The organism is Aeromonas sp. 25-AL00135 (genome assembly GCF_054052385.1).
On sequence record NZ_JBSTYQ010000009.1, the window covers coordinates 1 to 56,745 of the forward strand.

Genomic DNA, 56,745 nt, shown 5'->3' on the forward strand with positions numbered 1-56,745 from the left:
TGTCACGCCGGGGGTCGCGGGTTCGAGTCCCGTCCGCTCCGCCACTAATTTGAAGGCCTTCCCGATTGGGAAGGCCTTTTTGCTATGGGCGGTTTTGTCCATAAGAACCACAGATTTGCACAGCAGAGCCCAGTCGTGAGACTGGACTCTGCTGTTTTTAGCGTGTTAAACAGCCAGTGTTAGCATTTATCTGCAGGAAGAGAACTAAAACCCTGTTATCTCCTCCATTTTCTATCTATATCAAGCCCTTACCTGATGGATTACTGGCCATTTTAACTGGTTTACTTTTGGCCAAACTCTGTTCATGGCGCGCGATTAGGGTTGTATCTCGCTTATAACCCGGTAGAGTAAGGGCATCTTGAGTTTGCCTGTCCCGTGCCGAGTTTGCCGGGTTCCAGGTGTAACTTGGCCAGTTTTTATCAACCTTAAGTCAGTGGTATCGATATGGAACAAGTAAACAAGTCCACCTTCAGCGATGTACTGGAATATGTGCGTATGTCCCGTCGCCAGAACAAACTCAAGCGTGAAATTGCGGATAACGAGAAGAAGATCCGTGACAACCAGAAGCGCGTGCTGCTGCTCGACAACCTGAGCGACTACATCAAGCCGGGCATGAGCATTGATGATGTACAGGCGATCATCGCCAACATGCGCGCGGACTATGAAGAGCGCGTGGATGACCACATCATCAAGAACGCCGAGCTTTCCAAAGAGCGTAAAGAGCTGAGCACCAAATTGAAGGGCATGAGCTCTCACAAATAAGCATTCAGCTTTCGCTTAAGAGACACCGGCCACTGGCCGGTGTTTTGTTATCAGCTCGGATCTCTGCCACTCCTGCAACAATCGGCTCCCCTTTTTAGAATTGCCCTGTTACCATCACCACAAAGCGGTCAATAGTTTCAAGCCATTGACTTGAAAAGACTAAGCTTGAGTGAAACACAATAAATTGCGCAACCATGGTGGGGCTGATATGGGCGCATCAGAACAGACGGATTTGACACAAGTGGCATCTCAAGATTCATCTGTCCAGACCTCGGACGGGAACCCAAAGCGTAAGCGCCGTCCCTGGTGGCGTTGGCTGTTCTGTTTTCTCTTTTTATTGTGCCTGGGGGCGGTGATCGCTCTGGTTGGCTATGAGATGAAAACCTCGAAGCTGCAATCTCAGGAGATCTCCCGCTATGCCGCCAAGCTCACCTATCAGGTCGAGCCTGGCCAGAGCAAGCAGATCGCTTTCCCTGAGGATGGCCCGTTCGACAAGCGGCTCGGCTATGTGCAACTGCCGATGATGCAGGAGCGTTTGCTTCAGCGGGGCTATGAAGTCAGCAAGCAGGTGCATTTCTCCGACGCGCTCTATGACTACGCCAGTCGTGGCTTCTTCGTACCCTATACCGAGAAGGTGCAGGCTGGCCTGACGCTGCACGATTGCCGCGCTGAGCCCTTCTATCAATTCAAGTATCCGACCCATCACTATCCGGATTTTGACTCCATTCCACCGCTCGTCATCCAGTCGCTGCTGTTTATCGAGAACCGCGATCTGCTGAGCAACGAAGAGCCGTTGGCCAACCCGGCGGTCGACTGGCCCCGTTTTGCCAAGGCCGCGCTCTCTCAAGTGGGCAAGGCGCTCGATATGCAAGATCAATCTGCCGGTGGCAGTACCCTGGCGACCCAGGTGGAGAAGTATCGCCACTCGCCGGATGGCCTGACCCTGTCGCCGACCGAGAAGATCCGTCAGATGGCCTCTGCCAGCGTGCGGGCCTATCGTCTCGGGCCGGAAACCCTCGAAGCGCGCAAACTGGTCGCCTGGGCCTACCTCAACTCGGTACCGCTCTCGGCTGCGCCGGGATATGGTGAGGTGCATGGTTTGGGGGATGGTCTCTGGGTCTGGTTTGGTGCCAATGTCGATGACGTGAACCGTCTGCTGGACCCCGCCCGCAACCAGAACGCACCGCTGGCCGAGCAGGGGCTTGCCCTGCGTCAGGTTGTCTCTTTGATGATTGCGCACCGCCGTCCCTCTTACTATCTGGCTCAGGGGCGAGAGGCATTAGCTACCCTGACCGACAGCTATCTGCGCCTGTTTGTGCAGGAGGGGATGATCACGCCACCTCTGATGGAGGCGGCGCTCAAGGCCAAGATTACGTTCCGGGACTTCCTGCAGTCCCCGGCGATCACCCGGGTGAACAATAACAAGGGGTTGCAGGTTGCCCGTACTCGCCTTAGCCGTCAGCTCGGGGTGCAGCTCTATGACCTCGACCGGATGGATCTGACCGCCGATACCAGCCTCAACATGCCGCTGCAGAACGAAATCTCCCGTTATCTGCAACAGCTGGCCGATCCGACGTTTGCCGCCCAGGTAGGGCTGTTTGGTGAGCGCCTCCTCTCGCCGGAGAAGACCGGCGATGTGCGCTACAGCTTCACCCTGTTCGAGAAATCGCCGGAAGGGTTCAAGGTGCGGGTACAGACCGACAACACCGATCAGCCGTTCGATATCAACGAAGGCTCCAAGCTGGAGTTGGGCTCAACCGCCAAGTTGCGGGTGCTGACTACCTATCTGGAGATCGTGGCCGAGCTGCACGACAACTATGCCGGGATGCCGGTCGAGAATCTGCGTAAATTGGCGGCAGTCTCTCAGGACAACCTCAGCCGCTGGGCCATCACCTATCTGATGACGGCTCAGGACAAGAGCCTGCCTGTAATGCTGGAAGCGGCGCTGGATCGCAAATACTCCGCCAGCCCCAACGAAGGGTTCTTTACCGGTGGCGGCATGCACACCTTCAACAACTTCCGCCGCGAGGATAACAATCGCATTCCGACGTTGCGTGACTCTCTGCGTGAGTCGATTAACTTGCCCTTTGTGCGGCTGATGCGCGATATCGTGCGCTACAGCCTCTACAAGGAGGGCAACCGTGCCCAGTTGCTGAAGGATGACAAGGATCCCCGTCGTCAGGAGTATCTGGCCAAATTTGCTGACAAAGAGGGCCAGACCTATCTGCTGCGCTTCTGGCGCAAATATCGCGGCAAGACTCCCGAGGAGCAGCTCGATACCTTCCTTGACGGTCTCAAGCCGAGTGCGGTACGTCTGGCGGCGGTTCACCGCTACCTGATGCCGGAAGCCAGCGAAGCCGCATTTGCTGCCTTCCTGGCGGAGCGGTTGCCGCGGGAGAAGTTGAGCGCCAAGCGGGTCAATCAGCTCTATGTGAGCTATGGCCCGGGCAAGTATTCACTGCCGGATCAGGGCTACATCGCCCGGGTTCACCCGCTGGAGCTGTGGTTGCTGGCCTATCTCAAGGAGTTCGACAAGGCGACCTTTGCCGACGCGGTGGCGGCCAGTCGTGACGAGCGACAAGAGGTCTACAGCTGGCTGTTCAAGACCCGTCATCGCAGTGCCCGTGACAGCCGGATCCGCACCATGCTGGAGGTTGAAGCCTTCCTCGATATCCATCAGCGCTGGGCCAAGCTCGGTTACCCGTTCGACCATCTGGTGCCTTCGCTGGCGACCGCCTTGGGTAGCTCCGGCGATCGCCCGGCTGCACTGGCCGAGCTGATGGGGATTATCCAGAATGGCGGTGTCCGCTCGCCAACCCTGCGTATCGAGCACCTCTCGTTCGCCAAGGGGACGCCCTTCGAGACCGAGTTTGAGCCGCAGCACACCGAGGGTACCCGGGTGATGCCGGCAGAGGTGGCGGCCGCCCTGCGCAGTGCGCTTTCCAAGGTGGTTGAAGGGGGCACGGCAAGACGTATCGCCGGTGCCTTTACCCTGCCGGATGGCACTGTGCTGCAGATGGGGGGCAAGACCGGGACCGGGGATAACCGGATTGAAACCGTGGGTCGTTATGGCAACGTGACCAGCTCGCTGGCGCGCAACCGCACCGCGACCTTCGTTTTCTATCTGGGTGAGGATCACTTCGGTACTCTGACCGCCTATGTACCGGGTAGCCAGTCTGACAAGTTCCGCTTCACCTCGGCGCTGCCGGTGCAGGTGCTCAAGGGGATGGCTCCCCTGCTGACGCCTTACCTGCAACCGGGCTCCCATACCCAGTGTCTGGCGAACCAGTGATGTGAGCGAATTACCGCTCATCACGCAGATAACTGACCAGAAAAAACGGGGAGGCTGACAGCCTCCCCGTTTTTATTTCCTTATCGAACGCAGCGGCGCTCGATTGCGGTCAGGCGTTCAGTACGAACTGTTCGATCACCTGAGCTACGCCATCTTCATCGTTGCGGGCAGTGGTGTGCTGGGCGAGAGCCTTGATCTCGTCGGTGGCATTGCCCATCGCAACCCCGAGGCCTGCGTATTCGATCATGTGGCGATCGTTGCCCGCATCCCCGACGCAGATCACCTGATCGGCGGTCAGGCCAAGGTGCTCGGCCAGTGCGGCCACGCCGGTTCCCTTGTTGCTCTGCTTGTTCATGAACTCGAGGAAGAAGGGGGCGCTCTGTACCACGGTATAGCGCTCATAGAGCTCTGCAGGCAGTCGCTCGATGGCGCGGGAGAGCTGGGGCGGCTCGTCGATCATCATCACCTTCATGATCTGCTCGTCGGCAGGCAGGGTGGCGAAGTCGATCAGATTGATCGGCATGCCTATCAGGCGAGATTCGTGCTCGGTGTAGGTGCTGACACGGGGACTGATCAGGCCACGGGTCACCGAGAAACCGTGGACGTTCACCTCCAGCTCGTCAGCCAGTTTGGCGACGGCGCTGGCGTCACTGCCAGTCAGCAGCTGGCTGCGGATGATGCGCTGATCGGCCACCTGTTGCACCAGAGCACCGTTGTAGCAGATGACGTAGTCATGCTCTGTGGTGAGGCCGAGCTCTTCCAGATAGCGGCTCATCCCTTCCAGGGGGCGGCCGGAGGCCAGCACAACGGTTACCCCTTTGGCGCGCGCGGCGCTGATGGCGGCGTGGGTGCGGGGAGTAATCTGGCCCTGCGGGTTGAGCAGGGTGCCATCCATATCCAATGCGATCAGCTTGTACATCTCTCACTACCTGAGTCTGGGTGGCCCGCCCGGTGGGGCCAAGGAAGTGGCGAGTGTAGCGAAAATCGGCGGCGGGATCACGGTCGGCACAGAGAGCGGTCCGTTTGGGTTGAGCTATTTGTGCCCCTCGTAAGGGGTCATCTCCAGGGTTTCATCATGGATAGTCAGGCGGGTAGGGCCTCGGGTGATGGTAACCTTGCGCTTGAAGCTGGCCATCTCGACCTCGATGCCGGAGTAGAGGTGTTGGGTGGCAATGACCTCCATCTGAGCCATCAAGTTTCGCAGCTCCTCCTGGTTGGCGGTGAGCTGCTCATCGAGCTGGGCCAGTTCGGCCAGCTGATGGTCCCGGATCGGTTTGAGTTTGCGCAGGGTATCCGGATTGCGCTTGTCGCCGGGCAGTTGCAGCAACTTCATGACCAGCTCCTTGATTTTCTCCAGCTGGGCCTGACACGCCTGCTGGCGCAGCTTGATCTGGTGTTCTTGCTCCTTGTGGGTGAAGTAGCCGCCGAGGATCTGCAGCCGGGTATGGTTGGCGGCCTCTGCCCCCAGGCTGGGAGCCATGATCAGGCGATTGGCAATGCTGGTGCCCCCCAGCAGAGTGCCTTTGCGCATGTTGCTATCGCCCACCTTGATGTCTTGTCCGCTGCGGGAGTAGCAGTGGCTGAGCTGGCTCTGGATCTGGATATCCCCCCCCGCTTCCAGCTGGGCATACTGGGCGTAGCTGGCGTGGATCTCCCCCTGCGCATTGAGTTGGCAAAGGTACTCCCCCTGCTCGTTGCGGCGGCCAATGATGCCGTGGCGTACCGTGATGCTGCCCCCAGCTTCGATCCAGCCTCCTTCGATAAAGCCGCCGATGACGATATCACCACTGACCCTGATCTTCATGCCCGGGTTGACGTCGCCGCTGACGATTAAGCCCCCTTCAAAATCAATGTGGCCGTGGCGGGCATCCACCTGTTTGACGCTGAGCACCTCGTCCACCTTCATGCCTGCTTTCTCCTGACAGGGCAGGCCAGCCCGACCGGCAATCAGCAGGTCGGGATCGTCGGGGGAGATAAAGGTGCCCTCGCCAGCACTCATCGGGCTGTCTTTGCCATCCTTGGCGGGCAGGTCCTGACCGGTCACGGTAAAACCGGGCACCCCGACGGTGGCCGGATGACGGCGCATCAGCGGAGCACCGGCCTTGACGGTGACGATGGAGCCGAGATCCCGCAGATCGACCTTGCCATGACCCAGCTCCTGCGGTTTGAGGATCCGTTCGGCCGGGGTCTCCACCAGCCGCTCATAGCGAGTGTCCTGACCATTGACGGCAGGCTGGCCGTTGGCAATCACCAGCTTGAGCTGACTGCCGGGGGCGGCTTCCTTGGCTGACTGGATGGCAGCGGTGAGCAGTTGCTCACTCACCCCCTGTTTGATTTCGCTGATGGCGATCGCCTCTTTCAGCTGTTCCAGCGTCACATACTTGCCCCCCCAGTCGGCAGTGATCTGGGCGATGGCGCTCATGCGATCCTTCTCCACTATTACGGCGAGTCGGGCATCCTGACGCTTGCCGATGGGGATGGGGTTGGCAGGGACGGGGGCGGCAGGGTTGGTGAGCAGGGTATTGAGCAGACTGATGGCCTGTTTGATCCCCTCGGGCAGCGGCTGATAGCGGCGACAGTTGGAAGCGAGCAGCAGAGCCTGCACATCCTGTTCCGTGACAGGTTTGGTGAGACCGGCGGCAATCCGCAGGCAGACCAGTTCCATATCGCTTGATAGCAGCAACCACTCTTTGCTTAACACCGCATCTCCTTGCAGGATGAAAACGGAGCGATCGGCTCGCTCCTCTACTGTCATTTAATCTCTCAATGATTAATAAAGCGAGTCACCAACCCTGAGAGTGGGCAGTATTCAGATATTTCCTCTGAATGGTCAATGAATTGAAGTCAAATCGGTGATGGCGGCCGGATAAATATGGGTGCTGTTTGGCAATGGCGTGAAAAGGCGGATCGCAGCGCCAGCAACATAGGGTCGCTGGCAGGGGCGGTAGTTATCAGCTGCGCTGGGCTGTTCTGGCCAGGGTGAGGTAATCGCCGAGTACCGGCTCACCCAGCATATGGCGGCGCAGCATGTCGAGGGCGGCAAAGGCGAGGATCTTGCGGCGGCTCTCCGGGTCGGGGTGGCTGACCTTGACCGTCTGACCGATGTGCATGCCATCGGCGCTGAGCAGCAGTGGCACCCCCTCTGCGCCCTCTCGCCCTATGGTCAGTTGCAGGCCCGCATCGGTCGTCGGCAGTTGTGCCAGCTCATCGGCCAGTTGCGTGCTGAAGTTGGCCTCCAGCCGGGGATGGCCGTGACAAAGCGCCAGCAGCGCGCCGCCACTCTCCCCCTCCAGCAGAGCCAGCGGTTTGCCTTGCAGTAGCGCCAGGGTCTGCTGCGCCGGTTCCGTATCTCCGCTGCCAACCAGCCAGGGGCGGATCGTATCCAGCAGTCGGCGCTCGGCACTCTCCATGTCAGCGGTACTGGCGCCGTGGCCGATTAGCTTCAGCTCGATAAGGGGCATGGAGGAGCGGTAACCCAGCTCGATACCCATGGGCCAGGGGGCGGCATCCAGCATATCGCTGAGGGCTGATTCCGAGATGCCGAAGGTGTAAAAGCGACGCAGCTCGGTATCGATCTGTGCACCGGCCAGCTGTTTGAGGCGCGGCAGAATTTGCTCGCGTACCATCTGCTTGAATTCGAACGGCACGCCCGGGGTGAAGAAGAGCTGGCTCTGGCCACTTCGCACCACAAAGCCGCAGGCGGTGCCAACCGGGTTGTCGAGGATTTCGCACCCCTGTGGCAGCCATGCCTGTTTGGCATTGCTTTGTGCCATGGGGCGGCCACGGCTGGCGTAGCGCGCTTCGATGGTAGCGAGCCAGTCGGGGAAGAGGGTGAGCGGTTGGTCAAAGGCCTCGGCTGCCGCCTGAGCAGTGAGGTCGTCGGCAGTGGGCCCGAGCCCGCCACACACCAGCACCACCTCGGCGCGGCTGGCACTCTCTTGCAGCACCGTTTTCAGGTCAGCGAGGTTGTCACCCACCGTCAGGCGACGGCGCACCTGCCAGCCCTGTTCCAGCAGCAGAGCGCTGAGCCAGGCCGCGTTGGTATCCACCACCAGACCCGTCACTATCTCGTCTCCGGTACTGATGATCTCGATACGCATGGCAGGCTCCTTGGGTTAAACGGGTGGCAATGGTTGGCCTCGGGCCAACACAATCAGGCTTTGTTGTGCTCGAAGTAGTAGCTGATCCGGGTACGCGGATTGAGGTACTCGAACACTGCGGGCGGCAGTCGTTTGGGGTGGATCACCTTGGCGATCGACAGTTCGGCTTGCTGCAGGTCGATGATGGCCGCTTCCTGACGGGGAATGCGCGGATCGTAGACCAGTACCGAGGGGTAGAGCAGGCGGGAAGCATTGACCGACATTACCAGCCCCACCTGACCGTTGGAGAGTTGCACCACGCTGCCGGGGGGATAGATCCCCATCAACCGGATCAGCATGCTGAGGTACTCCGGATTGAACTGCGCCTTGCGCTGCTTGTAGAGGCCGCTCAGAGCCGAGTAGGGCACCTTGGCCTGCATGTGGCAGAGGTTATCGTACTCGTTGATCAACGACACCATCTGGGTCAGCGGATCGAGCTGGCCGCCCTTGAGCCCTTCCGGCCCGCTGCCATCGAGATATTCGTGGTGATGCAGCACGATCCCCTTCGCCTCGGCTGGGAAATCCTTGGCCAGATTGAGCAGATCCAGCCCGTAGCGCGGGTGCTGGGCCATCAGGTTCTGCTCCGGCTTGGTCAGTGGCTCGGTCTTGCGCAGGATCTGGCTCGGGATCTTCAGTTTGCCGATGTCGTGGAACAGCGCCCCCATGCCGACCTGACGGATCTCGTCGGCCGACATGTTGCACTCCTTGGCCAGCAGCATGCTGAGCACACTGACGTTGAGAGAGTGGAAGTAGAGGTTGTTGCCATCCTCGCTGTCGGAGACCAGATGGAGCACCATCTCGTCCACCGACAGCAGTTGCTCGGTCATGGCGTTGACCAGCTCCTGCGCCTCGCCGATAGCATTGAGGGGGCGGGACTGGATCTTGCTCATCACGCTGCGCACCTGCGCCAGCGACTGCTGGAACTGTTTCTCGCACTGCTGCAGATTGCGGCGATAGAGTTGCAACTGCTCGATGCGGCGCTCCTTCTCCTGCTGCATCTGGGCCTGGCGCTGGGCGGCGTCTGCGCTCTCTTGTTGCTGAGGCTGTACCTGATTGAGGGGCTTGGGCGGAACGTCGCTCTTGTCGGGAATGATGGTGACCAGTTTCAGGCCGAGACGGCGGATCAGCTCGATCTCTTCTTCACTTTTGATCTTGAAGCTGGAAAACAGGAACGGGTGTTCGCGCCACCCCAGTGGCAGGGAGACATAGTTGCCGACTTGCAGTCGATCTACGGAAATCTTGATACCGGTCATTATCTTGGAAGCAGGAGACACACTGAGCCGTATGCTAGTCAAAGGCGGGGGTGAATACAAAAGGTATCTGATGACAGGGCAGGAGCTTTATTATAGGCTTCTGGATGTCCAGACATATTTACTGATGCAGTACAGGGAGTAAGCATGCCGATCAAGATCCCGGATCAGTTACCTGCCGCCGAAGTGCTGGGGCAGGAGAACATCTTCGTGATGACGGAATCCCGGGCCGTCACCCAGAACATCCGTCCGCTGCGGGTGCTCATCCTCAACCTGATGCCAAAGAAGATTGAGACCGAGATCCAGCTGATGCGGATGCTCTCCAACTCGCCGCTACAGGTGGATGTGGATCTGCTGCGCATCGATGACAGGGAGTCAAAGAACACGCCGCAGGCCCATCTGGAGAACTTCTATCACGACTTCGAGCAGGTGCGTGGCAACAACTACGACGGCATGATCATCACAGGGGCGCCGCTCGGGCTGGTGGAGTTCGAAGAGGTGGTCTACTGGCCGCGCATCGTCGAGATCATCGAGTGGTCCCATCAGCATGTCACTTCCACCCTGTTCCTCTGCTGGGCGGTGCAGGCGGCGCTCAAGGCGCTCTATGGTATGGAGAAACAGACCCACGGCGAGAAGCTCTCCGGGGTTTACCGCCACCATCGCCTCGATGAGCATGAGCCGCTGCTGCGCGGTTTCGATGACGAGTTCGTCGCCCCGCACTCCCGTTATGCGGCGTTTGATGGCGATCTGATCCGTGCCCAGACAGACTTGCAGATTTTTGCCGAGTCAGAAGAGGCGGGAGTCTATCTGGCGGCGACCAAGGATTGTCGTCAGGTGTTTGTCACCGGGCACCCGGAGTACGATGCCCTGACGCTGGACGGGGAGTATCAGCGGGATCTGGCGGCGGGGCTCGACCCGGCCATTCCGGTCAACTACTACCCGAATAACGATCCGAGCCGGACCCCGCGCGCCAGCTGGCGCAGCCATGGTCATCTGCTGTTTGCCAACTGGCTCAACTACTACGTTTATCAGCTCACCAGCTATCGGGTGGAAGATATCGGCAAGGTCTTTACCTACGACCAGGGAGGCAAGTAGTCAGTCGCCCTGCGCCAGCCGCTCGGCCAGCTGGTCGAGCCACTGGCGGTGGCAGGCCAGGGTAAACGCCTTGGATCTGTGGGCCTTGATGGCGGCCATCGCCTCTTGCTGTGGCTGGCCGAAGGTCATCAGCAGTGCGGCGGCGACCAGACCGGTACGACCGCTGCCCCCTTTGCAGTGGATGACCAGATGTTTGCCATCGCCCAGCAGCTCGCGCAACTGCGGCAGCGCCTGTTGCCAGGCAGCCTCGAAGTCGGTGTCGGGGGCCAGATCATCCTCGATGGGTAGATGGAACCAGCGCATCCCTTCGTGTTCGACCTGCTGGCCGAGCTGCGCCAGTTCGAGTCGGATCAACTCGGCGCTTGTCATCAGGGTCACCACCCCGTGGGCACCGGCCAACCGCAGTTGATCGAGCGCCAGGGTCAGCGGCACCTGCTGGGTGCCGGGGCAGGGGGTCAGCAGCAGCTGACCGTCGACACGGGGAACCTCAAGGCTCCAGAAGGGGTGATACGGGTGCATGGCGGATCCTCGCGTGGTGGCCGCAGGGCTGCGACCGGTGAATGGCGCCAAGGATAGGCGGGGCAGGGGGGATGTCAATGGCCGTTGTGTTTGCCCCGGTTTACGGGCAGAGTCTAAAAAATTGAGCGGTTCAAGGAGTTAAGATGAGAAACCTGGATCAACTGGATTTGGATATCCTGGCCCATCTGTTTCGGGATGCGGGCATGACCAACAAGGATCTGGCCGCGCTGGTGGGCGTTGCCCCCTCCACCTGTCTGGAGCGGGTGCGCAAGCTGCAGCAGGATGGCGTGCTCAAGGGGGCGCACTGCGAAGTGGATTATCAGGCCCTCGGTGGTCACATTCAGGCCATGGTCTCCCTGCAGCTGGCCCGTCACAGCCGTCAGATCATCGATGCTTTCCGCGATGCCATTCTGGCGCTGCCCGAAGTGATCAGTCTGTTCCACATGGGGGGCAAGGATGATTTTCTGGTGCACCTCTGTGTCTCCGATACCGAGCACCTGCGCAACTTCGTCTTTGATCACTTCACCTCCCGCGAAGAGGTGGTGCACCTCGAAACCTCGCTGGTATTCGAGCACAAGTTCAGCCGCTCCCTGCCCTGCTTTCCCCAGCCATAACGGCCAGTGGGCCGACAGTATGAATAGATAGAAAAAACCGCCAGCTGGCGGTTTTTTCTATTCTGCTATGGGTTGAAGCAGCACGAGCAGCTCAATTGGCTGCGGTGCGTTCATCCTTGGCCGTCTGATAGAGGCTCTTCTGATAGGCCATGCGGCCCCACAGGGCAAGACCGAGGGCATCCTCCTTCAAGGCGTCCGGCTGCGCCGCCAGAGTCAGCTTCTCGCTGGCATTGTCGTAGACATAGCCCTCTGCCGCCCGTTCCGGTTGCAGGATCACCACATCCTTGCCGCGCATCAGGGCGAAGTTCTTGTCGTACTGCATGATGGCGCGCCCCGGCCAGTCGGCGGGCATGCGGGTCAGATCCTTGCCGAGCATGGGGTAGTCGGCACTGATCCCCATCAGGGAGAGCAGGGTCGGCGCCATGTCGATCTGGCTGACGATGCGCGGATCCTTTCTCGGCGCAATACCGTCGCCCATGATAACCCCCGGAATATGAAAGCGGGGAATGGGCACCAGACTGGCGCCACCGACCCGGCTATCGTGGTCGGCGATGACCAGAAACAGGGTGTCTTTCCAGTATTCGGACTGTTTAGCCTTCTTGAAGAACTCGCCGATGGCGTAATCCGCATACTTGGCCGCGTTGTTGCGGGTCTGTTTGGGTTGCTCGAAGAGTTCGATGCGGTTGTCCGGGAATTCGAACGGATCGTGGTTGCTGGAGCTAAACACCAGACTGAAGAAGGGTTTGCCCTCTTTGTGCAGCGCCTTGAAGGTCTCGTCGGCCTTGGCCATCAGATCCTCATCGGAGGCGCCCCAGGAGCCCTTGAACACCGGATTGTCGAAATCCTTCTGTTCGACGATGGTGGTGAAGCCGTTGCCGAGGAAGAAACTGCGCATGTTGTCGAAGTGGCTCTCGCCGCCGTAAATAAAGCTGGTGTCATAACCCCGCTGCTTAAGCAGATCCGCGATGGTGAAGAAGTTGGTCTGGCTCTTGCCGAGTTTGACCACCGCCTGTGCCGGGGTCGGCGTGAAGCCAGTCAGTACCGCCTCGATACCGCGCACCGAGCGGGTGCCGGTGGCGTAGAGCTGCTCGAAGGCCCAACCCTGCTGCGACAGGGCATCGATGTTGGGGGTGAGCGGCAGGCCGCCGAGGGAGCCGACAAACTGGGCGCCCAGGCTCTCCTGCAGCAGGATCACCAGATTCTTCGGTTTACCCTGGAAGCTCGCCTCGTTGAAGGTCTGGCTGGGCAGCAGATCGGAGTTGAAATCACTGGCCGGACGGCCACTCTCCTTGCGCATGACCTCGAGCACCTTCTGAGGGGTCATCTCGCCGTAAAACTGGCCGGCATCCTCCTCGGCGCCCATCTGCTTCATGGCAAAGAAGAGGGAGTAGGCGGAGTTGACGGTGAGCGAGTTGACCAGCGGATCCTCGGCAAAGGCGACCATGGCCGGGTTCAGGGCGCGGTGGCCGAGACTGGAGCGGGCACCGAGAAAACCTATGGCCAGAATGAGCAGGGCGAAGGCCGGACGCAGATACCAGCGGGGGAAGCTGAGGCCACGTACCAGACGGCCGCTCAGCCACCAACCGCCGGTCAGCATGGCGCCACTGAAGAGTACCGCCAGCAGCAGCTCGGCTTTGCGCCCCGCCCACAGCATGGCGAACACCTCTTTCGGATAGATGAGGTACTCCACATAGAGACGGTTGGGACGCACGCCATACTCGGTGACAAACGAGGGGGTGGAGATCTCGAGGAACAGCATCAGCCAGAGTCCGACGGTCAGCCAGACGCGCATCAGTTGCAGCCAGCCTCGGCCGATGGCATGGGGGCCTGCCAGCAGCAGAGTGAGCATGGCGGGGACACCCCAGACCCAGCAGAGGGTCGCAAAGTCTACCCGGATCCCTTGCAGCAGCATCTCCTGCCAACCGGCCACGGCATCCACCCGTTCCAGTTGCCATATACCGAGGGCGATTCGGCTGAAAGAGAGAGAGAAAAGCGCGAGCGCGCAGAAGACGGCGAAGGGCCAAAACGGGCCGAGTCGCTGTTTTAGATCTGTCATGTTTGTTCCTGAATGAGACTCTAAACGTCTGTCCACAGACGTTTTTTTAGTTGTTGTGAGGTTATGACAGATCGAATTGGTTAAGGTTGCATTCAAGTTTGTTAAAAGTCGGCATTAACACATTTATCATCTAAAAATGTGATGCCACGCCACTAATGAGCACAGAATAATCTGCTGGATAAAATGTGAGCCACAGCGTGTATGGATGGGGAGTTGGTGTTTATAATTGCCGCGAATTATCTCAATCGGAGCCGAAGGGATGCCGGTCTTTATCGATGTCGAGTATGTGCGGGGATGGCGCCTGTTTTTGGTGTTATCGGATGGCACCACGGGGGTGCTGGATCTGACCCCCTGGCGAACCCAGCCGCTATTTGCAAAGCTGGAGAGCGAGCGTCACTGCGCCCGGGTCTTCATCAACCGTCACCACCAGCTGGAGTGGCCTGTTGGCTGCACGCTATCCGCCCATGAGGTCTATCACCTCATCTCTCCCATTGATGAGCGGGAAGCCTTCAGCTAATCCCCATTTTTTGTGAGCCAACGCCAGATTCCTGTTGCTGGAATGTTTGCCCGTTTGCCTTTCTGAGCCAACTTGGGTAAAACCTGCGCAACATTTTGCCAACTTGCCTTCGCTTCACCTGACAGAGGCTTGCCGCTTTCGCGCCGCAGGCCTTTTTTGCGGCCTGACGGCAAACCTTTCCCTTGCTGAAAGGTTTGATTGGTTGAATGAAAATAACAAAACAAACAAATACATAAGGAAAATGTATGGCTTGTCATATGCGCACTCCTCTTGCCCTGCTGGTGGGCGGGCTCGCCTGTCACGGCGCCGCCGGTCAGGAGTCGGTGCAACAGCTGGATCCCATGGTGGTGGTGGCAACCCGCCCCGCCAGCACACTTGAAGTGACACTGGATCCCAAGAAGCCCGGTTCCCCCATGCCCGCTGCCGACGGCGCCGGTTATCTGAAGAATGTCACCGGCATGAGCATGGTGCGCAAAGGGGGGCTCGGTGGCGACCCTGTGCTGCGGGGGATGGGGATGTCCCGCCTCAACGTGCAGATGGATGGCGGCATGCTGGCCGGTGGCTGTGGCGGCCGGATGGACCCGCCCACGGCCTATGTGTTCCCCCAATCCTTTGACCGGATCCGGGTGCTGAAGGGGCCGCAATCCCTCGAGCAGGGTGCCACCCTGGCGGGAACCGTGCTGTTCGAACGGGACAGACCCGAGTTCACCGCACCGGGCCTCAAGGCCGATGCCTCGGCCCTCTATGGCAGTTTTGGCCGCGATGACCAGATGGTGGATATGACGGCGGGTTCGACCGATGGCTATCTGCGCGGTCAGTTCACCCACTCCGACAGCGACGATTACCGCGATGGTCACGGTAACAAGGTGCGCTCTTTCTATCGCCGCGAGAACGGCACCGCCCAGCTGGGCTGGACGCCGGGGGAGCACACCTGGCTGGAGCTCACCGCCGAGCGCAGCAATGCCCGTGCCGCCTATGCGGATCGCACCATGGATGGCCCCATGTTTGATCGCGAATCCTTCGGGCTGAAGCTCAAGCAGGAGCAGATCACCACTCACTGGCAGCGCAGCGAGCTGACCCTGTGGGACAACTACATCGACCACATCATGGACAACTTCAGCCTGCGGCAAAACAGCGGCATGAAGATGCTCTCCAACCCGGATCGTCGCAACACCGGCGGTCGCTGGGCCAACGATATCGCCCTGCCAGCAGACTGGTTGCTGACCGCCGGGCTCGACAGCAACCGGGATCAGCACCGCAGTCGGAGTGGGGTCGACTATGCCACCAAGGATCGCCCGCGCACCCTGCGTTTCGAGCAGCAGGGCGGCTTCGCCGAACTGGGTCGTCAGCAGGGGGCTCACAGCTACAAGGGTGGTTACCGTCAGGATAGGGTAGAGACCACCCGCTATGGCGCCGGTGAACAGACCCTCTACAGCGATACCCTGAGTCTTAACAGCGGGTTTGGCCGCTACGAATATCAGTGGTCGCCACGCTGGTCCAGCTATCTGGCCTGGGGGCAGGCAGAGCGTGCGCCGGACTACTGGGAGCGCAGCAAGGACAGCACCCCGTTCACCCTCAACCCGGAGCGCAGTCGCCAGTGGGATGCTGGGTTGGCCCTGCGCAGTCGCGAGCTGGACCTGACCCTCTCCCTCTTTAGCGCCGATATCAAGGACTACCTGCTCTACAACAGCAAGTCGAACAAGGTGCGCAATATCGATGCCCAGACCCGGGGTGGCGAGTTGGAGGGGCGCTGGCAGTTTGCCGAGCAGTGGCGTCTCGATGGTGGTCTGGCGGTGGTCTATGGCGAAAATCAGAGCGACAACAAACCGCTGGCCCAGATGCCACCGCTCGATGGCAAGCTGGCGTTGGGCTGGCAGCCAAATGAGGCGCTGAACTTCACCCTGCTGGGGCGCGCGGTGGCGGCGCAGGATCGGGTAGATCTCTGGTCCGGTACCGTTGCGGGTCAGGATCAGGGGGAGACCCCAGGCTTCTTCACCATGAACCTGAGCGGCGCCTGGCAGTTTGCCAAGGGGTGGCAACTCTCGGCCGGGGTAGACAACCTGTTCGACACCTTCTACTACGAGCACCTCTCCAAGTCGGTGCACGCCAGTCAGGCGGGGTTGGGCTATGAGCAGAGCGGCCGCATCCCCGAGCCGGGGCGTGCCTACTGGCTCTCGCTCAACTACCGTTTTGCCTCGGCAGGGGTGCTCTAACCAGTTGAGTCAGATAACGTTTTCAGTCACAGACACCGCTGTGTGAGCATCGCTATCATGGTGAAAAACAGGCGTATCAGACGCCTGCTCTCACAGCGGGAACATAACAATGAAACAGGGAACGTTACGCTATGGCGGCCTGCTCGGGGCCGCCCTGTTACTTGTGGCTTGCGGCGGCAGCGGTAGTTCAGGCGGGGAGGGCGCTCCCCCCGTCGTCAATCCGCCGGTCACCCACCCTCCGGTCGCCACGGCCAGTCGTGCCTGCTATGGCGATGAGCAACCCGCCTGCAATCTGCGCATCTATCAGGTGATGGTGGAGTCGTTTGCCGATGGTGACGGCAGTGCCAACTACGGCGTTGGCTATGGCCCCTCCCAGCACAACGGCGATCTGCAGGGGATCATCGACAGTCTCGACCACATCAAGAGTCTCAACGTCAACGCCATCTGGCTCACCCCGGTGTTCGACTCCTGCGCGGGGCAAGGCGGCGATAACAAGCTCGATGCCACCGGCTACTTCGCCTGCGACTTTTTTACCGTTGATCCCAACTTTGGCAGCAATGCCAAGCTCAAACAGCTGGTGGACGGGGCGCACCAGCGCGGCCTCTACGTCTTCCTCGACGGGGTGTTTGGCCACGTCAACAAGGTGGGGGTGAGCAAGCCCTCGCCAGAGGGGCGTCAGCCAGCCTTCACCAGCGGCGGTGCGGGTTATCCTGGCCAGCTGGTGGATTACAGCAAGCCGGAGAGCCTCGCCTACTTCAAGGAGGTAGCCCGCTACTGGGTCGAGCAGTACGGCATCGACGGCTGGCGCCTCGATCAAGCCTATCAGCTTGGGCTGGATGATTGGCGCGCCATTCGCAGCGAGGTGGAGCAGGCCAGCGCAGCGCGCAAGGCCGCCGGTCAGCAGTGGGGCACCCTTGGCTACATGGTGGGCGAGGTGTGGAAGGGGGCTGACGACATTCGCGCCCAGGCTTATGGCAGCAGCGACAATCCGGCGCTCTCCTCAGCCTTTGACTTCCCGTTGCGCTACGGCATTGTGCAGGCGCTGGCGGTGGAGGAGTCCGGCAAGGGCGGGCAGGGGGCCAGCGTGCTCGATGCCAGCTGGAACAAGGTGGAGAACTACCCGAATCACGCCATGCCGAATCTGATGCTGGGCAACCATGATCTGGTGCGTTTTGGTGATCTGCTGGAGCGTGGCAACTTCAAGCCGACCGAGTACTGGCAGCGCCACAAGGCGGCCTTCAGCTTTATGGCGGCCCGCTCCGGCCCCATCACCTTCTACTATGGCGAGGAGTTTGGCGACGAGGTGCCGGGCTTTGCCGCCAAGGTTGGTGGTGACTGCGCAGCGCAGGGCTTGTGCGACGATCATGTGGCCCGCAGTGATGGCAAGGTGCCCGCTGTCACCGGTTTTGTGCCGGGTAGCGAACAGGCTGAGCTGAAAGAGTGGCTCGCCCAGCTGCTGGCGATGCGTGCCGCCCACCCCGCTCTCTATCAGGGAGAGCGAGTCAAGCTGGTGGCCGATGGCAGCCTCTATGGTGACATCAAGCAGACGGCGGGAGAGCAGATAGTCTACCTGCTCAACCTCTCCACCACGGCGCTCAGCTACAACCTGCCGACGGGCAAACTGCGCAGTGGCAGCGCGCTGGTGGATCTGCAAAGCGGCGAGAGTCTGGCCATCGGCGGCAGCAGCGTGACGGTGGAGATACTGCCCTTGAGCGGGCGTTTCCTCCGCCTGCAATAAGTCAGCCACAGCACGCTTTGATATGAGAGAGGGCCCCATCGCGGGGCCCTCTCTGTCATTGTGGGCGACACAGTTATGGCGGGTTATGCGGTGGTCTGGCCCCGGTTTTCCAGCCGCTGGCGGAAGGCGCGGGCCAGTCGCTCGTAGAGATCCTGCGCCTCCTTGTCTTCGATATCGCCGCGGATCCAGGGGTTGTCGACGATCTCCAGCAGCACGCAGTCACGCCCTTGCTGGCGCAAGTCGAGCCCGTAGAGGCCATTGCCGAGCTGATGCACTGCGCGGCGAGCGGTCTGCAGTACCCGCTCCGGCACCTCGTTAAGCGGCAGCGCCTCGATGCGGCTCATGTCGAGGGGGTGCTTGCGGCGGCGAATGCGGTTGCCGGGTTCGGGCCGGTAGCGGCGGCAGGCGAACAGCGGCGAGCCATCGAGAAAGCCGATGCGCCAGTCAAACTCGGCGGGGATCCGGCTCTGCACCAGCAGCAGGGCGGAGCGGCCCAGCCCCTCGTCCAGCAGCCGGGCTAGCTGCTGCTCGTCGCTGGCCATGGCGAGATCGCGCCCTTGCGCCCCGTCGGGCACCTTCACCATCAACGGCAGGCCGAGCCGCTGCACCAGCTCGTCCACATGGTGGCGGCCGCGGCGGGTGACCACCATGGTGGGCGGCATGGGCACGCCGCTGCGCACCATCAGCTCGTAGAGGTAGAGCTTGTTGCTGCAGGCGAGGATGGCGCGGGAGCTGTCGATCACCGGCATCTTGAGCTGTTCGGCGCGATGGGCAAATTCGAAGGTGTAGTGGCCGACCGCGGTTTCGGCCCGTAGCCAGAGGGTGTCGAACTCCGGCAGCCGCTCGATGGCCGACGGTGGCAGGATCTCGGCCCGGATGCCTTGAGCGGCAGCAGCACGGATAAAGCGCTCCAGCGCCAGCCCGTCACTGCTGGCGCGGCCGTCATCGGGATCCACCAGAATGGCGAGCTGGTAGAGCGGCGCTGCCTGCTCCTCATCACCGGTCCCCACCAGCGCCTGAGCGTGGTGCAGCATTAACTCTTTCTCGCTTGGGCTCAGCTCCAGCGGTGACAGGCTCTGCTGCTGGCGCACCGACCAGCCGTGGCGGCCGCGCTTGAGGGTCAGCTCCTGCAGCGGCAACTGGCTCAGGCCATAGTAGTAGCGGGCTAGCCCTGCCAGCTCGCTCTGTTCACACTGGCCGAAGATGGCACGTACCCGGATCCGATCCTCGCTCTGCTGGGCCAGCCACCCCTGTGCCTTGCGCCACAGCTTGGCCGGTGGCTGCTGGGGTTGCAGTCGGCTGATGGCTTGCAGACCCGGCAGGCAGTGGTGGCCGCGGGCCTGGGCCAGCAGCGAGCAGTAGTAGCCTGCGCTCAGGTGCTCCAGATTGCGGCAGAGGTTGATGATGCGGGGTCGGCCGCCGGTAGTCGGCACGCCATGTTGCAGATAGGTGCGGGCGGTCAGCAGATAATCGGCATGGCAAGGCCAGTCGCCCAGCTCTTCGACGATGACATAGGTACTCATATTTTCGGCTCCACAGATCAGACTGCCTGAACAGGCAGGATCCCCAGTGGGCTTCGATGCACCGACAAGCACGACAATGGCGCGAGGGGAAACAAGAGGTTACAGTGCCTAATATGACGCCTTGGTAACTTGTGATACAAGTCGCATTTTTGGTGCTGAGGATAAATAACCGAACAAGGACTCCCCGTGTTGACCGTACGTGCGGCCCGAACTGATGATCTGGGCGCCATCGTTAATCTGGAACGCTACTGTTTTCCTCCCGAAGTCGCCTTTGGCCGCAGCCGCTGGCACTATCTGCTGGCCCACGCCAAGGGGCGCACCCTGTTGCTGCTGGATGAGAAGCATCAGCTGATGGGCTATCTCTGCCTGCTGGAGCACAGAGGCTGGGATCGGCTGGTCATTCAGGCGCTGGCCATCCGCTGGACGGTGCGCCGTCTGGGCTGGGCCCGCCGCCTGCTGGAGCAGGTGATCCACGAGGGCAAGGCCGCTGGCTGGGGGGCGATCCGGCTGGAGGTGGCGGATGCCAACGAAGAGGCGCTGGCGCTCTATCAGGGATTGGGATTTCGTCCCCAGCAGCGGCTGGCGGACTACTATGGCCGCGACCAGCACGCCCACCGACTGGTGCTGCCGCTGGTGAGCGACGAGGAGCGTGAGCGGCGCAGAGTGGCTCGCACTCAGGCGTGCAAGCCCTCTTCACGGGCTAACTGATCATGTTGAACGAGCAGAATCGAGGAGCAGGATGAGCTGCGACAACTGCCTTGCCACCGCCATCAGGGCCAAGCTGGGGCGCTGCCCGGTCTGTGCCATCCAGACCTTCATCATTGGTCTGAGTGGTTGGCTGGTCTGGTGGTGGTGCGGCGCCGATACCTCGGTCAACGCCCTCACCGGCCTGCTGTTTGCGCTGGGTGGCTCGGGCCTGTTGCTGCTCCATCTGGTGGTATTTGTCTGGCGCAAGGCGACCGGACGTGAATTGAGCGATGAATGAATCTTAATAGATTCAAACAGATAAATAACAATATCGGTGTAGATATGGAGGTTCAGATGATTGCAATGGTAACGGGCGCCTCGTCCGGTTTTGGTGAAGCTATCAGCCGCCAGCTGGTGCAGGCGGGGTACAAGGTGATCGGTACCGGTCGCCGTGCCGAGCGGCTGGCTGCGCTGGCTGACGAGCTGGGCGAGCAGTTCCTGCCGCTGGCATTCGACGTGCAGGACAAGGCGGCCACCCGCGCCGCCATCGCCGGCCTGCCAGCCGCCTGGAACGAGGTGGATCTGCTGGTCAACAACGCCGGTCTGGCGCTGGGGCTGGAGCCGGCCCACAAGGCGGATCTGGAAGATTGGGAGCAGATGATCGCCACCAACATCAGCGGTCTGACCCTGCTCACCCGATTGCTGCTGCCGAGCATGGTGGCGCGCAATCGCGGTCACGTCATCAACATCGGCTCCATCGCCGGCACCTACCCCTATCCGGGCGGCAACGTCTACGGCGCCACCAAGGCGTTCGTGAAGCAGTTCAGCCTCAACCTGCGCGCCGATCTGGCGGGCACCGCCATCCGCGTCACCAACGTGGAGCCGGGCTTGTGCGGCGGCACCGAGTTCTCCAACGTGCGCTTCCACGGTGACGACGCCAAGGCGGCCTCCGTCTATCAGGGGGTGGAGGCGATCCAGCCGGACGATATCGCCAATACCGTGCTCTGGGTGAGCCAGCAACCGGCCCACGTCAACATCAACAGCATCGAGATCATGCCGGTGGCCCAGACCTTCGGCCCGCTCAATATCAGCCGTCGCTGATCGCTGCATTGGCTGAAACGAAAGAGGCTCCCTTGGGAGCCTCTTTGCGTTGGCGAGCCGGTCACAGGCTCATGATCTTCTTGAACTCCTCCGGCGAATACTTCTTCTCGCTGCGCTTGGTGAGATCCGTCATCAGCTTGTAGCGCAGCGTTTTGGCCATCTGATAGGTCTGCTCCAACTGGCCATAGGAGTAGTCGGCGGCCAGCCCGATGGCGGTAGCCTTGTCGCTGGCGTAGGCCTGTTTCAGGCTCTTGTCGAGCAGCGCTACCTCCTTGTAGAGCTTGCGGCTCTCCTTGCTCCAGACGCTGCGCAGTAGCGGCAGGTACTTGTCCGGATCGGCGCTGGCCAGCGCGGTCAGGCTGCGGAACTGCCAGTAGGCGGAATCATCGGAGTAGCTGTCGCTGCCGGTGCGATAGGGCAGGGGGTAGGATTCCAGGGTGTTGTAGAGCGGCACCATCACAGATTCGGCCAGCACGCCGTAGCTCTGCCAGATCAATCCCTGCAGCTCTTTGGGCATCTCCTTGCGCAGCTGGATGACGTGGGATTCCAGCTGGCGATCGACCCGGATCGGCCGCTCCGCCTTGCCCGCGAGCGGCGTGCCCTCATAGGTGGCGCTCAGCAGCCAGGCCACGTCCGGCACGGCGATGGGGGCATCCGGCTTCATAAACAGCGGATATTGCGCCTGCCGGGTCGCTTGTTTGTGGGAGGCCGTCAGCATGTTCTGGCCGAGCCACTCCCGATCCACGTTGTAGGGATCGGCAATCACCCCGAACGCCTTGGCGAAGTTGAAATCTTTCGGGTCGGCGTTATCCAGCAGTTTGTGCTCGCGCACGAACTCCAGCAGCTTGGGCGAGTGCAGCACATCGGCGCTGTCGAGATTGACGCCGTGGATTCGCAGGCCGTTGGCCACCATGGCGTAGCTGTCGTCCGGCACCCGCACTGCGATCCAGTGGTGGCCGGAGCCGATCTCCATCAGCCAGGCCTCGTTCACATCCGCCAGATAGAGGCTGTTGCCCTCACCGGCGCCATATTGCTCCACATAGTGGCCAAGCAGCTCGACCCCCTCTTTGGCCGTCTTGGCCTGCGGCAGGATCAGGGTCGGGATGATAGCTTCAATCACTCCCTTCTCGATCAGCGGATCGGCTTTCTGGGCCTTGTCGTTGACCTCGGCACTGGTGGTGGCCGAAATGGCGACGTTGAACTCGTTGATGCCGCGCTCCTCGTAATACTTGCCGTCCGGGTCGCTGGACGTCGCATCCCAGTCACGAATGGCTGAGTAGGCGAAAAACGCCTTTGGCATCGGCACTTCCAGCCCGTTGCCCAGTTTCCAGACTTTGCCCTCGTTCTGCTGCGCGGGCCGGAAGGCGAGGTACTTGTTCCAGTTGTTGACGCCAAAATCCTCGTTTCTGGCGATCATCACGCTGCCATCGGCACTGGCGCCCTTGCCGACGATAAGGCCGGTACAGGCGTCGGCACTGGTGCCAAGCAGGGTGAGCAGGGTGGCAGAGAGAAGACTCAAGGTGTGTTTTTTCATAGGTGTACCCGAAGGGTTGCGGTGAGTGAGAGTCAGACGAGGGGATGAGGTGTGGGGAGGCTGCAACTCCGAACTGGCAGCGGAGTGAGCACGGCAGATTGGTCTGCCTGTTATTGGTTTTTCGAACAGATCATCCATGACACGGCTGGCTGGTTGCGATGTGCGCCAAAATTGTATTCCCGAGTGGTTGTTTATTTTGTGATCAAGCTGCGGTTCCTGACTTTTCTCTGGCATCGTGGCACGTGGACGGCGAAATGTGCCAAAACAGCGTGGGCAGGCAGCAGATGAGTCATGATTCTGACACCTGCTTGCGAGGGATGCGTGGTGAGATCCGCCATATCTCTGGAACTCGCACTATCTGACAAGTTGGCCTGTAACTTGCTGGTTTAATTGATAATGGTGGGGCCTGACGCCCCATGTGACCGGATCAGCCTGTGCCCATTGCCGCAGATGCGCACCGAATTGGAGCCCCCATGGATATCAAACCCTACAGCCAGCAGCTTGCCCAGAGCGCATCCAACAACCGTGCCCTCGCTACCCTCAACAGTGCCAGTAGCGGCGGTCAGGGCGGTGGCTGGGAGGAGATGGTCAGCCTCTCCACCCAGCGCATGACCGGTCAGGCCCAGCAGGTGCTGACCTACGAACATCTGGCCAAGAACAACAAGTTGCCACCGGCGCTGGATATGAGCTCCGACAAGGGGAGCGTGGTGCAGCAGCTGGTGGACAAGGCGCTTGGTTTCGATCGCAAGAAGTTCAACGAGATCGAAGAGAAGCTCAAGACCATCGCCGATAACAAGAAGCTGACGCCGGAAGAGCGGGTGGAGCAGAGCAAGCCGCTCAACGAACAGCGAGAGGCGATGCTCAAGGAGGCGATGGATCGCCTGACCGGCAAGAAGAGCTCATCCACAGATGAGGCCAAAACTGCCTGATCCTGCCGCGGTTCTGAGATCTACCCGGTCGGCACCGATGGGCCAGTGTCGACCGCCGATGGGCAAGCTTCTGCCACCTCTTTTGACCTCACCTCCCCACAGGCGCACAATGTCCGCGCATTGAGCCAGTCGAGGAGTCCGCCGTGTACAACTTCCAATATGCCAATCCGACCCGTATCTGTTTCGGCGAGGGGCAGATCGCCAGCCTGCCCGAACTGATCCCGCCCGGCAGCCGGCTGCTGGTGCTCTACGGCGGTGGCAGCATCAAGCAAAACGGCGTCTATGAGCAACTGACCCGGGCGCTGGAGGGGGTGACGTGGCAGGAGTTCTCCGGCATCGGCGCCAACCCCAGATTCGAGCTGTTGATGGAGGCGGTGGCGCAGGTGAAACGCGAGCGCATCGACTTCCTGCTGGCGGTCGGCGGCGGATCGGTAGTGGATGGCACCAAGTTTGTTGCGGCGGCCGCCTGCTACGAGGGGGATGATCCCTGGGATATCTGCGGCAAGCAGGCGAGCGTGCACAAGGCACTGCCGATGGGCTCTGTGCTGACCCTGCCAGCCACCGGCTCCGAGAGCAATCCCACCTCGGTTGTGAGCCGGGGGGATGTGAAGGTCTCCTTCAGAAGCCCGCTGGTGCAGCCGCAGTTTGCGGTGCTCGACCCGACCACTACCTACAGCCTGCCGCCGCGCCAGACCGGTAACGGAGTGGTGGATGCCTTCGTCCATATTGCCGAGCAGTACCTCACCTTTCCGGTGGGAGGCGAGGTACAGGATCGGCTGTCGGAAGGTTTGCTGCAGGTGCTGGTGGAGAACGGCCCCAAGGCGCTGGCGGAGCCGACCAACTATCAGGTGCGGGCCAATCTGATGTGGGCCGCCAGTCTGGCGCTTAACGGCCTTATCGGTTGCGGGGTGCCGCAGGATTGGGCCTCTCACGCTATTGGCCATCAGTTGACGGCGCTCTATGGGCTGGATCACGGCCAGAGCTTGGCGGTGGTGCTCCCCTCACTGCTGCGTGAGCGGGCGAGCCAGAAGCAGGACAAGCTGGCCCAGTTTGCCGAGCGGGTGTGGCATTCGACCCGCGAGGACAAGGCCCTGCGCATCGAGGAGGCGATCATCCGCACCGAGCAGTTCTTCCAGAAGATGGGACTGGGTACCCGGCTGGCTGACTATGGCCTCAGCGAAAGCTGCATTCCGGCGGTCTGCTCCAACCTCAAGCGGGTGGGGCGCACCGCGCTCGGTGAGCAGCAGGATATCGACCCGGATCGGGTGGCACGCATTCTCGCCCGCGCGCTATAAGCCGGCGCCGGTTTGTGTCCCTGGCTGATGCATTTTCCCAATTAAAGAGGGCCGCTTGTTGCGGCCCTCTTGCATGACGGGTTAGCCGATCACTCGGTGCGCGCCTTCAGATAACCGGCGTAATCCGGGATCTGTACGCTGAACGCTTGCCGCATATGGGGGCTGTCCATGATGAAGTCGGCGGTCGCTTCGTTGGTGGCGACCGGGATGTTCCAGACTGCCGCGAGGCGCAGCAGCGCCTTCACGTCCGGATCGTGGGGCACCGCATTGAGGGGATCCCAGAAGAAGATCAGCACATCGATCTTCCCTTCGGCGATCAGGGCGCCGAGCTGCTGGTCGCCCCCCATGGGGCCGGAGAAGAGGCAGGTTATGGGCAGTTGCGCCTGCTTGCCGAGCATGGTGCCGGTGGTGCCGGTCGCATAGAGGTGGTGGAGCTTGAGCTCCTCCTTGCGGCGCATCACCCAGTTCAGCAGAGGGGTCTTCATGTTGTCGTGAGCCACCAGTGCCACCCGTTTGTGGGGCGCCATCTCGCGTGCAATCTGTTCCATGGAAATCGTCCGTAGCATTGTTATTGGAAGAGAGCCGTATCCTAATCGAAAGCGGCGCCCGTTACCTTGCCGGGCGCCGTAACTGTGATCACTTCGACTGTTCAATCCACTGCTTGTTCTTCTGCTCCAGCACCGAGATGGGCAGCATGCCGTATTCCAGCACATGGTGGTGGAATGCCTTGAGGTCAAAGCCTCCGCCCAGTGCCTGCTCGGCCGACTCCCGCATCCGGATCAGCGCCAGCTGGCCCGCCTTGTAGGAGGTTGCCTGACCGGTGTAGGCCATGTAGCGCGGCACCTCGGAGCTGATGTCCCCCGCCCCCAGCGCCGAGTTCTCCTTCATGTAGTTGACAGCCTGATCGTGGCTCCAGCCATACCAGTGGATACCGGTATCCACTACCAGCCGCATCGCCCTGAGCATCTCCTCGTTGAGGCGGCCAAAGTATTGCAACTGGTTGTTGAAGGCGGATGAGCCCTCGACCTTCACGTCTCCCACCGCCGGATCATAGAGTCCCCGTCCCTGATATAGCCCCATGTCGTGATCCGCCAGGTATTCGGTGTAGAGCGCCCAGCCCTCCGCATAGGCGGTGTAGGAGGCGTTAGCCACGTACTGCGGGAAGTCGGGGTCCTTGGCGGCCAGCTCCTGGGCGATGGTGATCTGGAAGTGGTGACCCGGCGCCGCCTCGTGGGCCAGCAGGGTGCTGATGTTCCAGCTCTGCAGACCATAGGGGTAGTATGTGTTGAGGAAGAACTGCCCCTTGCGGCCGGTCTGCGGGTTGCCGTCCTGATACCAGGCCACCCCGCCGTATGGCGCATCTTCATAGGAGACGGGCACCACCTCGTAATCCAGTTTGGGAATGGTACGTTCGGCATCGAAGAAGTCCGGCAGTACCAGTGCAGCCTTGCTCTTGAAGATGTTGTACTCCTGCAGTGCCCGCTCGTGTTCGGCCAGCGCCTGCTGCTGTGGCCCGCTCAGCATCGCCCCGGCTGCATTGTCCGGGTTGAGGCCGGCGGACCAGACCTCTAGCGGGTTCTGATAGAAGAAGGCCGGCTCGTTCAGATAGCGGAAGAAGGCGTAGATTTGGCCGCTCTGCTTGCTCTGGCTCACGTCGTCGCTGTCACACTTGCCGACGGTATGGCATACCTTGACCATGGCAGCGAAAATCCGCTCTACCTCGCTCAATCCCAGCTCATGTATCTGCTCGGGTGTCATATTGGTGGTGGTGTGCTTCTTCAGCAGCCAGCTATACCAGTCTCGCCCGTTGGTCATGCCACAGAAACCGTCGTCACACTCGCCACTACCCAAGCGCACTGCATAGGCGCCGCCATGCTGGTAATCCAGATAGTTTCGCAGCGCCAGATAACGGCTGTTGATGCTGTCCAACACGGCTTTGTAGTCTGCTCGCAGTGTGGCATCGGCATCCCCCGGCAACTGCTGCCAGCCGAGGTAGGAGCCGGCGATCGCCTCCCCATCCAGCTTGCTGTTGAGCTGGGCCAGCAGCCGGTCTACCAGCTCATCAGGCAAGGTGTTGCCCTGAATACTGGCCAGCTCGAACTGGTGTTTCACCTCGGCAAGATAGACATCATAGGCCTTGAGCCAGTTGAGGTGTTCCTGATACCAGGCCAGCGGGGTCATTGTTGTCTTTGCTCGGGCTGCCATTGCAAGTACCGGCGCTGTGTCTGTGCGGTCGAGATCCCGTCGCCATGCGCCATCACCCGGCGTGACCCTGTCGGCCGAGCTGTGCTCGAAATAGTCGAAGCCACTGCTGGCGGTGCGAGCCGCTTTGCCGCTGGCAGGGGCTGCTCCGACGTCATCTGCCAGATCCACCACGCGGTTGCGGAAGTGATGGATCGGGATCTGGGATTGGGGTAAATCGTATCCTTCAAGATTGATCTGCAAGTCCCAGCGGATCATGTCGTAGAACAGCCGATCCCGCTCACTTAGCACCGTGGGATCCAGAGCATTCAGTCGTTGGAGCAGTGAACTGTCGAGTGCTTTGCGCTTGGCGATGCTGGTGGCATCGATGGCAAAACCGTAGGGGTCGAGCGATTGGCTCTCGCGCAGGGACTCATCCATGGTTTGCATCAGGGATGCTTTGGTGGCTGCGGGATCTGCAGGTGCGTTCGAGCTATTGTCATTGCAGGCGGCAAGAGACAGGGCAATGGCGCAGGCTAGCGCGAGCTTGTTGGGTAGGAAGTGCATGATGTAGTCCTTTCACATGTTGTTATTGTATGTCCCTGTGAGGGGCCCCAATAGTGCAACTCCCAAGCGTCTGTTTTTGCGATCTGAATAGCAAAAATACGCTTATTTTTCATGCTGATAAGTGGTGTGAAAAGCTATGCAGCCAGACATTAAAAAACCCGCCTGAGCGGGTTTTTTAACCGTTTTTTCATGCCATAACTATTCAGGATGAACTGTGGTGCAGTTGCGACTGCTGGTAGTTCTCCAGCCCGATGCGATCGATAAGATCGAGCTGGGTCTCCAGCCAGTCCACATGCTCCTCTTCATCCTCCAGGATCTCCTGGAACAGGTCGCGGCTGATGTAGTCCTGCACCGACTCGGCGTAGGCGATGGCCACCTTGAGGTCGGGGATGGCATCCATCTCCAGCGAAAGGTCGCAGCGCAGCATCTCTTCGACGGTCTCGCCGATACGCAGCTTGCCCAGATCCTGCAAATTGGGCAGCCCTTCGAGAAACAGCACGCGCTTGACCAGCTCGTCGGCGTGTTTCATCTCATCGATAGACTCGTGATACTCCTTGTGCCCGAGCGCCTTGAGGCCCCAGTCATCGTAGATGCGGGCGTGCAGGAAGTATTGGTTGATGGCAATCAGCTCATTGGCCAGCACCTTGTTGAGGTGGGCAATGATCTTGGGATCTCCTTTCATCGACAGTGCTCCTTGGTTCGTGCCTGAGGCTTCGATCGTTAGAGCTTAGTCCAGAAAAGTGACAACAAGAGGTCTGGCGAGCCAGCTCGCCTGAGAAAAGGGGTGACCCTGTTGGCGGGTCGCATCAGAAAAGAGGTGTCAGGATCAGGCCACTTCGTAGTAGAGCACGGGTTGCTCCTGCTCCATCTTGTCGAGCTCGGCGGCGATAATCTCCATGGTCATGCGCACGCATTTGCCACATTGGGCGCCCACCTCGAGCGACTGCTTGAGCTGACGGAATTCGCTTTTACCTGACTGCACCGCTTTGCGGATCTGGGTATCTGTGATACCGCGGCACAAACAGACGTACATGATGGTCACCTCTTGTGGAATGAGATGAAATCTAAATGAGAATGGTTCGTAGTGCAAATAACCATTGGTAATAAGATCCCCTGCTTGCCACTGTGCAACCCCTTGGGGACAATGCTGGCAACCAGAGGAGATCACCATGCTCAAGAAACTGTTCAGCGCCCTGTTCGGGGGCGAGCCGACCAAGGCGCCGGAAGTCACTCCCACCGAATATGCCGGCTATCTCATCTATCCCGAGCCGATGGCAGAAGGTGGCCAGTATCGGCTGGCGGGCCGCATCACCAAGGAGCTGGATGGCGTGCTGCAAACCCACCGTTTCATCCGCTCCGATCTGTTTGCCAATCCGGCCGATGCCGAGCGTTTCATGGTACAGAAGGCTCACACCTTTATCGATCAGATGGGAGATCGCATGTTCGAGCCCCGCAAACCGGCTGACAGCCAAGCTTCATGACACAGCAAGAGGTCACCCTGCTGTGCGAGGCGCTGGCCCGCGCCGGTGAACGGCGTCTGATCTGGCTGGAGGGGGAGGAGGCCGACTGCATTGCCCGCGCCCAATCCCTGCTCGGCGAGACGGTCTTCTGGCTGGGAGCCGGGCCCGAGTGCTATGCCCCGCAACCGGCCGCCAAGGCGCTGCAGCGGCTTGGTCAGGAGTGCGACACGCTGGTGTTCAACGCCTTCAGCGGCTTTCATCCCGACGCCTTCGGGGCGCTGGCTGGCACTCTGCGCGCCGGTGGCTTGCTGTTGCTGTTGACGCCACCCAGAGCGCAGTGGCCCGCATGGCCGGATCCCGACCGGATCCGGCTGGTGGCCCAGCCGGAGGAGGCCAGTCGGGCCGGTCACGGCTTTATCGCCCGGCTGGTGCGGTTGCTGGACGGGGATCCTGCCCTCTCGCTGGCGCCGCCGATTTGCTCGCAGCCGTGGCAACCGCTTGGGCCCGAGCAGCCATTGAGCTGCGATCAGGCGCGGGCACTGCCCGCCATCCACAAGGTGTTGCACGGTCATCGCCGCCGGCCGCAGGTGCTGAGTGCCGACCGCGGTCGTGGCAAGAGTGCGCTGCTGGGGCTGACTGCCGCCGAGCTGCTGCGCCAGCAGCCAGGGCTGAACATAGTGGTGACGGCCCCCTCGCAGGCAACGGTAGCGACCCTGTTTGCCCACGCCGCTCGTGGGCTAGATACCACGCCGGAACAGCTGACCGGACTGAGCTACTGCTCGCCAGATCGGCTGGTGCACGAGGCGATTAATCCCGATCTGCTGCTGGTGGATGAAGCGGCCGCCATTCCGACCCCGCTGCTCGAGGCCATGCTGGCCCGCCACAGCCGCATCGTGTTTGCCACCACCGAGCATGGTTACGAGGGGACGGGGCGCGGTTTTCACCTGCGCTTCAAACGGGTGCTCGATAGCCAGACCCCGGAGTGGCAGGAGATCCACCTCTCTGAGCCCATTCGCTGGAGTGAGCGTGATCCGCTGGAGCCGCTGATTTTCCGCCTGCTGGGGCTTGATGCCGAAGTGGCAACGCCCTTGCCGCCTACCAGCCCGAGCTGGCGTCTGGTCAGCCAAGAGGCGCTGGCGAGCGATGAGACGTTGCTCAACCAGCTGTTCGGCTTGCTGGTGCTGGCTCACTACCAGACTACGCCGAGCGATCTCAGATCCCTGCTGGAGAGCCCGGATCTCGACATCCATCTGCTGGAGCAGGATGCGAGCCTGCTGGGTGTGGCGCTGGTGGCGCGGGAAGGGGAGATAGAGCCCGAACTGGCCGAGGCGATCTGGGCCGGTCGCCGCCGTCCGCGCGGCCATCTGCTGCCCCAATCGCTGCTGGCCCACGCCGGTTTTAAAACGGCGGGGGGGCGCAGCTACGCCCGGGTGATGCGTATCGCCATCCATCCCGAGCTACACCGCCACGGGCTGGGTTCGCTGCTGCTTGGCAGGCTTGAAGAACATTATCGTCAGGTGGGGATCGATTACCTCGGTTCTGCCTTTTCGGCCAGCGCCGACCTGCTCCCCTTCTGGCGCAAGGCAGGGCTGGAGGTGCTGCGCATCGGCCTGCAGCGGGATGCCGCCAGCGGCTGCCACGCAGCCCTGCTGCTCAAAGCGCTGAAACCCGAGCATGAGATCGAGTTGAATCAATGGCAGCAGCGTTTTGTACGCCAGCTGCCGACCCTGCTGGCGGGTGAGTTGAAAGGATTGGATCCCGAGCTGGTATGGCAATGTCTGCAAGGCAGCACCGCTACCGCAGCGGAGCTTGGCGAGTACGAGCGCGATGAGGTTGAGTGCTTTGCCCTGCATCACAAGCCGTTCGAACTGAGCCAATCCAGCTTGCAGCTGTGGCTGGCACGCCATCTGGCTGTGCTGGGTTCACTGACTCCTGAAGAGCGTTATCTGCTGATCGCTACCATCTGGCAATACGCAGAGTGGGGGGCGCTGGCTGCTAGGTTGCAACTGGCGGGCAAGCCCGCCGTGATCAAGAGTTTGCGGGCGCTGCTGGCGCGTCTCTTGAGTTCCCCTACCACTCGATAGGTTTGCCCTGCCAGTCGAGAAAGCTCAACTCGCCATCCGGTTGCAGCCGGTTCATCAGGTTAATCAGATGGTCGGCTACCAGCTCGGGACTCAGCACATTTCCCGCCGGTACATTAGCGTGAAACGGGCGGGAGAGTGGGGTATTCACGGTGCCGGGATGGAAGGCCAGCAATTTGACGCCGGGGGCCCGCCGGGCCAGCTCGATGGCGGCACACTTGAGCAGCATGTTGAGGGCTGCCTTGGATGCGCGATAGCCATACCAGCCGCCCGCTCGGTTGTCGCCAATGCTGCCGACCCGAGCGCTGAGAACGGCCAGAGTGCAAGGCTCGCGGCCAAACAGCGGTAACAACTGGCTGATCCAGCGCAGCGGCAGCAGGGCGTTGGTCTGGTAGAGGCGGGTCATGGCATCGAGATTGATTGCTTCGAGTCGCTTCTCCGGCTGGATCTCCCCCTGATGCAGTATGCCGTTGCAGAGCACCACCCGATGCGGTCTCGGTGCCAACTCCGCGATGCGGGCTACCGCAGTTGCCATCTGCTCATCGCTGTAATCACTACATAGCCAGTGCAGGGCTGGCGAAGAGGCTTCTGCTGGTGCGGGCTGACGGCTGATGGCAATCACTGGCCCGACACCCGCCGCCAACCAGTGTGTTACCAGAGCCGCCCCGATACCGCCAGAAGCGCCAATCACGACAATGCCTTCACTCATCTCAGGCTCCTTGTGAGTACATGATGGATTTCACCATCCGCCAATGTTGTCCTGATTGGCAGATACGATCGTGCCAGCCTGCGGGATCAAGCGGTTAACGCTGCAATCTTGCCGAGATCCGAGCCGTTGGGTGAAATCCATTCCTATACTGAGGGAAAACCGCAGCGGTCTGCTGCCCGCGCAACCAGAATGAGAGTCACCATGATGTCCAAAGATGGGGAAGAGCGTAAATCTATCCTGACCGAAAGTGGCACCAACGAGCTTGAGATCATCGAGTTTCACCTCAAGAAGCAGCTACCGGACGGTCGTGAAAAAACCGCTTATTACGGGATCAACGTCGCCAAGGTACGCGAGGTGATCCGGGTGCCGGAGACCACTGATTACCCCAATGCCCAGCGCCATATGGTGGGGGTATTCTCCCTGCGGGATCGTCTCATCCCGCTGGTGGATCTGGCGGGCTGGCTCGGCATCAAAACCAACCCTGACCCCAGCCACAAGGTGGTGATCGTCACCGACTTCAACAAGATGGCCAACGGCTTTCTGATCGATAGCGTCAGCAGGATCCACCGGGTCTCCTGGGAGGATGTGGAGTCTCCCAGCCAGTTTCTGGAAGCGGGGGAGAACGACTGCGTGGTGGCCGTGGTCAGGCGCGATGGTAACCTCATCATGATCCTCGATTTCGAGAAGATCATCGCCGATATCAACCCCGAGCTCAGTATGGAGAAGTACGACGTCACCCAGGATCGCAAAGTGCTTATCGACGATCGCATGATGGCGCTGCGACAGGGCAAAACAATTCTGGTGGTGGACGACTCGGCCTTTATCCGCAAGATGATCGAGACCACCCTGCGCACCGCTGGCTACAACGTGATTACGGCCAAGGACGGGGGAGAGGGGCTGGAGATGATGACGGATTTCGATCGTCTGGCCCAAGAGGAAAGAATGCCGGTGACCGGCTTCGTAAATGCGGTGATCACCGATGTGGAGATGCCGCGCATGGATGGTATGCACCTGCTCAAGCGGCTGCGGGATACCCCCTCCTACAAGGAGATGCCCATCGTGATGTTCTCCTCCCTGATGAGCGATGACAACCGTCAGAAAGCGCTACAACTGGGGGCCAATGATACCATCACCAAGCCCGAGATAGGGCGCATGGTGGGGATGATGGACCATATGCTGCTGGGGATCGCCCCGCCTTCGCCAGCCAACAACATCTGACCTGCCGTTAACTTCCAATTAGCCGGTCGAATCCACTGACCGGTGCCTCAAGCGGCCACTCCTTGCCAAGGGGTGGCCGCGCTGTTTTGGCTGTTTGCTGCGATCCCGACGCCCCTTGTCTCCCGGATATGATTCATGTAATGATAATTATTATCATTTGTTGGTGTGAAGCATATGACAGCAACCTGGGTGAAGGGGTGGGTCGAGTCGACCGAAGGTGGCAGCAGCATGAGTCACTGGAAACAGCAGACCAGAGAGGGCAACCGGCTGTTTGACTGCGGCGAGTATCATCAGGCGTTGGCCCATTATCAGCAGGCGCTCTGGCTGGCTCGTCAGCAATTGGTGCAGTGGCACGACGCCGATGAGGCGGTGGCTGCGCTGGTTGTGGCTCACCACAATCTGGCGGATCTGCTGGTGGCCATGACTCTGCCCGATCGCGCCGCCGACCTGCTCTGCTATGTGCACGACTGCCTGATGGCGACCTGTCACTCCCCCCGCTTGCTCCTCTCGCCTGCGAGAGGCTGCATTGCGCCATACCCGCACAACTCGTGCCGAGTTGCTGACGTTCGTACAGCGCCACGGCAGCCACGCCGGGATCATGTGTTCGCTCGGTCACTGCCTGTGTCAGAGCGAGCCCTCATCCCGGCTCCATTAATCCGAACAGAGGTCATCATGAGCCATACCCTGCCTGCCCTGAACTATGCCTACGACGCACTGGAACCCCATATCGATGCCCTGACCATGGAGATCCACCATAGCCGTCATCACCAGACCTATATCAACAACCTCAACGCCGCGCTGGAAGGGGCGCCCGAGCTGGCTGCACTGCCGGTAGAGGAGCTGCTGCGCCGCTTCGATACTTTGCCTGCCACCTTGCAGGGGGCGGTCCGCAACCATGGTGGCGGCCATGCCAACCACTCCCTGTTCTGGCTGGTGATGAGCCCGCAGGGGGGCGGTGAGCCGGGTGGTGAGCTGGCTCTGGCCATCGAGCGGGAATTGGGGGGATTCGATGCCTTCAAGCAGGCCTTCACTCAGGCGGCCCTGAGCCGCTTTGGCAGCGGCTGGGCCTGGCTGGTGGTGGACAAGGCGGGCAGATTGCAGGTGGAGAGCAGTGCCAATCAGGATAGTCCCCTGATGCATGGCCATACCCCGATCCTGGGACTGGATGTGTGGGAGCACGCCTACTATCTCAAGTACCAGAACAAGCGTCCTGACTATATCGCAGCCTTCTATCAGGTGGTGGATTGGGCTGAAGTGGCCCGCCGCTATCAGGCGGCGCGAGGCTGACCTGTCGCCGGGTATGGGTGTGCAGAATCGCCGCCACAACCTGCGCTGTAATAACAAGACCCGCCAGTTGGCGGGTCATCTGTTTATGGTGCGGCTGTGCTGGCGGCTGAAGGGGCCATCGGCATTGTGGGCAAGGCCGCGCTGGGCATCTCGGCGGCGGTTTCTGCCGCGGATTTGGCGGGAGTGACCGGCTCAGTCGTTGCCGCAGCGGATAAAGCTGGAGTGACTTGTTCCGTCACGGCCGAGGAAGATGGAGTAGCCGACTCGGTGGCAACCGCGGCAGATACTGCCGCTGGCTTGGCCTCATCCATCGCCGGTTTGGGCTGTTTGAGGCAGGGTTGCAGGCTGCCGATGGTGCTCAGTGACTGGCAAGGCACAGGCAGACCGATGGGCACAGGAGCGCCGAGGAACTTGGGCCCCTTGTCCAGTACATAGAGGTCGAGTAACCCCATCAGGCGGGCAAAGACTTCCCGCACCCGGGTTCGGATCCCCTGATAGGCGCTGGGATCCTCGGCATTGAAGCCGACCGCATCGATACCGAAATGGCGGGCGATGAAAATGGCCCGCTCGTTATGAAAGCCCTGGGAGACCACGGTAAAGCGCTCCTGGCCGAATACCTCTTTGGCGCGAACCACTGAGTCGAGGGTGCGAAATCCGGCGAAATCCATATAAATGGCGGAGGCGGGGATGCCCGCCTTGATCAGGGCGCGGCGCATCTGGCGTGGCTCGTTGTACTGCACGGTAGCGTTGTCACCGGAGACGATGATGAAGTCCACCTTGGCATTGTTATAGAGCTCGGCCGCCGCCTTGATGCGGTATTTGAAGTAGTGGTTGGGGCCGCCACCGGAGAGATATTTGGAGGTACCCAGCACCACCGCAACCCGGTTGTAGGGCACCTTGTCCACCTGATCGTAGGTGTAGTGACGGGCATCCGAGACGATCCACTCGCTGTAGCCCAGCAGCATGGCAATCAGGGCCAGCAGCAAAACAAGGCAGGCGAGGAGGATCTTGGCAAACTTCTTCATGCGCGGTGCGGTCAGGGTCTGAAGTTGGGAGTGGCTATCGGCATTCTATTACAACTCGGCCGCTGGCGTCAGGCTTGATAACGGGCGGGCACCTCATTCGGGCAGAGGTTGTCGCAGCAGAGGCCGGGAGAGCGGGAGGATGAAGAGAGGGGCTGCGGTGGCAGCCCCTCTGTTGGGTGAAGGTTTATCAGTGGGCGGAGTCGTTACCCTTGCAGGCGTCTGACTCCTTGTTGGCTTGCCACCAGGGCAGCAGATCCCGGGCGAGCCATGCCTGATAGGCGTCGCTGTCGTTGGCGATCAGGCGGTCCAGCTCCCCTTCGAAGTCGCTCATCGCCTGCTGTCGATCCGGATTGCGCAGCGCCTGTGCCAGCGCCAGCCAGCTGGCGCCGCGACCGGTATCGTTGAGGAAGCGGTGCACGGTATAGGACCAGGAGTAGACCATCTCGCCACCCTGGTCGTAGTCAAGGTGGAGGATAGCCGCCAGTGTCGGACGCTGGTTGGCGGGGCGGTTTGCCACGTTATCCAGACCCCGGGCAAAACACTGCCCGTGGGCGATGTACTCTGCAACCCCCTCGGCCCACCAGGTGGTGCGGTTGAGCGGATAGTGGCCGAAGCTGCCGTACTGGTTAAAGCGGCCATCCAGATAGTGAATGTACTCGTGGCGCAGGTTCCACACCTGGAAAGCAGGGCGTTTCCACTCCGCCTCATAGGCGAAGAAGCGGGCCTGATTGCCGGGGCGAGCCGGATCCCCCTCGATATAGATGCCGCCATTGTCGGTGGAGACGCCAAACAGCGCGCTGCCGTAGCGGCCCCAGTCGGCGGAGGAGTTGAAGATCACCAGCTCCAGCGCCTCGTTGTGATCATCGGCCACCGGTTGCCAGCCAGTCTCCATCTGCTGGTGGAAGCGCTGCTCTTCATCACCCAGCTCGCGGCAGATCCCTTCGGCCTGAGCCTGAGTCAGATCCTGAGCGCGCAGACGCAGGGTGGGTGAGCAGGTGTGCTCGAACGGCAGAATATCTTCCATGCGGATCGGGGTACAAAGCCCGGCGAACTCGCCGCTGACACAGGCTTCGCTGGTGCGATCCGTGTAGGTGAGGTAGTAGCTGGAGAGGGTCAGGGAGACCTCTTCCAGCATGGCGGCCGGATGCTGGCCACCCGGGATCAGCCCCTGCTGGCGCATGATGGCGATGACATCGCGATCCAGCTGTTGGCGATAGGCAATCGCCTTATCCGGGCTGGTGTGATGGAGGTAGCGCATCATCTGGTAGAGGCGGCTGTGGGCATCGAGGATGTTGTTGAAGATAAACAGATCCCGTGAGCCATCGCGCTGTTTCCAGAGGGCCAGCTCGCTCAGGCCCAGTTGCAGCAGGCTCTGGCGCAATGCCGCCTCCTGTTGCAGCACAGCTGCGCTGAAGTCAGCCTGCTGACCGTAAGCGGCGCTCTGATCGACCAGATTGAGCAGCTCGAACAGGCCATCGGCCCAGGGTTTGTGGCCATTGATCTGTGCCGCATGTTGCACCGCGTAGCCGAGCGCCTGGTTGAGCTGGGCCAGCATGGGGGCGGCATTCTGGCGGAAGGCGGCTTGCCCAAGCTGTCCCTGCGCCGCTACGCTCCAGGCTTCCAGCACTGTGCCAGCCTGATCCTGCGGTTCAGCTCCCAGCAGCAGGGGGTGGTTGAGCAGATCAATCATCACCCCGGCCAGTGCCCGGGCGACCTGATCACTCTCCTTGCCAACGCCGCCGTGGTAGTTGTGGGCGCGCACATAGTAGAGCAGCTTGTCCATTGCCGGATGGGTCGGCTGGTTGGCCGCCAGCAGGGCTCGTATGCCGCGCACCACCGCCATCAGCTTGGCGTCATCGTGGCCGTAATCCGCCTGCCAGGCAGGACTGTTCTGGCCGCTCACGTCGGCCACCAGTTTGGCGGCATCGCTGTCGAGCAGATCCACATCGGGCAGCTCGGGCTCGGAGCAGAGACGACCGTTGGCGCGGCGGCACTCCAGCTGCTCCTCCTTGCTGGCCAGCACGATGGGGCGATTGAGCACCCGACTCTCCTGCCACGCTTTGCTCTCTGGCAGGGGTTGCCACTCGCCGCCAGCGACCGGGTATTGGTAGCCGCTATCTTGCAGCGTTACCTGAACCTCGCTGCCAGTGGGGATCACCTGACGGCAGATGCGATAGCGGATGGTGTTGCTCCCCTCCTTGCGCTCCTGCGGCTCATCACACTCCTGCTGAGGCGTGAGTTGATCCAGCAGCCACTGATAGCGGCGCCAGACATGGATCTCGCTGACCTGAGCGGCCGCCTGACTGCCTGCCACCGGTTGCAGACGGAAGAAAATCTGCTCCAACCGGCCATCCCGCTCGCTCGGGGTCTCTTCAAGTACCTGCAACTGCTGCCAATCCTGCGGCTGATAGTGCCACTCCGACTCTGCGCAGCGGCCTTGTGCGTTGAGTTCGCAGCGATCCAGCTCCCTTTCACTCTGACCCAGGATGATGGCTTGCGGCAGCGGCAGACGATCCTGCCGCTGGGCGGTCGGCGTGCCCGCCAGCTGCTCCCAGCGACCCTGCTTGAGGCCATAACCAAAGTCATAACTGCTGGCGGGAATGAGCTTGCCCGCCGGAATCCGATCTTCACAGCGCACGAAGCGGATCTGCCAGCCCGCATCTACCTTGAGCTGCGGCTCGCCACACTGCTGTTCGGCCAGTGCAGCGAGATCGCTGCTCTGCCAGTCGAAGCGACGGTAGACCCTGAGCTGCTGGTAAGGAGCATTGCTGCTGCGCGCCTTGAGCTCGTAGGTGATCTCGGTGATGCGCGCGGCCAGTTGCCGCCTCGATTCGCCAGTCAGCTGATACTGTCGCCAGTCATTGGGGGAGTAGTTGGCTTGCGCCGAGGATGTAGCCAAAAGCAGGGGGCCTGCCAGCAGCAGCCACCCGGTACCTGAACGGTTCATTTTTATCCCTTTGTTCTTGTTTGTGTATTGTCTTGCGAGTAATCGCAAGGCAATTTACAGGGACTCAAAGGAATATCAATGATTTTTTAAATGACATATAAATCAATGATATAGCGTTGATTTATATGCTTGCTGTTTTTGAACTCCTGCTGCCGTAGTGAGGGCTCACATGCGACTTTATTGAAGAAGTTGTTAGTTGTGTAAAGTGCGTGTCAGATCTCATTTAATCAACACGAGACATGCAGCAAATGACCAGGAAAAGCGAGATGTCCCTGTGGCTTAAGCCACATTATCTGGGCGCATGATGACTGGTGACTCAATCAGCAAAGCCAGCTATTTGTTCGTGAGGAGGCGGGATGAAAAGATATTGGCCGCCTGTATGGGTAGCACAGGCGACCTGATAAGAGTTGCTTTCAACACCACCTGCTCATCTGTTTCGCGCCAATTTCAGCGTCACTACAGATGAGTCATCAGAGATAGCTGACAGTCACGATCGCCATGTTGCTGGCATTGGTCACTTTGTAGCTGATAGTGCTGCTAATTGAGCTGATTTGACCGGCTTGCTGCAAGTGAGCCAAAGGCATGGTTTGCTTGTTCATGCCTGAATAGCAGGTCACGCTGCTGTCAGAAAAATCACATGGAGATTCATAGATAGTGCCAGTAAACGTCACTGAGCCATCAGCCGCAGAAGCTGTGGATGGCAACAAGGCGGTACCAAGCAGCAAGGAGGTGCATACAGAGAAAACTGTCTTGCGAACTAAACGGGAGGCGGTGTGTTGAGCTTTCATATCTATGTCCTTTTCGTCACAGGTGTTGTACGAAAAGGGCAACGCAATCAAAGAGTAATGCCATAAATCGGCAATAACATCACTCTTCTCAGATGGCAGCTCCGCTGTCTTAGGTATCAAAACCCTTAGACCGGTGGCTTTGCGTCCCGACCTTTCGATCGGTTTGCCCTTTACTCTATGTCTAGATGATAACACTCCACTTTGAGAAATCAATCGGCTTAAAAATCATGAGAGATGGATCACAGTTAGTCTGCATAATTAATAACGTATATTTATTTTTTATCTCAAATCATGCCTGTGAATATTGCGGACAAGCCTCTATATTAGCGCGTCATATCTATGATTAATATGTAATGTAGTAGATGTATATTTATGTGTGGGCTGCCAATAATTTGATTACCTGATTACCTGATTACCTGATTACCTGATTACCTGATTACCTGATTACCTGATTACCTGATTACCTGATTACCTGATTACCTGATTACCTCTTTAGGGGGCGGTTTATGAAGTGGTTGATAACTATTGTCAAAAATAGATAGATTATCTTTGTTGTGTTCTTGTTGAAATTTTGTGTGCGACTTTAAATTCATAGTCTGACAATATTGCAATAGATGCCCTTTATATGAACTTTATTTATTTCATGATATCGTTTTATGTTTCATTGTTGGTTTAAGTCGTTGTTTTTTAGGTGTTTATAAAAAAATTTATACAAATCAAAATGTATTTGATGTGCATCAAACGAGTCGTTAATTTGTTCGTCAAGCAAAAGCGGAATGCGGCTTTCTGCACAGACGACAAGGACGTATGTAGTTGTGCAGTTGAGGTGTAGCGGGAACTACCCCTGATGCGGTGTGCTGCTTTTGCTTATTTAAATAAACCTGAAGAGGCACAGTTTATTATTGGCATGACTTCTCATCGGCTTAATGAGAGACGAGCGCCAACAGTTGCTGTGCAGTATATCGCGGCATCACTTAATATCGTGACTCCAGCATGATTGGAGTGATGCAGTACAACACACGTTAATGTAGGTATAAACGAATGAAAGCTAATAAGATTCTGGTTGCTATGGGTGTTGGTTCCATGCTGATGTGCGGCTCCGCTTTTGCTGCTGGTGGTGCCGGTTCCGGTAAAGTCACTTTTAACGGTGAAATCATCAACGCCCCTTGCTCTGTAGCCCCTGAGTCTGTTGACCAGGTAGTTGAAATGGGCCAGATCAGCACCAAAGAGCTGGCCAACGGTGGTGAGTCCAGCTCCAAGCCGTTCAGCATCAAGCTGCTGAACTGTGAAATCTCTGACAAGGAAGATGCCGTCAAGGTGACCTTCAGTGGTGCCAAAGACCCGGTAGACCCCAGCCTGCTGGTGATCGGTGGTGGTGACGCCGCGGGTGCCGGTATCAAGATGACCGCTCCGGGCGGTGCTCCGATCGTACTGGGTACCCCGACTGCCGCCTTCGGCCTGGTCAACGGTGACAACGAGTTGCCCTTTAGCGCCGTGCTGAAAGGCTATGCAAGCCAAGACACCAACCCGCTGAAAGCCGGTGCTTTCACTGCAGTGACCAACTTTACTCTCTCCTACGAGTAATAGAGTGCCTTAACGTGTGACAAGGGTTGTGGTGGTGCGAGCCACCACAACTTCACACATTCTGTTTCCTCACATCGAACCCTAATCATGAAAACTTCAATGATGGCGGCCATGGTGCTGCAACTGGTGATGATGGCGGGATCAGTCCACGCCAACGAACTCACGGATGGACTAGCCGAATCGGGCTGTACGCTGGAGGTGCTGCGCAGTATTCCATTGCAGGCTCAGCAACTGGGCACGCTGAAAATCAGCGGTTGTCAGGTTGACGGGGCAACGGTGGCATCACTGCCTTTTATTTCCATGTCCGTGCGTGGTGCCATGAGCGATGAGCTGGGCATTCTCAATAACGGCCAATATCACAAGGTGTCCGGCGAGCGCTTTATTGTCTCGGATATCGTCAACAGTGATCTGGAATTCAATTTGGGGCTCATGAGCAGTCAGCTGTTTTTCCAAGACAGTACGACGCTGTTAGAACTCAATTATATGTAAGCAAACCAATTGCTTAGTGTAGATACCTCATTACGTGAGACCTTTATGCAATTCCTAGAGTGAAAATATGAGCGTTTCAACATCAGACTCTGTGAGAAAAAAACATTATTCAAAAATGACTTTTATGCTATGCGTGTCCGGCCTGATGGCGGTAGCAAATCACGCATGGGCAGAAACGGAGTTTAATATTGATGCGCTCGATCTGGATGATCGGACCAAGATCGACCTCTCCCAGTTTGCCGACGAAGGCTACATCCTGCCCGGCGACTACTACCTCGAGATCGAGGTCAACAAGAACAAGCTGCCTCTGCAGAAAATCCCTTTCTACGAGAACGATACTGGCAAGGGAAAGGGCGGGGTGGCCTGCCTGCCGCAAGATGTGATCCCCAAGCTGGCGCTGACCGACGAGGCCATCGCCAAGATCGGTACCTGGCACGATGGCCAGTGTGCCAACCTGCTGGCGCTGGACGGCGTAGTGATCTCGAACGATATCGGTAACGGCTTGCTGCGCATTGCCATCCCTCAGGCGTGGATGAAGTACAGCGATCCCAACTGGATTCCGCCCGAACAATGGGATGAAGGGATCCCGGGGATGATGCTTGATTACAACATTAACGCCCAAGTCAACGAAGGCGATGGTTACTCCAATCGCAACATCAGCAGCTATGGTACGCTGGGGTTCAACTACGGCGCTTGGCGTCTGCGGGGTGACTATCAGGCCAGCTCTTACTGGGGCGACAATGAGCGGACATCGACCGAGTTGAACCGTATCTATGCCTATCGTCCGCTGCCGAACATGGCCGCCAAGCTGACAGTGGGTGAGCAGCAGCTCAACTCCCAGTTAATCGATGGTTTCCGCTATACCGGCGTCAACCTGGCCAATGACGAGCGCATGCTGCCGCCTAGTCTGCAGGGTTATGCGCCGGAAGTGAGCGGTATTGCCAAGACCAACGCCAAGGTCACCATCTCCCAGTCCGGCCGGATCATCTATGAAACCAACGTGCCGGCGGGCCCGTTTCGCATCCAGGGGCTGGACAGCTCGGTGCGCGGCCGCCTTGATGTGCGGGTAGAGGAGCAAGATGGCAGTGTCAATTCGTTCCAGGTAGACACGGCAACCGTTCCCTACCTGACTCGCCCTGGCTATGTCCGATACAACCTAGCGGTTGGTGCACCTTCCGAACAGACGGATTCGGTGCACGATGTGCACGGCCCTGCCTTTGTGACCGGTGATTTCTCCTGGGGGGTGGCGAACTCCTGGTCGCTGTACGGCGGCAGCCTGATTGCGGGTGAATACAACTCCATGGGATTGGGTATCGGTCGTGATCTCTATGCCTTCGGCGCTATTTCCGCCGACCTGACCCAGTCCATCGCCAAGTTGCCGGGCCTGTCGACCAAGATTGGCCAGTCGGTACGGGTGAACTACGCCAAGCAGTTTGATGAATACAACAGCTCGATCACCTTCGCGGGTTATCGCTTCTCCCAACATGACTTCATGACCATGTCGCAGTTCCTCAATAACAAGGATCGGTTGGAGAACAACACTACGACCTCGAGCGATGACTACAACACCTGGGGTGACAAGGAGCTCTACACCATCACCGCCAACAAGACCTTCTGGGCGGAGGATGCGGCCAAGGCGCTGACGGTTTATCTGGACTACACCCACAGAACCTATTGGGATCACGAGGCAGAGGATCGCTACGGCCTCTCCATCAACAAGAACGTGAACATCGGCAGTTTCAAGGATGTCTCCGTCTATGTGTCGGCCTACAAGACCAAGACCGAGAACTACGAGGATGACAAGAGCGTCATGCTGACCCTGAGCATGCCGATCGGGGACAGAAAGAGCGCGGGATACAGCGTGCAGTCCTCCAACGGCAAGGTGACTCACCTGGCCACCTATCAGGACTACAGTCGACCGGATGATACCTATCAGCTGGGGGCGGGTGTGCAGAGCAACGGCCACGCCGTGGCGCGGGGTTACTACAACCACAACAGCGACATCGGTGCGGTCAGCCTCAATGCCTACAGCGTGCAGAGCGAATACACCTCGGTTGGTGCCAGCCTGCGTGGCGGTCTGACGGCGACCCAGCACGGTGCAGCCCTCCACCAGGCGACTCGTCGTGGCGGTACCCGCATGATGGTGGATACCGATAATACCTCCGGCGTCTCTTTCAACAATGGCCGCGCCGTGACCAACCGCTTTGGCGTCGCGGTGATCAGCGACATGACCGACTATCGCAAGAGCGACACCCGGGTCGATGTGGATCAGCTGAGCGACGACATCGATGCGATGAACGCCATCAAGCAGGGGACCCTGACCGAGGGCGCAATTGGGTATAATGCTTTCGAAATTGCCGAAGGGTTCAAGCTGCTGGCCAGTGTCAGACTACCCGATGGCTCAGTGCCGCCATTTGGCGCCACCGTCGTCAAGGATTCCGGCCGTGTGCTCTCGGTGGTGGATGAAGATGGCCTGGTCTATCTGACCGGGGTGAAACCGAATGAAGCGTTTGAACTCTCCTGGGGCGGGGCCCGCCAGTGCAAGATAGTGGCGCCGCAACAAGTAACCGATCTGTCGATGAAGACTCTCACTTGCAAGTAATGGGATACCGATGAAAAAGCTGCTCTCTTATATCTGTCTGGCTGCGCTTGGCATGACCTCACTCAACGTCAGTGCCGCCATTGTGCTGGATCGTACTCGTGCCGTTTATCCGGGCGGCGCAAAGTCCATCAGCCTCAACATCAAGAACGAGAACCAGAAGCTGCCCTACTTGGCGCAGGCCTGGATTGAAGATGCCCAAGGCCAGAAGATCTCTTCTCCCTTCGTGGTGCTGCCGCCGGTACAGCGGGTGGATGCCAACCAGAAGTCCATCGTGCGCATCGCCAGTGTGCCGGCCATCGATAGCTTGCCCAAGGATCGCGAGTCCATCTACTACTTCAACCTGCGCGAGATCCCGCCCAAGAGCGAGAAGAGCAACGTGATGCAGATTGCCGTGCAGTCCAAGATCAAGCTGTTCTACCGCCCCGAGGCGATCCTGCCCGAGCGCGGTGCCATCTGGCAGGATCAGGTGCTGATCACCAAGCAGGGCAAGGCCCTCAAGGTCAACAATCCGACCCCTTACTACATCACCTACGTGGGCCTAGGTCATCCACAGGGCAAGGAGCGGACCACCATCAAGGGTTTCTCTGCCTTTATGGTTGCCCCCAAGTCAGAGCAGACGGTCACTATCCCGGAAACCCTGGGTAATGAATTTGTGATCAGCTACGTCAATGACTACGGCGGATATATGGATATCAAATACCAGTGCACAGGCAATGCCTGTAAAGCAGTGAAGGAGAAATGAAGATGATATTGCGTACGGGTGTACTTGGTATCATGTTCTTGTCCATGCCGGCGCTGGCTATTAATGGTGAAGTCAGGGCTGATACCAAGACCTATGACATTGAGCTGACCAAGGAAGATATTGCCAACCAGACGGGGGCTCTGAAGGAGTTTGGTTGGGATCTGGCCGGAACATATAGTGGTACGGCCATATGTCCTGATCAAGATATTATTAACCAGCCATTTTATTACAAGGCGGTCATGAGTGCCGGACTGCCCAGTGTCGGTGGTGGGTACGTTAAATTAAATGAGTTTCTCGATCTCAAGGTTGATATCTGGATTGAAGGAAATCGCAAGGAATATGTTAATGCCCCTTTCACTGAGGAGTCCAACAGAGGGCAGTTCACGTGCCGTAAACGAAATGGTTCTGCAACCTTCGGCTTTCGTAGTGGTAGCAAGGGAAAAGTAACATTCCGCGTTCGCAAGCCCATTATCAATGGCGTGCATATCGCTGATCATGAAATAGTCGAAATGTTTGGGCGCCTGGGTAAAACAGATGTCGGTTTCAATAATGAAGTCATGTCCAGAATCGTTATCAAATCCTCCGTGCTGTATGTGCCAGAAAAGTGCACTATCAATGGAGGGCAGACGATTGAGGTCGAATTCGGTGATTTACCTGGCACAGGGTTGGATGGAAACAATTTTGAAAAAACTGTACCGCTTAATTTCGTGTGCAGTGGTGGGGTATTTGATCAAGGTTCATCATTGAAAATAAATCTTGCCATTTCTGGTAAACCCACATCATTTAGTCAGAGTTATCTCAGAACCACTCGAGATGGATATAAAGGTGGTGATGTAATCAATAATCTTGGCATCAAATTCAAACAGCTGGATGGCTCGACACTGAATCTGAATGATTGGTATCCGGTTTCCATGCAGGGGAATATCGGAGACTGGGGTTTCATTGCCGCCCCGATAAGTCCTGCCGGTGCGGATGTTGCTGCAGGCGACTTCTATGCAACCGGTACAATTGTTGCGTCATTCCAGTAGGAGTCGATATGTTGCGCTTAGGCTGTTTGGGGTTGCTGATTTTCCCACTGTGGGTCAATGCAGCGGCTGATGACCTTGAACTTCTTGGTGGAGAACTCAATCTCCATGGTCGGATCATCGACCAGCCCTGTGTGGTCGCTCCCGAATCCCTTGAGCAGGAGGTCGAGATGGGGGTAGTTGATGTGAAGGAACTCTATGCCAACGGAGTCGCGGAGCTAGTGCCGTTCTCCATTCGTCTGACCAATTGCAAGCCGGGTATTTTCCGCATGGCCAAGGTGACCTTTACTGGCTCGCAGGATACCGAACTAAGCGGCGGATTGGCATTCACGGCTGGGATTGCCAAGGGGGCAGGCATCCGCCTGTATGACGTGGCTCAATCACCTCTGAATTTGGGTAGTGCCTCCCGCGGCTATCTGCTAGGTGGTGCGGCAGATAATGAGCTGCAATTTTTTGCCAGAGTCGAAGGACATCCAGCGGCATTGACCGCCAAGAACATCCAGCCTGGCGACTATTCTGCTGTCGCCAATTTCATCGTTGCTTATGAATAAACTCAGAAGTCGTTGCGCTGGATGACTTTTGTATTGCCATGGCTGGGCCAGGTGATGACGCCACCTAGATAACTGGAAAGGTAAATACCTCCGGGCAATTGAATGAACTTGGCTTTTTGTTTGGGGGGCGTTAGCGCCGCGACCAGAGTGGCGACCATAGCGTTATTGGTCAGCGCCTGCTGGTCAATGAAATTGACAATGGTATTTTTTATCTCGACCGAAATATCGCCATTATCCCGCTCCAGATCTCCAACTGAATCCAGATTGAACAGCGTCTTTCCCTGATTGTCAGTGGCTATCACGGTGGCCACTACAATTTCTCTGTTCATGGTCACAATATATTTACTCTTTCTGGTCATTTCTACCCAGTTGTCTGGTGCCTGACAATCTCTGTGATATCTGACAGTGGTTTCTTGATTATTGTAATAGTTGTTGGAAACATTATTTCCCTGCTGGTTCATGGTTGTGATAACGCATTGAACTTCTTCGGCCACAGGGTGACCGCTACGCAACAGGAAGATATTTTCGGATAATTTCCTGCTGCTATTGTTGATGGAAAAATAGCTGATAGCTTCTTTTCCAACCAGAATTGAAATCTGCTCATCAGCTTTACGTGAAACAGGTTTTATCAAGGGCGTCAGTGAATCTATTTTCACATTCAGTGCTTTTTCCGTCTCGCTGGTCATATAGAGAGAAATCTGACCTAAATTGATAGTGCGTAGTGTATTTGCTGTCGCATAGTTATAAATGACGAGGGCTAGTGAAGTCAGCGAGACCAGCAGCAATGCAAACAGCAAAATACGCTTTGGGCTGAAATATCGGTCATATTTGCGGCGAGTATATTGCCGCCTGGCTTGGGGTGCAGGGGAAGGCGTCGGCGCATGAATTTCTTCCGCTGGCGCTGGTTCTTCACTTTCCCCTGCGAGCTCAATCGGAGCACAAAACATATAGCCAACCCGTGGAATGGTATCGATCGCATCCATTAAGCCGAAGGATTCCAGCTTTCTTCTCAACGAGAGTATCTGCCGGTTCAAATTGGTATCGGTATTGTCCTGATTTGGCCACAAGGCATCCTGCAGTTTGCTTCTTGGAATGACAGTGCCTGCCTCATCACACAGCATTTCGAGTAGCTCGGCTTCCTTGTTGCTGAGCTTAATGTCCTTGTCCCCTTTCGAGAGTCGGAATATTGCAGCGGAGAAAAAGATATCCTCTGCAATTTTATAAATTTTGTTACTCATGTGTGACTCGTCTTACTGCCAAGGAGTGCATTTTACCACCATGCAGTCTTTGTTCAAATAATGATAAATCGTCAATTTCTTTTATTATCATATGGTTAGCTTTCCTACTAAATGCATGGTGGAGGGTATGGTACTACAGCCAATTAATTTGGTTCAAAAAATGTGCAAAAAAAGGCCGTTTATGTAATCGTTCTCATTTATTCAGACTGAGAAGGAAGATTTTGATACCACCAGCATTTTATTTTGAGCCATATGTGTATTTGGATGGCTCCGTGGTGTCAGTTTTTGTCGCATGAATAATTATTGCGACCTAATGATATTCTGAAATTGTTTCCGCTGTGGCTTGAGATTACCGCCAAGATCGGGCCAGGGGAGCCAGTGGTCGGGCACCATAAAGCCGGGCAGGGTGCTGCGGATCCAGGCAGCCAGTTCGGAGTCGGGAACCGGCTCACCGTGCCAGTCGATAAAGGCGGCGGGGCGTTGCCCCCACTCGTCGCTCGGCACCGGCACCACCAGCGCCTGGGCGACAGCGGGATGATCTACCAGTCGCTGCTCGATGGTTTCGGGCTGGATGTTTTCGCCACCCGAGATAAAGAGGTTGTCGAGCCGTCCCTCTACCAGCAATTCCCCTGCCGCAGTAAACCTCCCCTTGTCGCGGGTATGAAACCAGCTCTCGTCATCGAGGGGCAGTTCCAGCTCGCCCGCCCGGTAGTAACCGGCAAACAGGGTGGCGCCGCGCACGCAGATCTCCTGCTCCCTGATGCACACCTCCCGTCCCGGTAGCGGTTTGCCAACTACACCCGCATCGCCGGGGATAGCGGTGCAGACCTGACTGCCCATCTCGGAGAGACCATAACTCACCTTGGGTTCGAGCCCCATAGCGCAGAGGCGGCTCACCAGCGGCTGCGGGATGGCGGCACCGCCGAGCAGCAGCTCGCGCAATCGGGTACGGGCGGGATCAAAACCCTCTGCCAGCAGGCGCCAGAGCTGGGTTGGCACCAACGAGAGGTGAGTGATGGGCTGGCACTCCAGCCGCTCCTTGAGGGAGCGTTCACGTTGATCCAGTACCAGCGTGGCGCCCGCCAGAAAGACCCGAAACAGGATGGCGTAGCCGCCCACATGGAACAGCGGCAGGGAGAGCAGCCAGCCGCAGGCCTCATCGAGGGGAATAAGGGTGGCAGAGCCGCGTGCCGAGGCCAGGTGGTTGCAGAGCCGATGCACCACCGCTTTCGGCGTACCGCTAGAGCCGGAGGTGAGGATCATGTTGTTGAGCTGGGTCGATTCCAGCGGCCATGTTTCCTCGCTTGCTGGCAGTTCGTGCGTGAAGTCGAGGTACAAGGGTTGCCAGTTGCCTGCCGGGATCTCCCCTGCCGACCAGAAGGCATCGGCATCGAGTTGTACCGCCAGCTCGCGCTGCTTTTCGAGAGGAAAGGCGGGATTGAGCGGGCAGAACACCACACCGCTGCGCACGCAGGCCCATGCCAGCAGCACATCTTCCAGCGCACCGCGCACCACCGCTACCAGATGATCGCCACGACGCACTCCGGCTTGTTCCAGCTGTTGGCACAGGCTGTTGAGGCGGGCATCGAGTTGGCGGTAGCTGATGGGGGAGACTGCGTGGATGGCAATGCGGTTCGGGGCTGTGATTGCCCGGTGGCGTACCGGGCAAGGTGTCTGTTCGGGTGAACGGGAGGGGTCAATCACGGTAATACAGTTGCTCCAGTCGGCTCAGGTCCGGTTTGCCATCTTCCCCTAGCAGGTTGCCCGCCATCCAGCGGCGGGTATCCAGACCCGGCGCCTGTTCGGGCGCCCATTCGCCCGCCAGATGAAACAGCTGGCTCAGGCCCAGATCCGATTCGAAGCAGGAGGAGATGATCACCTTGAGCCGCAGTTCGCGGGCGCGGGCGATCAGCGCTTCGCAGTTGGCGAGTGAACCGAGCAGGGTAGGCTTGAGCACCAGCGCGCGCAGTTGCGGGATCGGCTCCCACGGCTTGCCCTGCGCCAGCAGTTCGTCCAACGCCACCGGCATGCCGGTGCGGTTGGCGACAAAGGCGATGTCGGCAAAGTCGGCGCAGGGGTCTTCCAGATACTCGATGCGATTCGGGTCGAGGTGGCCGCAGAAGGTCCACGCCTCCTCGCGAGTCCAGCCCTGGTTGGCATCCAGCACCAGCTTGAGGGAGGGGATGCGGTCGCACAGCAGGCGGATCAGCGCCAGCTCGTCACGCATCGGGTAGCGCGCCACCTTCAGTTTGGCCTTGCCAGGCGTGCGGTGCAGCCACTCTTTCCAGTTGCGCAGCAGCTCTTGGGGGGAGCCTTGAATGAGGGGATAGGGCTCCGGCAGCGGGTTGCGCTGCTCGGGCCATGTCCGGCGCGCGCAGTCGAGGCCAAATTGCACCGACGGCAGCACGGGGTTCGGGGTATCGCCGGCGGCCAAGACCGCCAGCGTGGCAAGGGCTTCTGCCTCTGCCTGTTGCAGGCTCTCTTTCGAGAAGCCGGGCAGGGGGGCGATTTCCCCCCAGCCGTCGTTGATGCGCACCAACAGCCCCTCTCGCGCCACCTCCACCTTGCCGTGAAAGGTCAGTGGCTGGGTAAAAGGCAGTTGATAGCGATACAGGGCTAGTGTCATCAGGGGTTCCGCTTGTATTTGGAGAAGTCGGGGCGACGCTTTTCGTTGAAGGCGTTGCGGCCTTCCTGACCCTCTTCGGTCATGTAGAAGAGCATGGTGGCATTGCCCGCCAGCTCCTGCAAGCCCGCCTGCCCGTCACAGTCAGCGTTGAGGGCGGCTTTCAGGCAACGCAGCGCCATCGGGCTGTTTTGCAGCATTTCACGGCACCAGCGCACGGTTTCACGCTCCAGTTCGGCCAATGGTACGACGGTGTTGACCAGACCCATGTCGAGGGCTTGCTGGGCATCGTACATGCGGCAGAGGAACCAGATTTCGCGGGCCTTCTTCTGGCCGACGATACGAGCCATGTAGGAAGCACCCCAACCGCCGTCGAAGGAGCCCACTTTCGGGCCGGTCTGGCCAAACTGGGCGTTGTCGGCTGCGATGGTCAGGTCACACATCATGTGCAGCACGTGGCCGCCACCGACCGCGTAACCGGCCACCATGGCAACCACAGGTTTCGGGCAGGTGCGGATGTCGCGCTGGAAGTCGAGTACGTTGAGGTGGTGAGTCCCCTCGTCATCCCTGTATCCACCGTAGTCGCCACGGATCTTCTGGTCGCCGCCGGCGCAGAAGGCTTTCTCGCCAAAACCGGTCAGGATGATGGTGCCGATCTGATCGTCATAACGGGCATCGGCCAGCGCCTGCAGCATCTCTTTGACTGTGCGGGGGCGGAAGGCGTTGCGCACCTGGGGACGGTTGATGGTGATCTTGGCAATGCCATCGTTGGACTTGTGATAGAGGATGTCCTCGTAACCGGCGGAGCAATCTTGCCATTCAACAGGTGCATACAGTTCAGCTTCCGTCATTGCTTCAATCATGACTCGTCTCTTCTTGTTGGTTGACCCACTCCGCGAGGAGTCGGGCAAAGTTATCAGGCTGATGGGCGTGCAGATTATGGCCGCCATCCAGCACCAAGTGGTTGATTCTGCGATCCTGGTTCGCCAGCTGGCAAGCCAGCTGATGGAATTTGTGATCCTGCTTGCCACTCACCCAGGTGACCGGCAGCTGGCTCGCCATGAGCCAGGGGGCGAGATCCGGCTGCTTGCCTAGCGAGGTGGCGCGCAGCATGGTGGCGATGCCCTGACCGTCGTTGCCAAAGCGGCGGGCGATCTGGCTGGCCCGGGCCGCATCGTCAAGATCGGCAAACACCCCTTGCCGGTACCAGTCTGCCAGCACGTCAGCCAGGGGCTCCTGCTCGAAGCGCCGCGCCCACTGTTCATCGTGCTGGATGCGGGCGGGCCGTTCACTGGCCGGTAGCCCCGGGTGGCAGTTCTCCAGCAGCAGCCCCCGTAGCCCGGCGGGCTCGCGGCTGGCGTGATAGAGGGCCAGTCGCCCCCCCAGCGAATAACCCGCCAGCAGATAGCGTTCAATGTTGCGGCTGGCCAGCTCGGTGACCAGCCACTGGTGGCTCTGCTCAAAGTCGCTGACGTTGAGGGCTCGATGCTGACCATGACCCGGCAGATCGAGGGCGATGCAGCGGATGGCGGGCAGCCGGTCGATCACCGGTTGCCAGTCGCCGCTATCCCCCAGCAGGCCGTGCAGCAGCACCAGCGGCACATTGGCATCTTTATTTGCCACGGATGGCGGCCCCCAGCGCTTTCAGATCATCGGCCACCTGCTCGCTCGGTACCCGGATCTCGATCAAGGTAACGCCATGTTGGAGGGCGGCGCGGTAATCCTGTTCGAACTCGGGCAGGGTAGTCGGCGCGCGATAGGCGAGGCCAAACATGGCGGCAGCATGTTCAAAACTGAGGCCGTGGGGTAGCCGGTAGTAGCTCTCCAGCAGCTCCCCTTCGGTGGGCACCGGCAACATACGAAAGATGCTGCCGCCATCGTTGTTGAGCAGGATCACCACCAGCGGTCGACTCGCCTTGCTGAGCAGGGCGAGGCTGTTGAGATCGTGCAGGGCGCTGAGATCCCCAAGCAACAGGGTGGTGGGCTCATTGCTGCCTTGCTCGATCGATTGGGCAAACCCGTAGGCGGTGGCGATCAGACCATCGATGCCGGAGGCGCCGCGGTTGGTCATCACTCGGCTCGGCCCCTTGCCCGTTTCGCCGAGCATATCCATCAGTCGGGCTGGCATGCTGTTGCCGACAAACAGTTGCCCTTCGATCAGGCGGTTGAGGCGATGGCAGACCCCGAGCTCGGAGAAGTGCTCGCAGGCAGCGGCGATCTGCTGGCTGGCGTTGTGTTGCAGCTCAGCCAATGTGTGCCAAGGGGCTTGTGTGGTGACCGGATGGGCCGCAGCAAAGGCGCTGGCACTGCAGAGCAGCCGGTTGCGCAGCCGGTAGTCGGGATCGAGCCGCGCCGGTTGCGGATCCACCAGCCAGTAATCCTGCCATGAATGGTGCTTGATGAACTGGCCAAGCCGCTTGGAGACAAGCCGCGCGCCAAATTGCAGCAGCACCTCGGCGCGGCCGAGCTCGGCGACGAATTCAGGGTCGTTGAGCGCCAGATCCATGTGGATGAGGTTGCGACTATCGAAGCGGATCTGGCTCTGCAGATCTGCCAGCAGCGGCCAGCCGAGTTGCTCCGCCAGCGCGGCGGCATTCTGTGCCTGCTTCGGGTCGGTAATACGGCCAGCCACAACAATGCCGCGCTGTTGCCGAAAGCTTTCCCACTCCGCCTGGGGTGGGCAGGTGGCCTCGTTCTGTTGCCACGGGCTCCATGGCTTGTGCGAGCCGAGCCAGTCGCCGAGGGGGGCCAGATAGTCGGAGAAATCCTGATAGTGCTCGCCCGGGTAAAGGGGCTCGGGGTACATGCAGTTGAAGTGCACCACTCCGGGAGTGAGCGCCTGTTTGGCCAGCGCCTGATCCACCGAGCTCAGCACAAACGCCGCCGGAATGGTCGGGGTGGGGCTCGGCAGGTTCTGTTGATAGACGGGGTAGCGGCCGAAGATCCCCTGCTGGTCGATCGCCTGATTGGCGCCGTTGTCGATAAGCTCGTGAGGGCGATCGGCGGAGAGAATAATCAGCGGCACGCCGGTGAGCTGGGCCTCAGCCACTGCGGGCCAGAGGTTGGCCACCGCAGTGCCGGAGGTCATGATCACCGCCACCGGCCGGTTGCTCCCCTTGGCCAGCCCGAGCGCCATAAAGCCGAGGCCGCGCTCGTCAAAGTGCAGGTGACGACGAAAGCCCTGATGGGCCGCGGCGGCCATGGTCAGCGGCGCAGAGCGGGAGCCGGGGGCCAGCGCGATGTCGCGCACCCCGAGGCGAAAGAGCTCCTCCAGCAAGAGGGAGGACCAGACGTGGTTGAAGGTGGCGTGCTGGCTCGAAAACGGGGTGCAGGCAAACTCTTCGCTGGCAGGCTCTTTACGGGTGGGCATAGGGGCTCTCGTAGCGTGAAAAGGGTGAATGACTATCCCAGCAGGGAGAGCACATTGGCGATCTTGTTGTCGAGTTCGGCCCACTCGGCGACAGGCTCGGAACCGGCGACAATGCCGGCACCGGCAAACAGGGTGACGCTGCCCGGCTGAATGCGGGCGCTGCGAATGGCGACCGAGAACTCGGACGTCTCCCGGCTCAGCATGCCGCAGGCACCGGCGTACCAGCCCCGATCATAGGGCTCGAACTCGCGGATAAAGGCGAGCGCTGCCTCGCGCGGGGCACCACCCACCGCCGGCGTCGGGTGGAGGGCGTCGAGCAGCTGCCAGTCGCAGACCCCGGGCTTGAGCTCGGCTTCGATATCGCACTTGAGGTGTTGCAGCAGCCGCAGTTTGAGAATGCGCGGCTCGGTCAGGGTGGCATCGTGGGTCAGTGGCGCCAGACGGCTGAGGATGTCGGCATGTACCAGCCGGTTCTCCAGCCGGTTCTTGCTGTCGGCCAGCAGTTCGGCGGCAAGTTGGGCATCCACCTCTTCATCGCCGGAGCGGCGAATGGTGCCCGCCAGCGCCTCGGTAAAGAGGTGGCGATCTTCCCGGCGGTAGAGCCGCTCGGGAGAGCAGGCGATAAAGGCCTGCTCGGGGGAGAATTGAAAACCGAAGTGGAAGCAGTCCTGGGCGTGGCGGGCCCACTGGTCGAGCATGGCCCAGGGATTGATATCCGCATCGTGGTTCGGACTGGTCAGCACGCTCTCCCGCGACAGCACCACCTTGGGGGTGTGGGCCTGAAAATCGGGGGCGGTGACGCGCTCCACCAGCATCTGCCACTGGGCGGGGCCGGGGCAATCCTGTCGCTGCCAGGGCTGCTTTTGCAGGGCGGGCAGCGGGGCTTCCGGACGCAGGGCATCGAGGGCGGCGTCGGCCGCCTGCAGTTCGGCCTCGAGATTGTCGTCATCCAGCCAGAGGTTGAGGCAGAGACTGACGCACTCACCACGGCGCACCAGCTCGATGCGGGGCAGCACGAAACGGCAGGGGCCAAACCCTTGCCAGCCGGATTGGTCCGGGTCAAACGCCAGTCCGCCATAGTAGCGGGGGCTGTCGTCATGATGCTGGTTGGCTGTGTTGGTGCACACCTGCTTGATGGTGTGCGGCTCGGTCAGTTCATGGATGGCGCCCAGCGCGACATACTCGGGACGATCCTCTCCACGGGCCTGCCAGTAGATGCGGGGATAGAGGGTTTGCGCCGCGAGCCAGCCCAGAAAGGAGCGGATTTCGATCGCCACTCGCAACCGTACGAAGCCGCTGACGTTGCTGTGACGCAGGGCGTCCAGTTGTTGCTTGATATGGGTCTGAACCAACATGGATTCTTGTCTGAGCCGGGTAGTAACGAGCGATCCGGTAGCTGGATGCCGTAGGTTTATGCCAAAGGGCGATGATTTCCTATATATTATCTGCCCATTCGTCCATGTAAATCGCCCGCGGGAGCTTCACTCTCCGGGGCCAAGTATACCCAAATCCGGTTCGATAACCCTTAACACGATCAATATCCGATTGTTTGGCCATCACAAAATGACAAATACCTTCTCTGTTTGGTTGCTGGCGGCGCGTTTGCGAACATTGCCGCTCGCCTGCTCTTCCATCCTGCTGGGCTCGGGGCTGGCTGCCAGTCGTGGCGCCTTCGATGGCACCATCATGGCGCTCTCGCTGCTGACCGCCATCCTGCTGCAGATCCTCTCCAATCTGGCCAACGATTACGGCGATGCGGTCTCCGGCGCCGACAACGGTGAGCGGATCGGCCCGCAGCGGGCAGTGGTCTCCGGTCTTATCACCAAAAAGCAGATGTGCGTGGCGATGGGGCTGACCGCGCTGGCGGCGGTGGCCAGTGGCCTGCTGTTGCTTGGTTGCGCCTTCGGTGGCCAGTGGCTGCAGATCCTGGCATTTGTAGTGCTGGGTGGCGCGGCCATCGTCGCGGCGGTGACCTATACCGTGGGCAAGACCCCTTACGGCTATCGCGGGTTTGGCGATATCTCGGTGTTCCTTTTCTTCGGCCTGCTCGGGGTGCTCGGCTCCTACTACCTCTTCACCAAGACGCTGGAGTGGGATCTGCTGCTGCCCGCCACCGCCTGTGGCCTGCTGGCCACCGCCGTGCTCAATATCAATAATGTGCGCGATATCGAGACCGACGCCGCCAGCGGCAAGATCACCCTGGCGGTGCGCCTTGGCCGCAACCGCGCCATTGCCTATCACTGGGTACTGCTGGGGGCGGCGCTGCTGGCAACCATCGCCTTTATCCTGATCCAGCCCGCCAGTTTCTGGCCGTGGATCTTCCTGCCCGCCATGAAGCCTCTTAGCGATGCGGCCAAGACCCTTCGCGAAAGCTACGATGGCGAGGTGCTGACCGGCGCCCTCAAGAAGACCGCCATCAGCGCCTTTCTGTTCAGCCTGCTGCTCTCCATCGGGTTGGCGCTCTCCTGATGAGCGACCGGCTTGTTGTTATGTGAAACGGGCTCCCGAGGCGGGAGCCCTTTTTGTGTGCCGATGCGACGCGTTGGTACTGAATCAGTCAGACAGGAAGACTGCCATGCGTTCATCACTCAAACAGAAAATCATTCAGGTATGCCAGCAGAAAATCACCCAGAAGGGGGAGACGGTCGGGCTCTCCTTTTATGCTTTTTTTGCCAATCGCAATGACGATCCCGAGTTGTTGATGGAGGCGGCGACCTGGTGGATCCAGACCCACAAGCTCGATCACTTCGAGAAGGCCAAGAAAATTCTCTTGTTGGTCGAGCAGGAGTGATAGTCGGCTGCCATGAAACAGAGAGGGCTCCCAAGCGGGAGCCCTCTCTGTTGGTTAATGATGTTATTGACTAGCTGGCTCGAGCCACTTTGAGCGTACGGCGGGAGAATAGCAGAGTATCCAGCAGCCAGATGACGACCATGGAGGCGCCCACCAGCGGGAAGGCAATCCCCAGCAGGATCAGCAGGGCGATGGCACCGCGC

The 56,745-nt window shown here is 59.4% G+C and carries 49 protein-coding genes, 1 pseudogene and 1 riboswitch (1 of these 51 only partly in view); of the genes and pseudogenes, 25 read left to right on the forward strand and 25 right to left on the reverse strand.

Going from position 1 to position 56,745, the window contains the following annotated elements:
- Positions 1-444: 444 nt before the first annotated feature.
- The gene (gene tmaR / locus ACW5XC_RS09955) at positions 445-762 is read left to right on the forward strand and encodes a PTS system regulator TmaR (RefSeq protein WP_005336024.1); all 318 of its coding nucleotides are present in this window, start codon (positions 445-447) and stop codon (positions 760-762) included.
- Positions 763-970: 208 nt separating this feature from the next.
- Positions 971-4,054 carry a transglycosylase domain-containing protein gene (locus ACW5XC_RS09960; protein WP_042056410.1) on the forward strand — a complete coding sequence of 1,028 codons (3,084 nt, stop codon included), beginning with the start codon at positions 971-973 and terminating at the stop codon, positions 4,052-4,054.
- 109 nt (positions 4,055-4,163) lie between these two features.
- Here ACW5XC_RS09960 and yidA read toward each other — a convergent pair whose 3' ends face one another.
- The 4 genes from yidA to ACW5XC_RS09980 form a co-directional block, all read right to left on the reverse strand.
- Complete coding sequence (gene yidA, locus ACW5XC_RS09965) at positions 4,164-4,973, reverse strand: sugar-phosphatase (protein WP_042056408.1); 810 nt, start codon at positions 4,971-4,973, stop codon at positions 4,164-4,166.
- Between the two features lie 114 nt (positions 4,974-5,087).
- A complete protein-coding gene (locus ACW5XC_RS09970; protein WP_074042702.1) occupies positions 5,088-6,755 on the reverse strand; it encodes a DUF342 domain-containing protein in 1,668 nt (555 codons plus the stop codon).
- 250 nt (positions 6,756-7,005) lie between these two features.
- Entirely contained in the window at positions 7,006-8,154 is a 1,149-nt protein-coding gene (locus tag ACW5XC_RS09975; protein ID WP_042053669.1) for a competence/damage-inducible protein A, read from the reverse strand.
- A 53-nt stretch (positions 8,155-8,207) separates the two neighbouring features.
- Positions 8,208-9,446 (reverse strand): HD-GYP domain-containing protein, encoded by a 1,239-nt coding sequence (locus tag ACW5XC_RS09980; protein WP_042053668.1) that lies wholly within the window; start codon positions 9,444-9,446, stop codon positions 8,208-8,210.
- A gap of 144 nt (positions 9,447-9,590) precedes the next feature.
- On the opposite strand from ACW5XC_RS09980, the gene metA reads away from it, so the two are divergent.
- Positions 9,591-10,538: a homoserine O-acetyltransferase MetA gene (gene metA / locus ACW5XC_RS09985; protein ID WP_042053667.1), complete on the forward strand. Its 948-nt coding sequence runs from the start codon at positions 9,591-9,593 to the stop codon at positions 10,536-10,538.
- Here the strand turns inward: metA and ACW5XC_RS09990 are convergent, their stop codons facing one another.
- Positions 10,539-11,057: a cyclin-dependent kinase inhibitor 3 family protein gene (locus ACW5XC_RS09990; protein ID WP_042053665.1), complete on the reverse strand. Its 519-nt coding sequence runs from the start codon at positions 11,055-11,057 to the stop codon at positions 10,539-10,541. It abuts the gene before it with no gap.
- Between the two features lie 143 nt (positions 11,058-11,200).
- On the opposite strand from ACW5XC_RS09990, the gene ACW5XC_RS09995 reads away from it, so the two are divergent.
- A complete protein-coding gene (locus ACW5XC_RS09995; RefSeq protein ID WP_005336001.1) occupies positions 11,201-11,671 on the forward strand; it encodes an Lrp/AsnC family transcriptional regulator in 471 nt (156 codons plus the stop codon).
- Between the two features lie 91 nt (positions 11,672-11,762).
- On the opposite strand, the gene ACW5XC_RS10000 is transcribed toward ACW5XC_RS09995, so the two are convergent.
- Positions 11,763-13,727 (reverse strand): LTA synthase family protein, encoded by a 1,965-nt coding sequence (locus tag ACW5XC_RS10000; protein WP_042053664.1) that lies wholly within the window; start codon positions 13,725-13,727, stop codon positions 11,763-11,765.
- A 259-nt stretch (positions 13,728-13,986) separates the two neighbouring features.
- Here ACW5XC_RS10000 and ACW5XC_RS10005 point away from each other — a divergent pair, with 259 nt between their 5' ends.
- Complete coding sequence (locus ACW5XC_RS10005; RefSeq protein WP_005335997.1) at positions 13,987-14,244, forward strand: DUF2442 domain-containing protein; 258 nt, start codon at positions 13,987-13,989, stop codon at positions 14,242-14,244.
- On the opposite strand, the gene ACW5XC_RS10010 is transcribed toward ACW5XC_RS10005, so the two are convergent.
- Positions 14,241-14,501: a hypothetical protein gene (locus ACW5XC_RS10010; RefSeq protein WP_127006022.1), complete on the reverse strand. Its 261-nt coding sequence runs from the start codon at positions 14,499-14,501 to the stop codon at positions 14,241-14,243. The two genes, ACW5XC_RS10005 and ACW5XC_RS10010, sit on opposite strands and share 4 nt — an antisense overlap.
- Between ACW5XC_RS10010 and ACW5XC_RS10015 the strand changes: the two genes are divergently transcribed.
- Together ACW5XC_RS10015 and ACW5XC_RS10020 are read left to right on the forward strand one after the other, a co-directional pair.
- Entirely contained in the window at positions 14,490-16,457 is a 1,968-nt protein-coding gene (locus ACW5XC_RS10015; protein ID WP_042053663.1) for a TonB-dependent copper receptor, read from the forward strand. The genes ACW5XC_RS10010 and ACW5XC_RS10015 overlap by 12 nt on opposite strands.
- 109 nt (positions 16,458-16,566) lie before the next feature.
- Positions 16,567-18,195, forward strand: a complete 1,629-nt coding sequence (locus ACW5XC_RS10020; protein ID WP_042053660.1) for an alpha-amylase family glycosyl hydrolase — start codon at positions 16,567-16,569, stop codon at positions 18,193-18,195.
- A gap of 83 nt (positions 18,196-18,278) precedes the next feature.
- Here the strand turns inward: ACW5XC_RS10020 and ACW5XC_RS10025 are convergent, their stop codons facing one another.
- Complete coding sequence (locus ACW5XC_RS10025) at positions 18,279-19,718, reverse strand: RimK family alpha-L-glutamate ligase (protein WP_021231661.1); 1,440 nt, start codon at positions 19,716-19,718, stop codon at positions 18,279-18,281.
- A 186-nt stretch (positions 19,719-19,904) separates the two neighbouring features.
- Here ACW5XC_RS10025 and ACW5XC_RS10030 point away from each other — a divergent pair, with 186 nt between their 5' ends.
- The 3 genes from ACW5XC_RS10030 to ACW5XC_RS10040 are packed head-to-tail and all read left to right on the forward strand — an operon-like array spanning position 19,905 to position 21,506.
- Positions 19,905-20,426: a GNAT family N-acetyltransferase gene (locus tag ACW5XC_RS10030; protein WP_042053658.1), complete on the forward strand. Its 522-nt coding sequence runs from the start codon at positions 19,905-19,907 to the stop codon at positions 20,424-20,426.
- 31 nt (positions 20,427-20,457) lie between these two features.
- Entirely contained in the window at positions 20,458-20,703 is a 246-nt protein-coding gene (locus tag ACW5XC_RS10035; protein WP_042053656.1) for a DUF3624 family protein, read from the forward strand.
- Positions 20,704-20,759: 56 nt separating this feature from the next.
- A complete protein-coding gene (locus ACW5XC_RS10040) occupies positions 20,760-21,506 on the forward strand; it encodes an SDR family oxidoreductase (RefSeq protein ID WP_042053654.1) in 747 nt (248 codons plus the stop codon).
- 61 nt (positions 21,507-21,567) lie between these two features.
- On the opposite strand, the gene ACW5XC_RS10045 is transcribed toward ACW5XC_RS10040, so the two are convergent.
- Positions 21,568-23,040, reverse strand: a complete 1,473-nt coding sequence (locus ACW5XC_RS10045; protein ID WP_042053653.1) for a C69 family dipeptidase — start codon at positions 23,038-23,040, stop codon at positions 21,568-21,570.
- A gap of 473 nt (positions 23,041-23,513) precedes the next feature.
- Between ACW5XC_RS10045 and ACW5XC_RS10050 the strand changes: the two genes are divergently transcribed.
- Both ACW5XC_RS10050 and ACW5XC_RS10055 read left to right on the forward strand, forming a co-directional pair.
- On the forward strand, positions 23,514-23,969 hold the full coding sequence (locus ACW5XC_RS10050) for a hypothetical protein (RefSeq protein ID WP_042053651.1): 456 nt from the start codon (positions 23,514-23,516) through the stop codon (positions 23,967-23,969).
- A gap of 143 nt (positions 23,970-24,112) precedes the next feature.
- The gene (locus tag ACW5XC_RS10055) at positions 24,113-25,264 is read left to right on the forward strand and encodes an iron-containing alcohol dehydrogenase (RefSeq protein WP_042053649.1); all 1,152 of its coding nucleotides are present in this window, start codon (positions 24,113-24,115) and stop codon (positions 25,262-25,264) included.
- 89 nt (positions 25,265-25,353) lie between these two features.
- On the opposite strand, the gene ACW5XC_RS10060 is transcribed toward ACW5XC_RS10055, so the two are convergent.
- The 4 genes from ACW5XC_RS10060 to ACW5XC_RS10075 all read right to left on the reverse strand — a co-directional run bounded on the left by ACW5XC_RS10060 (position 25,354) and on the right by ACW5XC_RS10075 (position 29,045).
- A complete protein-coding gene (locus tag ACW5XC_RS10060) occupies positions 25,354-25,812 on the reverse strand; it encodes a methylglyoxal synthase (protein WP_005354960.1) in 459 nt (152 codons plus the stop codon).
- Between the two features lie 88 nt (positions 25,813-25,900).
- On the reverse strand, positions 25,901-28,012 hold the full coding sequence (locus ACW5XC_RS10065) for a DUF885 domain-containing protein (RefSeq protein ID WP_042053648.1): 2,112 nt from the start codon (positions 28,010-28,012) through the stop codon (positions 25,901-25,903).
- Positions 28,013-28,214: 202 nt separating this feature from the next.
- The gene (gene bfr, locus ACW5XC_RS10070) at positions 28,215-28,694 is read right to left on the reverse strand and encodes a bacterioferritin (RefSeq protein ID WP_042053647.1); all 480 of its coding nucleotides are present in this window, start codon (positions 28,692-28,694) and stop codon (positions 28,215-28,217) included.
- A 144-nt stretch (positions 28,695-28,838) separates the two neighbouring features.
- Positions 28,839-29,045: a bacterioferritin-associated ferredoxin gene (locus ACW5XC_RS10075; RefSeq protein WP_005335965.1), complete on the reverse strand. Its 207-nt coding sequence runs from the start codon at positions 29,043-29,045 to the stop codon at positions 28,839-28,841.
- Between the two features lie 136 nt (positions 29,046-29,181).
- Between ACW5XC_RS10075 and ACW5XC_RS10080 the strand changes: the two genes are divergently transcribed.
- Both ACW5XC_RS10080 and ACW5XC_RS10085 read left to right on the forward strand, forming a co-directional pair.
- Complete coding sequence (locus ACW5XC_RS10080) at positions 29,182-29,493, forward strand: HlyU family transcriptional regulator (protein ID WP_005354958.1); 312 nt, start codon at positions 29,182-29,184, stop codon at positions 29,491-29,493.
- Complete coding sequence (locus tag ACW5XC_RS10085) at positions 29,490-31,556, forward strand: tRNA(Met) cytidine acetyltransferase TmcA (RefSeq protein ID WP_042053646.1); 2,067 nt, start codon at positions 29,490-29,492, stop codon at positions 31,554-31,556. Before ACW5XC_RS10080 ends, ACW5XC_RS10085 begins: the two co-directional genes overlap by 4 nt.
- On the opposite strand, the gene ACW5XC_RS10090 is transcribed toward ACW5XC_RS10085, so the two are convergent.
- The gene (locus ACW5XC_RS10090; protein ID WP_042053644.1) at positions 31,543-32,262 is read right to left on the reverse strand and encodes an SDR family NAD(P)-dependent oxidoreductase; all 720 of its coding nucleotides are present in this window, start codon (positions 32,260-32,262) and stop codon (positions 31,543-31,545) included. The genes ACW5XC_RS10085 and ACW5XC_RS10090 overlap by 14 nt on opposite strands.
- 201 nt (positions 32,263-32,463) lie before the next feature.
- Here ACW5XC_RS10090 and ACW5XC_RS10095 point away from each other — a divergent pair, with 201 nt between their 5' ends.
- From ACW5XC_RS10095 to ACW5XC_RS10105, 3 genes and pseudogenes are all read left to right on the forward strand, one after another.
- A complete protein-coding gene (locus ACW5XC_RS10095; RefSeq protein ID WP_005335957.1) occupies positions 32,464-33,480 on the forward strand; it encodes a chemotaxis protein in 1,017 nt (338 codons plus the stop codon).
- Positions 33,481-33,654: 174 nt separating this feature from the next.
- A pseudogene (locus ACW5XC_RS10100) lies at positions 33,655-34,135 on the forward strand (hypothetical protein).
- A gap of 17 nt (positions 34,136-34,152) precedes the next feature.
- Positions 34,153-34,767, forward strand: a complete 615-nt coding sequence (locus tag ACW5XC_RS10105; RefSeq protein ID WP_042053672.1) for a superoxide dismutase — start codon at positions 34,153-34,155, stop codon at positions 34,765-34,767.
- 83 nt (positions 34,768-34,850) lie between these two features.
- Here ACW5XC_RS10105 and ACW5XC_RS10110 read toward each other — a convergent pair whose 3' ends face one another.
- The 3 genes from ACW5XC_RS10110 to ACW5XC_RS10120 all read right to left on the reverse strand — a co-directional run bounded on the left by ACW5XC_RS10110 (position 34,851) and on the right by ACW5XC_RS10120 (position 39,527).
- Positions 34,851-35,792, reverse strand: a complete 942-nt coding sequence (locus ACW5XC_RS10110) for a SanA/YdcF family protein (RefSeq protein ID WP_042053642.1) — start codon at positions 35,790-35,792, stop codon at positions 34,851-34,853.
- A gap of 187 nt (positions 35,793-35,979) precedes the next feature.
- Positions 35,980-38,739 (reverse strand): collagenase, encoded by a 2,760-nt coding sequence (locus ACW5XC_RS10115; RefSeq protein WP_042053640.1) that lies wholly within the window; start codon positions 38,737-38,739, stop codon positions 35,980-35,982.
- Between the two features lie 470 nt (positions 38,740-39,209).
- On the reverse strand, positions 39,210-39,527 hold the full coding sequence (locus ACW5XC_RS10120) for a hypothetical protein (protein WP_005354947.1): 318 nt from the start codon (positions 39,525-39,527) through the stop codon (positions 39,210-39,212).
- A 91-nt stretch (positions 39,528-39,618) separates the two neighbouring features.
- Positions 39,619-39,705, reverse strand: a riboswitch (cyclic di-GMP riboswitch).
- Positions 39,706-40,568: 863 nt separating this feature from the next.
- Between ACW5XC_RS10120 and ACW5XC_RS10125 the strand changes: the two genes are divergently transcribed.
- From ACW5XC_RS10125 to ACW5XC_RS10150, 6 genes are all read left to right on the forward strand, one after another.
- Positions 40,569-41,111 carry a fimbrial protein gene (locus tag ACW5XC_RS10125; protein WP_042053638.1) on the forward strand — a complete coding sequence of 181 codons (543 nt, stop codon included), beginning with the start codon at positions 40,569-40,571 and terminating at the stop codon, positions 41,109-41,111.
- A 99-nt stretch (positions 41,112-41,210) separates the two neighbouring features.
- Positions 41,211-41,600: a hypothetical protein gene (locus ACW5XC_RS10130; RefSeq protein WP_042053637.1), complete on the forward strand. Its 390-nt coding sequence runs from the start codon at positions 41,211-41,213 to the stop codon at positions 41,598-41,600.
- Between the two features lie 67 nt (positions 41,601-41,667).
- Positions 41,668-44,202, forward strand: a complete 2,535-nt coding sequence (locus ACW5XC_RS10135; RefSeq protein WP_042053636.1) for a fimbria/pilus outer membrane usher protein — start codon at positions 41,668-41,670, stop codon at positions 44,200-44,202.
- Between the two features lie 10 nt (positions 44,203-44,212).
- The gene (locus ACW5XC_RS10140) at positions 44,213-44,944 is read left to right on the forward strand and encodes a fimbrial biogenesis chaperone (protein ID WP_042053634.1); all 732 of its coding nucleotides are present in this window, start codon (positions 44,213-44,215) and stop codon (positions 44,942-44,944) included.
- Between the two features lie 2 nt (positions 44,945-44,946).
- The gene (locus ACW5XC_RS10145) at positions 44,947-45,972 is read left to right on the forward strand and encodes a fimbrial protein (protein WP_042053632.1); all 1,026 of its coding nucleotides are present in this window, start codon (positions 44,947-44,949) and stop codon (positions 45,970-45,972) included.
- Positions 45,973-45,980: 8 nt separating this feature from the next.
- On the forward strand, positions 45,981-46,520 hold the full coding sequence (locus ACW5XC_RS10150) for a fimbrial protein (protein WP_042053630.1): 540 nt from the start codon (positions 45,981-45,983) through the stop codon (positions 46,518-46,520).
- A gap of 2 nt (positions 46,521-46,522) precedes the next feature.
- Here the strand turns inward: ACW5XC_RS10150 and ACW5XC_RS10155 are convergent, their stop codons facing one another.
- The 7 genes from ACW5XC_RS10155 to ACW5XC_RS10185 form a co-directional block, all read right to left on the reverse strand.
- Positions 46,523-47,758 carry a winged helix-turn-helix domain-containing protein gene (locus ACW5XC_RS10155; RefSeq protein WP_042053627.1) on the reverse strand — a complete coding sequence of 412 codons (1,236 nt, stop codon included), beginning with the start codon at positions 47,756-47,758 and terminating at the stop codon, positions 46,523-46,525.
- A gap of 300 nt (positions 47,759-48,058) precedes the next feature.
- On the reverse strand, positions 48,059-49,462 hold the full coding sequence (locus ACW5XC_RS10160; protein ID WP_042053624.1) for an AMP-binding protein: 1,404 nt from the start codon (positions 49,460-49,462) through the stop codon (positions 48,059-48,061).
- Positions 49,455-50,384, reverse strand: coding sequence for an o-succinylbenzoate synthase (gene menC, locus ACW5XC_RS10165; protein WP_042053622.1), 930 nt, complete (start codon positions 50,382-50,384; stop codon positions 49,455-49,457). Before menC ends, ACW5XC_RS10160 begins: the two co-directional genes overlap by 8 nt.
- The gene (gene menB / locus ACW5XC_RS10170; RefSeq protein WP_005354934.1) at positions 50,384-51,244 is read right to left on the reverse strand and encodes a 1,4-dihydroxy-2-naphthoyl-CoA synthase; all 861 of its coding nucleotides are present in this window, start codon (positions 51,242-51,244) and stop codon (positions 50,384-50,386) included. The genes menC and menB overlap by 1 nt, the downstream gene beginning before the upstream one ends.
- On the reverse strand, positions 51,237-52,004 hold the full coding sequence (gene menH / locus ACW5XC_RS10175; RefSeq protein ID WP_042053620.1) for a 2-succinyl-6-hydroxy-2,4-cyclohexadiene-1-carboxylate synthase: 768 nt from the start codon (positions 52,002-52,004) through the stop codon (positions 51,237-51,239). Before menH ends, menB begins: the two co-directional genes overlap by 8 nt.
- Positions 51,994-53,751, reverse strand: a complete 1,758-nt coding sequence (gene menD / locus ACW5XC_RS10180; protein WP_042053619.1) for a 2-succinyl-5-enolpyruvyl-6-hydroxy-3-cyclohexene-1-carboxylic-acid synthase — start codon at positions 53,749-53,751, stop codon at positions 51,994-51,996. Before menD ends, menH begins: the two co-directional genes overlap by 11 nt.
- A 32-nt stretch (positions 53,752-53,783) precedes the next feature.
- The gene (locus ACW5XC_RS10185) at positions 53,784-55,106 is read right to left on the reverse strand and encodes an isochorismate synthase (RefSeq protein WP_042053618.1); all 1,323 of its coding nucleotides are present in this window, start codon (positions 55,104-55,106) and stop codon (positions 53,784-53,786) included.
- 208 nt (positions 55,107-55,314) lie between these two features.
- On the opposite strand from ACW5XC_RS10185, the gene ACW5XC_RS10190 reads away from it, so the two are divergent.
- Complete coding sequence (locus ACW5XC_RS10190) at positions 55,315-56,220, forward strand: 1,4-dihydroxy-2-naphthoate polyprenyltransferase (RefSeq protein WP_042053617.1); 906 nt, start codon at positions 55,315-55,317, stop codon at positions 56,218-56,220.
- A 106-nt stretch (positions 56,221-56,326) separates the two neighbouring features.
- A complete protein-coding gene (locus ACW5XC_RS10195; protein ID WP_042053616.1) occupies positions 56,327-56,542 on the forward strand; it encodes a DUF6500 family protein in 216 nt (71 codons plus the stop codon).
- 70 nt (positions 56,543-56,612) lie between these two features.
- Here ACW5XC_RS10195 and ACW5XC_RS10200 read toward each other — a convergent pair whose 3' ends face one another.
- On the reverse strand, positions 56,613-56,745 hold the end of the coding sequence (locus ACW5XC_RS10200; RefSeq protein ID WP_042053614.1) for a PepSY-associated TM helix domain-containing protein. It continues 1,262 nt past the right edge of the window; 133 of the gene's 1,395 nt are visible here — the last part of the coding sequence; the start codon falls outside the window, past its right edge — the gene reads right to left on this strand; its stop codon occupies positions 56,613-56,615.

What these genes read in the sequence shown, in the direction of transcription:
- tmaR (WP_005336024.1), top strand. Translation starts at nt 445, where the DNA reads ATGGAACAAGTAAACAAGTCCACCTTCAGCGATGTACTGGAATATGTG.
- ACW5XC_RS09960 (WP_042056410.1), top strand. Translation starts at nt 971, where the DNA reads ATGGGCGCATCAGAACAGACGGATTTGACACAAGTGGCATCTCAAGAT.
- yidA (WP_042056408.1), bottom strand. Translation starts at nt 4,973, where the DNA reads ATGTACAAGCTGATCGCATTGGATATGGATGGCACCCTGCTCAACCCG.
- ACW5XC_RS09975 (WP_042053669.1), bottom strand. Translation starts at nt 8,154, where the DNA reads ATGCGTATCGAGATCATCAGTACCGGAGACGAGATAGTGACGGGTCTG.
- ACW5XC_RS09980 (WP_042053668.1), bottom strand. Translation starts at nt 9,446, where the DNA reads ATGACCGGTATCAAGATTTCCGTAGATCGACTGCAAGTCGGCAACTAT.
- metA (WP_042053667.1), top strand. Translation starts at nt 9,591, where the DNA reads ATGCCGATCAAGATCCCGGATCAGTTACCTGCCGCCGAAGTGCTGGGG.
- ACW5XC_RS09990 (WP_042053665.1), bottom strand. Translation starts at nt 11,057, where the DNA reads ATGCACCCGTATCACCCCTTCTGGAGCCTTGAGGTTCCCCGTGTCGAC.
- ACW5XC_RS09995 (WP_005336001.1), top strand. Translation starts at nt 11,201, where the DNA reads ATGAGAAACCTGGATCAACTGGATTTGGATATCCTGGCCCATCTGTTT.
- ACW5XC_RS10000 (WP_042053664.1), bottom strand. Translation starts at nt 13,727, where the DNA reads ATGACAGATCTAAAACAGCGACTCGGCCCGTTTTGGCCCTTCGCCGTC.
- ACW5XC_RS10005 (WP_005335997.1), top strand. Translation starts at nt 13,987, where the DNA reads ATGCCGGTCTTTATCGATGTCGAGTATGTGCGGGGATGGCGCCTGTTT.
- ACW5XC_RS10015 (WP_042053663.1), top strand. Translation starts at nt 14,490, where the DNA reads ATGGCTTGTCATATGCGCACTCCTCTTGCCCTGCTGGTGGGCGGGCTC.
- ACW5XC_RS10010 (WP_127006022.1), bottom strand. Translation starts at nt 14,501, where the DNA reads ATGACAAGCCATACATTTTCCTTATGTATTTGTTTGTTTTGTTATTTT.
- ACW5XC_RS10020 (WP_042053660.1), top strand. Translation starts at nt 16,567, where the DNA reads ATGAAACAGGGAACGTTACGCTATGGCGGCCTGCTCGGGGCCGCCCTG.
- ACW5XC_RS10025 (WP_021231661.1), bottom strand. Translation starts at nt 19,718, where the DNA reads ATGAGTACCTATGTCATCGTCGAAGAGCTGGGCGACTGGCCTTGCCAT.
- ACW5XC_RS10035 (WP_042053656.1), top strand. Translation starts at nt 20,458, where the DNA reads ATGAGCTGCGACAACTGCCTTGCCACCGCCATCAGGGCCAAGCTGGGG.
- ACW5XC_RS10040 (WP_042053654.1), top strand. Translation starts at nt 20,760, where the DNA reads ATGATTGCAATGGTAACGGGCGCCTCGTCCGGTTTTGGTGAAGCTATC.
- ACW5XC_RS10045 (WP_042053653.1), bottom strand. Translation starts at nt 23,040, where the DNA reads ATGAAAAAACACACCTTGAGTCTTCTCTCTGCCACCCTGCTCACCCTG.
- ACW5XC_RS10050 (WP_042053651.1), top strand. Translation starts at nt 23,514, where the DNA reads ATGGATATCAAACCCTACAGCCAGCAGCTTGCCCAGAGCGCATCCAAC.
- ACW5XC_RS10060 (WP_005354960.1), bottom strand. Translation starts at nt 25,812, where the DNA reads ATGGAACAGATTGCACGCGAGATGGCGCCCCACAAACGGGTGGCACTG.
- ACW5XC_RS10065 (WP_042053648.1), bottom strand. Translation starts at nt 28,012, where the DNA reads ATGCACTTCCTACCCAACAAGCTCGCGCTAGCCTGCGCCATTGCCCTG.
- bfr (WP_042053647.1), bottom strand. Translation starts at nt 28,694, where the DNA reads ATGAAAGGAGATCCCAAGATCATTGCCCACCTCAACAAGGTGCTGGCC.
- ACW5XC_RS10075 (WP_005335965.1), bottom strand. Translation starts at nt 29,045, where the DNA reads ATGTACGTCTGTTTGTGCCGCGGTATCACAGATACCCAGATCCGCAAA.
- ACW5XC_RS10080 (WP_005354958.1), top strand. Translation starts at nt 29,182, where the DNA reads ATGCTCAAGAAACTGTTCAGCGCCCTGTTCGGGGGCGAGCCGACCAAG.
- ACW5XC_RS10085 (WP_042053646.1), top strand. Translation starts at nt 29,490, where the DNA reads ATGACACAGCAAGAGGTCACCCTGCTGTGCGAGGCGCTGGCCCGCGCC.
- ACW5XC_RS10090 (WP_042053644.1), bottom strand. Translation starts at nt 32,262, where the DNA reads ATGAGTGAAGGCATTGTCGTGATTGGCGCTTCTGGCGGTATCGGGGCG.
- ACW5XC_RS10095 (WP_005335957.1), top strand. Translation starts at nt 32,464, where the DNA reads ATGATGTCCAAAGATGGGGAAGAGCGTAAATCTATCCTGACCGAAAGT.
- ACW5XC_RS10105 (WP_042053672.1), top strand. Translation starts at nt 34,153, where the DNA reads ATGAGCCATACCCTGCCTGCCCTGAACTATGCCTACGACGCACTGGAA.
- ACW5XC_RS10110 (WP_042053642.1), bottom strand. Translation starts at nt 35,792, where the DNA reads ATGAAGAAGTTTGCCAAGATCCTCCTCGCCTGCCTTGTTTTGCTGCTG.
- ACW5XC_RS10115 (WP_042053640.1), bottom strand. Translation starts at nt 38,739, where the DNA reads ATGAACCGTTCAGGTACCGGGTGGCTGCTGCTGGCAGGCCCCCTGCTT.
- ACW5XC_RS10120 (WP_005354947.1), bottom strand. Translation starts at nt 39,527, where the DNA reads ATGAAAGCTCAACACACCGCCTCCCGTTTAGTTCGCAAGACAGTTTTC.
- ACW5XC_RS10125 (WP_042053638.1), top strand. Translation starts at nt 40,569, where the DNA reads ATGAAAGCTAATAAGATTCTGGTTGCTATGGGTGTTGGTTCCATGCTG.
- ACW5XC_RS10130 (WP_042053637.1), top strand. Translation starts at nt 41,211, where the DNA reads ATGATGGCGGCCATGGTGCTGCAACTGGTGATGATGGCGGGATCAGTC.
- ACW5XC_RS10135 (WP_042053636.1), top strand. Translation starts at nt 41,668, where the DNA reads ATGAGCGTTTCAACATCAGACTCTGTGAGAAAAAAACATTATTCAAAA.
- ACW5XC_RS10140 (WP_042053634.1), top strand. Translation starts at nt 44,213, where the DNA reads ATGAAAAAGCTGCTCTCTTATATCTGTCTGGCTGCGCTTGGCATGACC.
- ACW5XC_RS10145 (WP_042053632.1), top strand. Translation starts at nt 44,947, where the DNA reads ATGATATTGCGTACGGGTGTACTTGGTATCATGTTCTTGTCCATGCCG.
- ACW5XC_RS10150 (WP_042053630.1), top strand. Translation starts at nt 45,981, where the DNA reads ATGTTGCGCTTAGGCTGTTTGGGGTTGCTGATTTTCCCACTGTGGGTC.
- ACW5XC_RS10155 (WP_042053627.1), bottom strand. Translation starts at nt 47,758, where the DNA reads ATGAGTAACAAAATTTATAAAATTGCAGAGGATATCTTTTTCTCCGCT.
- menC (WP_042053622.1), bottom strand. Translation starts at nt 50,384, where the DNA reads ATGACACTAGCCCTGTATCGCTATCAACTGCCTTTTACCCAGCCACTG.
- menB (WP_005354934.1), bottom strand. Translation starts at nt 51,244, where the DNA reads ATGATTGAAGCAATGACGGAAGCTGAACTGTATGCACCTGTTGAATGG.
- menD (WP_042053619.1), bottom strand. Translation starts at nt 53,751, where the DNA reads ATGCCCACCCGTAAAGAGCCTGCCAGCGAAGAGTTTGCCTGCACCCCG.
- ACW5XC_RS10185 (WP_042053618.1), bottom strand. Translation starts at nt 55,106, where the DNA reads ATGTTGGTTCAGACCCATATCAAGCAACAACTGGACGCCCTGCGTCAC.
- ACW5XC_RS10190 (WP_042053617.1), top strand. Translation starts at nt 55,315, where the DNA reads ATGACAAATACCTTCTCTGTTTGGTTGCTGGCGGCGCGTTTGCGAACA.
- ACW5XC_RS10195 (WP_042053616.1), top strand. Translation starts at nt 56,327, where the DNA reads ATGCGTTCATCACTCAAACAGAAAATCATTCAGGTATGCCAGCAGAAA.